Source organism: Streptomyces tibetensis (assembly GCF_040647715.1).
GTDB lineage: Bacteria > Actinomycetota > Actinomycetes > Streptomycetales > Streptomycetaceae > Streptomyces > Streptomyces tibetensis_A.
This window is the reverse complement of the sequence record NZ_JBEZCR010000002.1, coordinates 111722-168870: the sequence shown is the minus strand read 5'-3', so window position 1 is coordinate 168870 and position 57149 is coordinate 111722. Positions and strand designations below refer to the sequence as shown.

54 protein-coding genes (2 of these 54 running past the window's edge) are annotated in these 57149 nt (G+C 71.0%); 20 read left to right on the top strand and 34 right to left on the bottom strand.

The window, feature by feature from the left end; genetic code table 11:
- Positions 1-392: the beginning of a DegT/DnrJ/EryC1/StrS family aminotransferase gene (locus AB0B29_RS05390; protein WP_362234312.1), read on the bottom strand. It extends 868 nt beyond the left edge of the window; the window shows 392 of its 1260 coding nt (coding positions 1-392); it begins with the start codon at positions 390-392; its stop codon lies off the left edge, out of view.
- A 310-nt stretch (positions 393-702) separates the two neighbouring features.
- On the opposite strand from AB0B29_RS05390, the gene fahA reads away from it, so the two are divergent.
- The 8 genes from fahA to AB0B29_RS05350 all read left to right on the top strand — a co-directional run bounded on the left by fahA (position 703) and on the right by AB0B29_RS05350 (position 10287).
- On the top strand, positions 703-1914 hold the full coding sequence (gene fahA, locus AB0B29_RS05385) for a fumarylacetoacetase (protein WP_362234309.1): 1212 nt from the start codon (positions 703-705) through the stop codon (positions 1912-1914).
- Between the two features lie 239 nt (positions 1915-2153).
- The gene (locus tag AB0B29_RS05380; protein ID WP_362235630.1) at positions 2154-3092 is read left to right on the top strand and encodes a M56 family metallopeptidase; all 939 of its coding nucleotides are present in this window, start codon (positions 2154-2156) and stop codon (positions 3090-3092) included.
- A gap of 206 nt (positions 3093-3298) precedes the next feature.
- The gene (locus AB0B29_RS05375) at positions 3299-4087 is read left to right on the top strand and encodes a GntR family transcriptional regulator (protein ID WP_362234306.1); all 789 of its coding nucleotides are present in this window, start codon (positions 3299-3301) and stop codon (positions 4085-4087) included.
- A 33-nt stretch (positions 4088-4120) separates the two neighbouring features.
- A complete protein-coding gene (locus AB0B29_RS05370) occupies positions 4121-4348 on the top strand; it encodes a 4Fe-4S dicluster domain-containing protein (protein WP_043497678.1) in 228 nt (75 codons plus the stop codon).
- A 15-nt stretch (positions 4349-4363) separates the two neighbouring features.
- Positions 4364-5710 (top strand): ABC transporter substrate-binding protein, encoded by a 1347-nt coding sequence (locus tag AB0B29_RS05365; RefSeq protein ID WP_362234303.1) that lies wholly within the window; start codon positions 4364-4366, stop codon positions 5708-5710.
- Positions 5707-6585 carry an ABC transporter permease gene (locus AB0B29_RS05360; protein ID WP_362234301.1) on the top strand — a complete coding sequence of 293 codons (879 nt, stop codon included), beginning with the start codon at positions 5707-5709 and terminating at the stop codon, positions 6583-6585. The genes AB0B29_RS05365 and AB0B29_RS05360 overlap by 4 nt, the downstream gene beginning before the upstream one ends.
- Entirely contained in the window at positions 6569-7459 is an 891-nt protein-coding gene (locus AB0B29_RS05355) for an ABC transporter ATP-binding protein (protein WP_362234298.1), read from the top strand. Before AB0B29_RS05360 ends, AB0B29_RS05355 begins: the two co-directional genes overlap by 17 nt.
- Before the next feature lie 11 nt (positions 7460-7470).
- Positions 7471-10287, top strand: a complete 2817-nt coding sequence (locus AB0B29_RS05350; RefSeq protein WP_362234295.1) for a fumarate reductase/succinate dehydrogenase flavoprotein subunit — start codon at positions 7471-7473, stop codon at positions 10285-10287.
- A 94-nt stretch (positions 10288-10381) separates the two neighbouring features.
- Here the strand turns inward: AB0B29_RS05350 and recQ are convergent, their stop codons facing one another.
- The 15 genes from recQ to AB0B29_RS05275 form a co-directional block, all read right to left on the bottom strand.
- Positions 10382-12592, bottom strand: coding sequence for a DNA helicase RecQ (gene recQ, locus AB0B29_RS05345; RefSeq protein ID WP_436845790.1), 2211 nt, complete (start codon positions 12590-12592; stop codon positions 10382-10384).
- Between the two features lie 236 nt (positions 12593-12828).
- On the bottom strand, positions 12829-14478 hold the full coding sequence (nuoN, locus tag AB0B29_RS05340) for an NADH-quinone oxidoreductase subunit NuoN (protein ID WP_362234289.1): 1650 nt from the start codon (positions 14476-14478) through the stop codon (positions 12829-12831).
- A complete protein-coding gene (locus AB0B29_RS05335) occupies positions 14475-16046 on the bottom strand; it encodes an NADH-quinone oxidoreductase subunit M (protein ID WP_362234287.1) in 1572 nt (523 codons plus the stop codon). Before AB0B29_RS05335 ends, nuoN begins: the two co-directional genes overlap by 4 nt.
- A 5-nt stretch (positions 16047-16051) precedes the next feature.
- Positions 16052-18016 carry an NADH-quinone oxidoreductase subunit L gene (gene nuoL, locus AB0B29_RS05330; RefSeq protein ID WP_362234284.1) on the bottom strand — a complete coding sequence of 655 codons (1965 nt, stop codon included), beginning with the start codon at positions 18014-18016 and terminating at the stop codon, positions 16052-16054.
- A 15-nt stretch (positions 18017-18031) separates the two neighbouring features.
- Positions 18032-18331, bottom strand: a complete 300-nt coding sequence (gene nuoK, locus AB0B29_RS05325; protein ID WP_193482421.1) for an NADH-quinone oxidoreductase subunit NuoK — start codon at positions 18329-18331, stop codon at positions 18032-18034.
- On the bottom strand, positions 18328-19170 hold the full coding sequence (locus AB0B29_RS05320) for an NADH-quinone oxidoreductase subunit J (protein WP_362234282.1): 843 nt from the start codon (positions 19168-19170) through the stop codon (positions 18328-18330). Before AB0B29_RS05320 ends, nuoK begins: the two co-directional genes overlap by 4 nt.
- Complete coding sequence (gene nuoI, locus AB0B29_RS05315; RefSeq protein ID WP_362234280.1) at positions 19167-19832, bottom strand: NADH-quinone oxidoreductase subunit NuoI; 666 nt, start codon at positions 19830-19832, stop codon at positions 19167-19169. The genes AB0B29_RS05320 and nuoI overlap by 4 nt, the downstream gene beginning before the upstream one ends.
- Positions 19825-21201: an NADH-quinone oxidoreductase subunit NuoH gene (nuoH, locus tag AB0B29_RS05310; RefSeq protein WP_362235627.1), complete on the bottom strand. Its 1377-nt coding sequence runs from the start codon at positions 21199-21201 to the stop codon at positions 19825-19827. The genes nuoI and nuoH overlap by 8 nt, the downstream gene beginning before the upstream one ends.
- Positions 21202-21221: 20 nt before the next feature.
- The gene (locus AB0B29_RS05305; RefSeq protein WP_362234278.1) at positions 21222-23726 is read right to left on the bottom strand and encodes an NADH-quinone oxidoreductase subunit G; all 2505 of its coding nucleotides are present in this window, start codon (positions 23724-23726) and stop codon (positions 21222-21224) included.
- Positions 23723-25069: an NADH-quinone oxidoreductase subunit NuoF gene (gene nuoF / locus AB0B29_RS05300; protein ID WP_436845789.1), complete on the bottom strand. Its 1347-nt coding sequence runs from the start codon at positions 25067-25069 to the stop codon at positions 23723-23725. The genes AB0B29_RS05305 and nuoF overlap by 4 nt, the downstream gene beginning before the upstream one ends.
- Entirely contained in the window at positions 25069-25929 is an 861-nt protein-coding gene (gene nuoE, locus AB0B29_RS05295; RefSeq protein WP_362234272.1) for an NADH-quinone oxidoreductase subunit NuoE, read from the bottom strand. Before nuoE ends, nuoF begins: the two co-directional genes overlap by 1 nt.
- Positions 25926-27248: an NADH-quinone oxidoreductase subunit D gene (locus AB0B29_RS05290; RefSeq protein WP_053669589.1), complete on the bottom strand. Its 1323-nt coding sequence runs from the start codon at positions 27246-27248 to the stop codon at positions 25926-25928. The genes nuoE and AB0B29_RS05290 overlap by 4 nt, the downstream gene beginning before the upstream one ends.
- Entirely contained in the window at positions 27245-27985 is a 741-nt protein-coding gene (locus tag AB0B29_RS05285; RefSeq protein WP_362234270.1) for an NADH-quinone oxidoreductase subunit C, read from the bottom strand. The genes AB0B29_RS05290 and AB0B29_RS05285 overlap by 4 nt, the downstream gene beginning before the upstream one ends.
- The gene (locus AB0B29_RS05280) at positions 27982-28536 is read right to left on the bottom strand and encodes a NuoB/complex I 20 kDa subunit family protein (RefSeq protein WP_007383964.1); all 555 of its coding nucleotides are present in this window, start codon (positions 28534-28536) and stop codon (positions 27982-27984) included. Before AB0B29_RS05280 ends, AB0B29_RS05285 begins: the two co-directional genes overlap by 4 nt.
- A 13-nt stretch (positions 28537-28549) precedes the next feature.
- On the bottom strand, positions 28550-28909 hold the full coding sequence (locus AB0B29_RS05275; protein WP_003992243.1) for an NADH-quinone oxidoreductase subunit A: 360 nt from the start codon (positions 28907-28909) through the stop codon (positions 28550-28552).
- Between the two features lie 724 nt (positions 28910-29633).
- Here AB0B29_RS05275 and AB0B29_RS05270 point away from each other — a divergent pair.
- Positions 29634-30461, top strand: a complete 828-nt coding sequence (locus AB0B29_RS05270; protein ID WP_362234267.1) for a C40 family peptidase — start codon at positions 29634-29636, stop codon at positions 30459-30461.
- 377 nt (positions 30462-30838) lie between these two features.
- Here AB0B29_RS05270 and AB0B29_RS05265 read toward each other — a convergent pair whose 3' ends face one another.
- Positions 30839-32131 (bottom strand): geranylgeranyl reductase family protein, encoded by a 1293-nt coding sequence (locus AB0B29_RS05265; protein WP_362234265.1) that lies wholly within the window; start codon positions 32129-32131, stop codon positions 30839-30841.
- A gap of 388 nt (positions 32132-32519) precedes the next feature.
- Between AB0B29_RS05265 and AB0B29_RS05260 the strand changes: the two genes are divergently transcribed.
- On the top strand, positions 32520-32831 hold the full coding sequence (locus AB0B29_RS05260) for a PASTA domain-containing protein (protein WP_362234262.1): 312 nt from the start codon (positions 32520-32522) through the stop codon (positions 32829-32831).
- On the opposite strand, the gene AB0B29_RS05255 is transcribed toward AB0B29_RS05260, so the two are convergent.
- Complete coding sequence (locus tag AB0B29_RS05255) at positions 32818-33513, bottom strand: demethylmenaquinone methyltransferase (RefSeq protein WP_362234259.1); 696 nt, start codon at positions 33511-33513, stop codon at positions 32818-32820. The genes AB0B29_RS05260 and AB0B29_RS05255 overlap by 14 nt on opposite strands.
- 193 nt (positions 33514-33706) lie before the next feature.
- On the opposite strand from AB0B29_RS05255, the gene AB0B29_RS05250 reads away from it, so the two are divergent.
- On the top strand, positions 33707-34741 hold the full coding sequence (locus tag AB0B29_RS05250) for a chitinase (protein ID WP_362234257.1): 1035 nt from the start codon (positions 33707-33709) through the stop codon (positions 34739-34741).
- A 62-nt stretch (positions 34742-34803) separates the two neighbouring features.
- On the opposite strand, the gene AB0B29_RS05245 is transcribed toward AB0B29_RS05250, so the two are convergent.
- From AB0B29_RS05245 to AB0B29_RS05225, 5 genes are all read right to left on the bottom strand, one after another.
- Positions 34804-35496: an imidazolonepropionase-like domain-containing protein gene (locus AB0B29_RS05245; RefSeq protein ID WP_362234254.1), complete on the bottom strand. Its 693-nt coding sequence runs from the start codon at positions 35494-35496 to the stop codon at positions 34804-34806.
- 7 nt (positions 35497-35503) lie between these two features.
- Complete coding sequence (mqnC, locus tag AB0B29_RS05240; RefSeq protein ID WP_362234251.1) at positions 35504-36703, bottom strand: cyclic dehypoxanthinyl futalosine synthase; 1200 nt, start codon at positions 36701-36703, stop codon at positions 35504-35506.
- A gap of 70 nt (positions 36704-36773) precedes the next feature.
- Positions 36774-37763 (bottom strand): CPBP family intramembrane glutamic endopeptidase, encoded by a 990-nt coding sequence (locus tag AB0B29_RS05235; RefSeq protein ID WP_362234249.1) that lies wholly within the window; start codon positions 37761-37763, stop codon positions 36774-36776.
- Between the two features lie 123 nt (positions 37764-37886).
- On the bottom strand, positions 37887-38615 hold the full coding sequence (locus AB0B29_RS05230; protein WP_362234246.1) for a prepilin peptidase: 729 nt from the start codon (positions 38613-38615) through the stop codon (positions 37887-37889).
- The gene (locus AB0B29_RS05225; RefSeq protein ID WP_362234244.1) at positions 38612-41632 is read right to left on the bottom strand and encodes a BTAD domain-containing putative transcriptional regulator; all 3021 of its coding nucleotides are present in this window, start codon (positions 41630-41632) and stop codon (positions 38612-38614) included. The genes AB0B29_RS05230 and AB0B29_RS05225 overlap by 4 nt, the downstream gene beginning before the upstream one ends.
- A gap of 357 nt (positions 41633-41989) precedes the next feature.
- Between AB0B29_RS05225 and AB0B29_RS05220 the strand changes: the two genes are divergently transcribed.
- The 4 genes from AB0B29_RS05220 (at position 41990) to AB0B29_RS05205 (ending at position 44659) form a co-directional block, all read left to right on the top strand.
- Positions 41990-42625: a hypothetical protein gene (locus tag AB0B29_RS05220; RefSeq protein WP_362234241.1), complete on the top strand. Its 636-nt coding sequence runs from the start codon at positions 41990-41992 to the stop codon at positions 42623-42625.
- A gap of 38 nt (positions 42626-42663) precedes the next feature.
- Positions 42664-43701, top strand: coding sequence for a hypothetical protein (locus AB0B29_RS05215; protein ID WP_362234239.1), 1038 nt, complete (start codon positions 42664-42666; stop codon positions 43699-43701).
- 55 nt (positions 43702-43756) lie between these two features.
- Positions 43757-44173 carry a contact-dependent growth inhibition system immunity protein gene (locus tag AB0B29_RS05210; protein ID WP_362234236.1) on the top strand — a complete coding sequence of 139 codons (417 nt, stop codon included), beginning with the start codon at positions 43757-43759 and terminating at the stop codon, positions 44171-44173.
- Positions 44174-44305: 132 nt separating this feature from the next.
- Complete coding sequence (locus AB0B29_RS05205; protein WP_362234233.1) at positions 44306-44659, top strand: hypothetical protein; 354 nt, start codon at positions 44306-44308, stop codon at positions 44657-44659.
- A gap of 63 nt (positions 44660-44722) precedes the next feature.
- Here AB0B29_RS05205 and AB0B29_RS05200 read toward each other — a convergent pair whose 3' ends face one another.
- The 11 genes from AB0B29_RS05200 to AB0B29_RS05150 form a co-directional block, all read right to left on the bottom strand.
- Positions 44723-44950: a hypothetical protein gene (locus tag AB0B29_RS05200; protein WP_362234231.1), complete on the bottom strand. Its 228-nt coding sequence runs from the start codon at positions 44948-44950 to the stop codon at positions 44723-44725.
- Positions 44951-45253: 303 nt separating this feature from the next.
- Positions 45254-45724, bottom strand: coding sequence for a pilus assembly protein TadG-related protein (locus AB0B29_RS05195; protein ID WP_362234228.1), 471 nt, complete (start codon positions 45722-45724; stop codon positions 45254-45256).
- Positions 45721-46149 (bottom strand): TadE/TadG family type IV pilus assembly protein, encoded by a 429-nt coding sequence (locus tag AB0B29_RS05190; protein ID WP_362234225.1) that lies wholly within the window; start codon positions 46147-46149, stop codon positions 45721-45723. The genes AB0B29_RS05195 and AB0B29_RS05190 overlap by 4 nt, the downstream gene beginning before the upstream one ends.
- Positions 46150-46611 carry a TadE family protein gene (locus AB0B29_RS05185; protein ID WP_104787420.1) on the bottom strand — a complete coding sequence of 154 codons (462 nt, stop codon included), beginning with the start codon at positions 46609-46611 and terminating at the stop codon, positions 46150-46152.
- Positions 46612-46673: 62 nt separating this feature from the next.
- Complete coding sequence (locus AB0B29_RS05180) at positions 46674-46925, bottom strand: hypothetical protein (protein WP_010041603.1); 252 nt, start codon at positions 46923-46925, stop codon at positions 46674-46676.
- Between the two features lie 100 nt (positions 46926-47025).
- A complete protein-coding gene (locus tag AB0B29_RS05175; RefSeq protein ID WP_358564105.1) occupies positions 47026-47949 on the bottom strand; it encodes a type II secretion system F family protein in 924 nt (307 codons plus the stop codon).
- Positions 47949-48899 carry a type II secretion system F family protein gene (locus AB0B29_RS05170; protein WP_351625683.1) on the bottom strand — a complete coding sequence of 317 codons (951 nt, stop codon included), beginning with the start codon at positions 48897-48899 and terminating at the stop codon, positions 47949-47951. Before AB0B29_RS05170 ends, AB0B29_RS05175 begins: the two co-directional genes overlap by 1 nt.
- Before the next feature lie 46 nt (positions 48900-48945).
- Positions 48946-50253, bottom strand: a complete 1308-nt coding sequence (locus tag AB0B29_RS05165) for a CpaF family protein (protein WP_362234222.1) — start codon at positions 50251-50253, stop codon at positions 48946-48948.
- Entirely contained in the window at positions 50250-51131 is an 882-nt protein-coding gene (locus tag AB0B29_RS05160; protein WP_362234219.1) for a hypothetical protein, read from the bottom strand. The genes AB0B29_RS05165 and AB0B29_RS05160 overlap by 4 nt, the downstream gene beginning before the upstream one ends.
- Positions 51132-51148: 17 nt before the next feature.
- Positions 51149-51871, bottom strand: coding sequence for a hypothetical protein (locus tag AB0B29_RS05155; protein WP_362234216.1), 723 nt, complete (start codon positions 51869-51871; stop codon positions 51149-51151).
- A 479-nt stretch (positions 51872-52350) separates the two neighbouring features.
- Complete coding sequence (locus AB0B29_RS05150; protein ID WP_362234213.1) at positions 52351-52782, bottom strand: SMI1/KNR4 family protein; 432 nt, start codon at positions 52780-52782, stop codon at positions 52351-52353.
- A 168-nt stretch (positions 52783-52950) separates the two neighbouring features.
- On the opposite strand from AB0B29_RS05150, the gene AB0B29_RS05145 reads away from it, so the two are divergent.
- The 5 genes from AB0B29_RS05145 to AB0B29_RS05125 form a co-directional block, all read left to right on the top strand.
- A complete protein-coding gene (locus tag AB0B29_RS05145; protein ID WP_362234210.1) occupies positions 52951-53277 on the top strand; it encodes a hypothetical protein in 327 nt (108 codons plus the stop codon).
- Positions 53278-53285: 8 nt separating this feature from the next.
- Positions 53286-54473, top strand: coding sequence for a putative T7SS-secreted protein (locus AB0B29_RS05140; protein WP_362234207.1), 1188 nt, complete (start codon positions 53286-53288; stop codon positions 54471-54473).
- Entirely contained in the window at positions 54470-55108 is a 639-nt protein-coding gene (locus AB0B29_RS05135) for a hypothetical protein (RefSeq protein WP_362234205.1), read from the top strand. The genes AB0B29_RS05140 and AB0B29_RS05135 overlap by 4 nt, the downstream gene beginning before the upstream one ends.
- Positions 55108-55998, top strand: coding sequence for a hypothetical protein (locus AB0B29_RS05130; protein WP_362234203.1), 891 nt, complete (start codon positions 55108-55110; stop codon positions 55996-55998). Before AB0B29_RS05135 ends, AB0B29_RS05130 begins: the two co-directional genes overlap by 1 nt.
- 63 nt (positions 55999-56061) lie before the next feature.
- Positions 56062-57149: the 5' portion of a hypothetical protein gene (locus tag AB0B29_RS05125; protein WP_362234200.1), read on the top strand. Its footprint extends 1000 nt past the window's final position; 1088 of the gene's 2088 nt are visible here — the first part of the coding sequence; it begins with the start codon at positions 56062-56064; its stop codon lies off the right edge, out of view.

Genomic DNA, 57149 nt, shown 5'->3' with positions numbered 1-57149 from the left:
AGCGGGATCCCCAGCGCGTCGCACTTCTGCCTGAGGCGCGGTGCCGGGTCCGGGTTCCCGTACAGGTTCGTCGTGAGCACGGCCGACACCGAGCCCCACACCTGGTCCGGCACGGCATCGATGTCGATGGACGCGTCGAGCGGGTCCAACGGAGCCTGCACCGGGCGCAGTCCGGCCGCCAGCACGACGAAGAAGATCACGTCGTCGTTGACCGGCGACATCAGCACCCGTCCGCCGGGCGGGCACCAGTGGCGCAGCGCCACGTACAGCCCGAAACGGCACGACGGTACGTACACACATTCCCGGCCGAGCCGGACGCGCATGGTCTCTTCCAGCCGCTTCGGCTGTGCACCACGCCGCACCGAACCCGGGCCGGCCTCCCCTATGGCCATCCGCCCCCCAGATGTGCCGTGGGAAAGCCCCCTCCCCGAGGCCTTCCGGCACCCGCCCAGAGTCGCCCCGTTCGCACCGCTCCGTCAAGATTGCGTCGCGTCCTGTGGATAACTTCCGGCACGTACGAATGCGGCGTCCCGTCCGGTGCGCCGGAGTCGCCCCGCCCGGCCCCACCCGGGCCCACCTGCCCCGTTCGCCCGTCTCCGCATCTTCGGATTCTGCCCAGGACCGGTGTGTCACCCGTAACGTGTGGCACGACCACGAACACGTGGCGACGACATGGCGCACCCGAAAGCGAGGCAGCACCCGATGCCCCCCTTCGATGTCCCCGAGGGCGACCCCTTCGGCCCGCACAACCTGCCGTACGGCGTGTTCTCCCTGCCCGGCTCGTCCCACCGGGCCGTGGGCGTCCGGCTCGGCGACCACGTACTGGACGCGGGCGCCGCGGCCCACGCGCTCGGTTCGCCCTACGCCTCCCTGCTCGCACAGCCGACCCTCAACCCGCTGCTGGCCGCCGGCCGCACGGCCTGGTCGGACGTGCGCCGGGCGCTGACCGCCTGGGTGACCGTGCCGTCCCACCGCGAGACCGTCGCACCGCTGTTCCACCCCCTGTCGTCGGTGACCCTGCACCTGCCGTTCGAGGTCGCGGACTACGTCGACTTCTACGCCTCCGAGAACCACGCCCGCAACGTCGGGCAGATGTTCCGGCCCGACGCGGAGGACTCCCTCACCCCCAACTGGAAACACCTGCCCATCGGCTACCACGGCCGCTCGGGCACGGTCGTCGTCTCCGGCACGGAGGTCCCGCGGCCGTCCGGGCAGCGCAAGGCCCCCGCCGACGCCGCTCCGGTCTTCGGCCCGTCCGTCCGCCTGGACATCGAGGCCGAGGTCGGCTTCGTCGTCGGCGTGCCCTCCCGGATGGGCGCGCCGGTGGCCCTCGGCGACTTCCGCGAGCACGTGTTCGGGCTGTGCCTGCTCAACGACTGGTCCGCGCGCGACATCCAGGCCTGGGAGTACGTGCCCCTCGGCCCGTTCCTCGGCAAGTCCTTCGCCACGTCGGTGTCGGCGTGGATCACCCCGCTGGACGCCCTGGAGGAAGCCCTCGTGGCGCCCCCGGCCCGGACGCACGAGCTGCTGCCCTACCTCGACGACAGCGACGAGGAACCCGGCGGCTACGACCTGCGGATCAGCGTCGCCGTCAACGGCCACGTCGTCTCCGAGCCGCCCTTCTCCACGATGTACTGGACGGCCGCCCAGCAACTGGCCCACATGACCGTCAACGGCGCCTCCCTGCGCACCGGCGACCTCTACGGCTCCGGCACGGTCAGCGGCCCGGCGGAACGGGAACGCGGCTCCCTGCTGGAGCTGACCTGGAACGGCCGCGATCCGCTCGAACTCCCCGGCGGCAAGCGCACCTTCCTGGAGGACGGCGACGAGGTGACCCTCACGGCCTGGGCCCCGGGACCCGACGGTGTGCGGGTCGGGCTCGGCGAGGTGACGGGGCGGGTGGTCCAGGGCTGACGCAGACCGGCCGGGAGCCGGGCCCCCAGGGCGTCGCACGGTCGCCCCTCTGTCTCCTCCGTCTCCTCTGTTGTCGTTCAGCCCCCTGACGCACACCGCCCGGCCCGTCATACTGGGCGCGGGGCGGTGTGCCCGCACGTCCGCCACGCTCGTCGTGGCCGCCGGTGCGCTCGGCTGCCGCCCTCCCCCGCACGACCCGTAGCCGCCCCTCTTGCGACGAGGAACCGGAGCCCGTGGCCATGACCGTCTGCCTGCTCCTGCTGAGCGTCGTCGCCGTGACGGCCGCCGTCCCCGTCCCCCGCGCGCTGACCCGGGCGACCTGGCCCGAGCGGGAACCGGTGGTCGCGCTGTGGGTCTGGCAGTGCCTGGTCGCCACCGTCCTGCTGGCGTGCGTGACGGCGCTCTGTCTGGGCGCCGCCGCCGTCTTCGGCACGGTCCGCGCGCAGCTCTTCGCCCCTGCGCCCCCCGCGGTGACCGCGGCGTACGACCTGTCCGCCGCCCCGCCGTGGGCCGCCGCGCTCACCCTGCTGCTGGCCTGTGGCGCCGCCTGGACCACCGCGATGCTCGCGCGGGAACTCGTCGAGGCGCGCCGACGCCGGGCCCGGGCAAGGGCCCATCTGCGTGAGCGCGCACCCGACCTGCCGGCCGGGCTGCCCGCGGCCCGGGGTCCGCTGCTGGTCCTGGAGGACGAGTACCCGGACGCCTGGTGGATGCCCGGCCACCCTCCCCAGCTGATCGTCACCACGGGCGCCCTGCACCGCCTGACCGGCCACCAGCTCGACGCCGTCCTCACCCACGAGCGGGGCCACGCCCGCGCCCGCCACGACTGGCTGCTGCACCTGTCCACCGCCCTGGCCACCGGCTTCCCCCGCATCCCGCTGTTCGCCCACTTCTGCGACCAGACCCACCGCCTGGTCGAACTGGCCGCCGACGACACGGCCTCCCGCCGCTGCGGCCACCTGACCACCGCCCTGGCCCTGATCGAGCTCAACCAGCACCGTGGTGTGCTGTCCTGCGCCTCCAGCCACCGTCTGCTGGGCGAGCGGGTCGACCGGCTCCTGGAACCCCCGCCCCGGCTGGGCCGCCGGCACCGGGCCCTGACCACCACGACGGCGGCGCTCGTGCCGCTCCTTCCCCTGCTGATCGTGTTCGCGCCGGGCCTGACGGCGCTGTCGTAGCCGAACCGGCCGAGAGACGGCGGGCTGTCGGAGCGGCGCCGGACGGGAGGCGGCCCGCTGTCGGCGCCGCACTGGCCGTGCGGTCGGTGGCGGATCCGGTCAGGGGCTGGCCAAACGACCAGCTCACTCGTCGGACGCGTCACATTCCCAGTGGCGCAACATTCCTGCAACACCACTTTTCCTATCGGATAGGTATGGTCCGAACCATGCCCAGTGACCGCATCCGAGACCACGCCGGACAGGGAGCCGCGACCACCGTCGCCGCCCACCGCGCGCGGCGACGGCTGCGCGCGGACCGGGCACGGCAACTGGCGGACCTGCTCCGGCGTCTGCTGCTCACCGGCGCCTTCCCCGACGGGGTCCTCCCGCACGAGTCGACCCTCGCCACCGAGTACGGCGCGAGCCGCAACACGGTCCGCGAGGCACTCGACCTGCTGCGCGCCGAAGGCCTCGTGGAGCGTCAGCCAGGCGTCGGCACCGTGGTCGTGGCCCACAAGTACCCCCACGGCCTCGATCGCCTGATGGGCCTCGCGGAGACCCTCCGTGAACACGGCCGCGTCACCAACGAGGTCCGCACGATGGGCCCCGCCCCGGCACCCGCGCCGGTCGCCGACCGCCTCGGGCTCGCGCCCGGCACCGAGGTCCTCTACATCGAGCGCCTGCGCAGGCTCGGCGGACTGCCCCTGTCCCTCGACCTCACCTACATCCCCCTCGACATCGGCACCGAGCTGCTCGGCGCCGATCTGGAGAACACCGACGTCTTCCGCCTCCTGGAAGCCGTCACCGGCCAGCGCCTCGGCCACGCCGAGATCACCCTGGAAGCGGTCAGCGCGGACACCCACTCGGCCGCCGTGCTGGAGGCCCCACGCGGCGCCGCCGTCCTCATGCTGGAACGCCTCACCCACCTCGCGGACGGCCGCCCGGTCGACCTGGAGTTCATCCGTTTCCGCGGCGACCGCATCACCATGAGCGGCCTGCTGCACCGGAACCGGTAGCCAACCCGCTCGCGCACATCCCTGGAGACAGCCATGCCCTTGGTGCCCCAGCGGGCCGACGTGCCCGTGACCATCGACGAGTCGAAGTGCATCGACGGCTGCACGCTCTGCGTGGACATGTGCCCGCTGGACTCCCTCGCCATCGACGAGCGCAACGGCAAGGCCTACATGCATGTCGACGAATGCTGGTACTGCGGCCCGTGCGCGGCCCGCTGCCCCACCGGAGCCGTCACGGTCAACATGCCCTATCTGCTCCGGTGAGAGGCCCGAACCATCATGAAGCGCACACTCGTCGCGATATCCGCCGTCGTCCTCCTGCTCCCGCTCAGCGCCTGCGGCGGTGACGCGGAGGCGGGCAGCGGCTCGACGGTCACCGTCACCGTCGGCTACCAGTCCAGAACGATCAACACCGTCACGGCGGGCACCCTGCTCCGCTCCCTCGGCTCCTTCGAGAAGCAGCTCAACGCCCTGCACGACGGCGTCCACTACAAGGTCGACTGGCAGGACTACGCCACCGGCGCCCCCATCACCGCGCAGATGACCGCCGGGAAGATCGACATCGGCTCGATGGGCGACTTCCCGCTCCTTATCAACGCGGCCCGCGGCAAGCAGCTCAACAGCCCCACCCGCCTGGTCTCGGTCACCGGCTACAACCTGCGCGGCGGCCTCAACACCATCGTCACCGCGCCGGACTCCAAGCTGACCTCCCTGAAGGACCTGAAGGGCAAGAAGGTCTCCACGAGTGTCGGCTCGGCCGCCGACGGCACCCTCGTACGGGCCCTGCAGCGTGCCGGCATCGACCCGAACAGCGGCATCGAGAAGCTCAACCAGCAGCCCTCCGTCGGCGCCTCCGCCCTCACGGCGGGCAGCACGGACGCCCTGTCCCAGTTCGTCGCCTGGCCGGGCCTGCTCGCCTTCCAGGGCAAGGCGAAGGCGATCTACGACGGAGCCCGGCTGAACCTGCCCACCTTCCACGGCGTCACCGCCCGCGAGGACTTCGCGAAGCAGCGTCCGGCCGTGCTGGAGGCGTTCCTGAAGGCTCAGGCGGAGGCGACCGACTACCTGAACGAACACCCGGTGGACGCCGCCGAGAAGGTCGCCAAGGCGACGGGCCTGCCCGCCGAGGTCGTCTACCTCTACAACGGCGATCACGGCATCGCCACCTTCGACCCGGCCATCAAGCCCCAGCTCGTCTCCGCGCTGAAGCAGGACGTCTCGATCCTCAAGTCGGCGAAGCTCACGGGAGACGTGGACGTCGACTCCTTCGTCGACGACCAGTACGTGAAGAAGGCCCTCGGCACGACGGCGTACGCCAAGCATCTCGCCACGAAGCCCGCACCGGCCGCGAGCGAGGCCTGGCCCAAGGGCGCCTCCAAGACCGTCACCTTCGACTCCCCCTCCAAGCTGCTGCGTTACATCGCCGGGCACCGCGACGACCTGCGTGCCGCCTACGTCCCCGACACCACCACCGGCACCCTCTGGTTCGCCGACGAGGCCGTGTGGGTGGCCGACGGCGACAGGCTGCTGCCCTTCGTCACGCCCGACACCGCGCAGGCCTACATCGCCGGGCACGGCGGAGCGCGGGTCGTCTCCTACGCCGACGCTCTGGAGCGGGCGTCGTGAGGCGGTATGCGCTCCGCGTCCTCTCGCTGGTCGCCGCCCTCGGCCTGTGGCAGGCGCTGACCAGCCTGAACGTCGACCTGTGGCTGCGCTTCTCGCAGTTCCCGACGGTCACCGACGTGGCCCGGGCCTTCGCCGCCCGGGTGTCCGGGCCGGACTACTGGACGGACCTCACCGACAGCCTCACCCGGATCCTCACCGGCTTCCTGCTGGCCGCCGTCCTCGGTGTGGCCACGGGCGTGCTCGTGGCGCGCTCGCGTCTGGCCGAGGACCTGCTCGGCCCGGTGCTGGAGGTGATCCGCCCGATCCCGGCCATCGCCCTGGTGCCCGTCGCGATCCTGCTGTTCCCCTCCAACGAGCAGGGCATCGTCTTCATCACCTGCACCGCCGCCTTCTTCCCGGTCCTGGTCTCCACCCGGCACTCGGTGCGCGCCCTGACGCCCGTGTGGGAGGAGGCCGTGCGCACCATGGGCGGCGGCCGGTGGCGGATCCTCGACTCGGTCGTCCTGCCGGGCGCCCTGCCCGGCGTGTTCGGCGGTCTGTCCGTCGGCATCGGCGTCTCGTGGATCTGCGTGATCTCCGCCGAGATGATCTCCGGCCAGTACGGCGTGGGTTACCGCACCTGGCAGGACTACACGGTCGTCGACTACCCCGGCGTGTTCGTCGGCATGGTCACCATCGGCGTGCTCGGCTGGCTCACCTCCACCGCCGTGGAACTCCTGGGCCGCCGCCTCACCCGCTGGCTGCCCCGCACCGCGTACGTGCCCGGCGCCCGGCCGCCCCGGCCCAACCGGTCCCTCAAGCCGGCACCGGCCGCACCCGCCGTCGTCCCCGGCGGGGCCCGATCCGAGGAGGCACGCGATGAGCACCTCGTCTGAGACCGTCCCGAACACCCCGCCCGGGGCCGGCCCGAAGACCTCGTCCGAGACCGACCAGAGCACCTCCGGCGCCACCCCGGACACCTCGTCCGGGAGCGCGCGAGACGTCTCGTCCGATACCGCCGCCGGATCCGCCCCGGTGCGCGGAACCCGCCTCAGCCTGACCGGCGCATCCCTCGGCCGCCCCGGAGCGACCGCCCTGGACAAGGTCGACCTGGACATCGCCCCCGGCGAGATCCTCACCGTCGTCGGCCCCTCGGGCTGCGGCAAGTCGACCCTGCTGCGCACCCTGGCCGGCCTGCTGTCGCCGCTCGCCGGCGAGATCGCCCAGGACGGGCACCCGCTGACCGGCCCCTCGGCCGACCGGGCCCTGGTCTTCCAGGAGGACGCCCTGCTCCCCTGGCGCACCCTGCGCGCCAACGTCGAACTCCCCCTCGCCATCCGCGGCGTGCCCCGCGCCGAGCGCCGGGAGCAGGCCCAGGCCTGGCTGGAACGGGTCGGACTCGGCTCACAGGCACGGCAGTTGCCGCACCGGGTCTCCGGCGGGCAGCGCCAGCGCGTGCAGCTGGCCCGCGCCCTGGCCGGACGCCCGCGCGCCGTCCTGATGGACGAGCCGTTCGGCGCGCTCGACGCGCAGACCCGCGCCGGGATGCAGGACCTGCTGGTGGAGGTGCTCCAGGGCACGGGCGCCACCGTCGTCTTCGTCACCCACGACGTGGACGAGGCCCTGTTCCTCGGCGACCGCGTGGCCCTGCTCGGCGCGGGCGGCCTCGTCGCCGTCCGGGACATCCCCCGCCCGCGCGAACGCGGCGCCCACGACGACCCGGCGCGCGTGGCCCTGCGGCGCGACGTCCTCACCTCGCTCGGTACGTGAAAGGCACCCCGGTGACCACCTCCGTGAACCCCCCTGCGGACACCCCCCTGGCCGTCCCGTCCCTCGCCGACGCCGAGGAGTTGACCTGCGACGTCCTCGTCATCGGCGGCGGCACCGCCGGCACCATGGCCGCCCTGACCGCCGCCGAGCACGGCGCGAACGTGCTGCTCCTGGAGAAGGCGCACGTGCGCCACTCCGGCGCGCTCGCCATGGGCATGGACGGCGTGAACAACGCGGTCATCCCGGGCCGGGCCGAACCCGACGACTACGTCGCCGAGATCACCCGCGCCAACGACGGGATCGTCGACCAGTCCACCGTCCGCCAGACCGCCACCCGCGGCTTCGACATGGTGCAGCGGCTGGAGTCCTACGGCGTGAAGTTCGAGAAGGACGAGCACGGCGACTACTCCGTCCGCCAGGTGCACCGCTCCGGCTCCTACGTCCTGCCGATGCCGGAAGGCAAGGACGTCAAGAAGGTCCTGTACCGGCAGCTGCGGCGGCGCGAGATGCGGGAGAGGATCCGCATCGAGAACCGGGTCATGCCGGTGCGGGTCCTCACCGCCGGGGGGCAGGCCGTGGGGGCGGCCGGCTTCAACACCCGCACCGGGCAGTTCGTGCAGGTCCGCGCGGGCGCGGTGATCCTCGCGACCGGCGCCTGCGGCCGCCTCGGCCTGCCCGCCTCCGGCTACCTCTACGGCACCTACGAGAACCCCACCAACGCGGGCGACGGCTACGCCATGGCCTACCACGCGGGCGCCGAGCTCACCGGCATCGAGTGCTTCCAGATCAACCCGCTGATCAAGGACTACAACGGCCCGGCCTGCGCCTACGTCGCCAACCCCTTCGGCGGCTACCAGGTCAACCGGCACGGCGAACGCTTCGTCGACTCCGACTACTGGTCGGGCCAGATGATGTCCGAGTTCGCCGCCGAGGTGGCGTCCGACCGGGGCCCCGTCTACCTGAAGCTGAGCCACCTCCCCGAGGAGTCGGTCTCGGCACTGGAGACGATCCTGCACTCCACCGAGCGCCCCACCCGCGGCACTTTCCACGCCGGGCGCGGCCACGACTACCGCACCCACGACATCGAGATGCACATCTCCGAGATCGGCCTGTGCGGCGGCCACTCCGCCTCCGGCGTCCGCGTGGACGACCATGCCCGCACGACCGTCCCACGGCTGTACGCGGCCGGCGACCTGGCCTGCGTCCCGCACAACTACATGATCGGCGCGTTCGTCTTCGGTGACCTGGCGGGCGCGGACGCCTCGCAGTACCAGGCCTACACGGGCGAGCTGCCCGAGGAGCAGCTCCGGGAGGCGCACGAGCTGATCTACCGCCCGCTGCGCAACCCCGACGGCCCGCCGCAGCCCCAGGTCGAGTACAAGCTGCGCCGCTTCGTGAACGACTACGTGGCCCCGCCCAAGTCCGGTGCCCGGCTGTCGCTGGCCCTGGAGGCGTTCCAGCGGATGCGCACCGACATCGCCGAGATGGGCGCCCGCACCGCACACGAACTGATGCGCTGCGCCGAGGTCACCTTCATCCGCGACTGCGCGGAGATGGCCGCGCGCTCCTCCCTGGCCCGCACGGAGTCCCGCTGGGGCCTCTACCACGAGCGCCTGGACCACCCCCAGCGTGACGACGCGTCCTGGTTCCACCACCTCGATCTGCACAAGTCCCCCTCCGGTGCGATGGAGTTCACGGCACGGCCCGTGGCTCCCTATCTCGTGCCCGTCGACGGTTTCGACCCCGTCGGCGGTCCCTCTCGTGTCCTCGGCGAGGTCCACGCCGAGGACGTGGCCATGGCGGGCTCGCGGGACGTGGCGCCGGTCGCGGCCCCGGTGGGCACGGCGGACCCGGAGCCCACTGTGGCGCAGGAGACCTCGGTCACCGCCCCTTCGGGTGAGGAGTCCTCCGCCCGCCTGCTCGAGCTCGTCGCCCTCGCCGAGGAGGAGCCCGAACTCGACGCCCTCCAGCCGTACCTGACGGACCCGGCGCCCGCTGTCCGCCGCGAGGCCGTCGCCGTGCTCACCGAGACGCTGCCGCCCGGGACGGGCACCGCGCTCGCCGCAGCCCTGCGCGACCACGCCGCCGAGGTTCGTGCCGCAGCGGCCGCGTCACTGCGTGAGCTCGTCGAGACGCTCCCGGCCGAGCCCGATCTGCGTGACGGCCTCGCCGCAGCCCTGGCCGAGCCGGACCCGGTGGTCCGCGCGGCGGCCCTGGACGTCCTGCGCGCCCTGCGCCTCGGCGACGCCGCCCTGTTCGCCCACTCTCTCGCCGACTCCGACATCGCCGTCCGCATCGAGGCCGTACGCGCCCTGGTGTCGGTCGACGCCGCCGCCGAACTGGCCGGTGCTGCGGGCACCGATCCCTCCCGCGAGGTACGGGTGGCGATCGCCAAGGGCCTGGCCACGGTGAGTGCCGAGCGGCCGGCGGGAGATGTCCCGGACGGCACCGATCCCACCGCGGGCGCGATCGAAGCGGCCCTCACCGGCCTCCTCGACGACCCCGACGCCCTGGTGCGGGCAGCGGCCTACGGAGCACTGGGCACCACCGGCTGCCCGGCGCCCCTCACCGCACGAGCCGTGGCCGCCCTGGCCGAGCCGGCCTGGCAGGTGCGGGCCGGAGCCGCCACGGCCCTGTCCGTCGCCGACGCCGACGTGGCGGTCCCGGCCCTCGCCAAGGCCCTGGCCGACACCAACGCCGACGTCCGCAAGGCCGCCGTCCTCGCACTGACCCGGCACCGCACCACCGAGGAGGCCCGGGCGGCCCTCGCCACGGCGACGACGGACTCCGACGCGGATGTCAGGGCCTACGCGGGACGGGCGCTGTGACCGGACCGGCTGCCGGGACGACTGCCGGACCGGCTGCCGAGAGGCGTCCTCACCGGTGGCGCGCGGCGACCGTCTGACCTGGCCGGAGCCTGGCCTATATCCAGTCGTCGGGCTCCGGCTCCGCGTCCATCTCCGGCCAGTGGTACGGCTCACCGGCATCCTGACCCCCGGCGCGGGCCGAAGCCTGGCCGGCTGCCGAAGCCTGGCCGGCTGCCCCGGACGGGCCGGACGAGCCGGACGAGCCCGACGCCGGAGCATCACCCGGCGCCGGAGCCCGGCCCGATGCCGGAGACCGGCCGGCCGCCTGGCCCGACAATGTGTCGGTGGCGGAGGCGGAGGGGTCGGCAGGAGCCGGACCGGACGGCCCGCCCAGCGACGCGAGCACCTCCAGCACCCCCTCCCCGTACGTGGTGAGCTTCTTCTCGCCGACCCCGCTGATCCCGCCGAGCTCCCCCACCGACGTCGGCCACACCGTGGCGATCTCCCGCAGTGTGGCGTCGTGGAAGATCACGTAGGCCGGGACGCCCTGCTCACGGGCCTGTTCGGCGCGCCAGGCGCGCAGCGCCTCGAAGGCCGGCAGCAGCTCCTCGGGCAGCTCGGCGGCGACCGCCTTGCCCTTGCGCTCACCCCGCCCGGAGGAGCCGGAGGACGAGGACCCCGACCGGGAGGTCACCGGCTTCTTCGGCTCCTTGCGCAGCGGCACGTCCCGCTCCCGCCGCAGCACCGCGCCGCTGGCCTCGGTCAGCACCAGCGTGCCGTACTCGCCCTCCACCGCGAGCAGCCCCTGGGCGAGCAACTGCCGTATGACGCCCCGCCATTCGGCCTCGGACAGCTCCTCGCCGATGCCGAACACGGACAGCTGGTCGTGGTCGAACTGGATGACCTTGCCGGTCCGCTTCCCCAGCAGGATGTCGACGATCTGCACCGCGCCGAACTTCTGTCCGCGCTCCCGCTGCAGCCGGACGACCGTCGACAGCGCCTTCTGTGCCGCGATGGTGCCGTCCCAGGTCTCCGGCGGGGTCAGGCAGGTGTCGCAGTTGCCGCAGCCGGACGGGTCGGGGTCCTGGCCGAAGTAGGCGAGGAGCTGGCCCCGGCGGCACTCGACCGTCTCGCACAGCGCCAGCATCGAGTCCAGGTGGGCCTGGGCCCGGCGCCGGAAGGCCTCGTCGCCCTCACCGGACTGGATCAGCTTGCGTTGCTGTATGACGTCGTTCAGCCCGTAGGCCATCCAGGCCGTCGAGGGCAGCCCGTCCCGGCCGGCCCGGCCCGTCTCCTGGTAGTAGCCCTCGACCGACTTGGGCAGGTCGAGGTGGGCGACGAAGCGGACGTCCGGCTTGTCGATGCCCATGCCGAAGGCGATGGTCGCCACCACGACCAGGCCGTCCTCCCGCAGGAAGCGGGACTGGTGGGCCGCACGCGTGCCCGCGTCCAGACCGGCGTGGTACGGGACCGCCTCGATGCCGTTGCGGCTGAGGAACTCGGCGGTCTTCTCGACCGAGTTGCGCGACAGGCAGTAGACGATGCCCGCGTCGCCCGCGTGCTCCTCGCGCAGGAAGCTCAGCAGCTGCTTCTTCGGATCGGCCTTGGGCACGATCCGGTACTGGATGTTGGGCCGGTCGAAGCTCGCCACGAAGTGGCGGGCCGTCGGCATGTTCAGCCGCTGGGTGATCTCCTGGTGCGTCGCGTGCGTGGCCGTCGCCGTCAGCGCGATGCGCGGCACGTCCGGCCAGCGCTCGCCGAGCAGGGACAGCGCCAGGTAGTCGGGCCGGAAGTCGTGGCCCCACTGGGAGACGCAGTGCGCCTCGTCGATCGCGAAGAGGGAGATCTTGCCGCGGGAGAGCAGATCGAGCGTGCTCTCCAGCCGCAGCCGCTCCGGTGCCAGGTACAGCAGGTCCAGCTCGCCGGAGAGGAACTCGGCCTCGACCATCCGCCGCTCGTCGAAGTCCTGCGTGGAGTTCATGAACCCGGCCCGCACGCCGAGCGCCCGCAGCGCGTCCACCTGGTCCTGCATCAGGGCGATGAGCGGGGAGACGACCACACCCGTGCCCGGCCTGACCAGGGACGGGATCTGGTAGCACAGCGACTTTCCGCCGCCGGTCGGCATGAGCACGACGGCGTCGCCGCCCGCCACCACGTGCTCGATGACCGCTTCCTGCTCGCCGCGGAAGGCCTCGTACCCGAAGACCCGGTGCAGCGCGGCCAGCGCCTCGCTCGCGTCGGCGCCGAGGGGCCCGGCGGGACCACTGCCCGCGCCGATCCCGGCCCCGGTCGCCCCGGCTCCGGTCACCGCGTCCAGTTCCGTCATCACACCCGTCCCGCCCGTAGCGCCCATCGTTGCGTCCCCCGTGCGTCGCGCCTCGACCACTGCGTCCACCATAGGCGCCCGCACCGACAGTCCCGGAGTTGTCCACAGGTCCCGCCCGGTGCAGGCGGTGCACAGACATACGTTCGACAGGGACCGGCGCGGCGGCCGGCCGTCCGGAAACGCCGTGGGGCCCGGCTCCCGAAGGAGACCGGACCCCATACAGCCCTACGCGGACGTCAGCGGACGAACACGCCCGCCTGCCCCGCCAGATCCAGGAAGTACTGCGGCGCCACGCCGAGCACCACCGTGACCGCCACTCCCACCCCGATCGCCGTCATCGTCAGGGGCGACGGCACGGCCACCGTCGGGCCCTCCGGCCGCGGCTCGCTGAAGAACATCAGCACGATGACGCGGATGTAGAAGAACGCCGCGATCGCCGACGAGATCACACCGATCACGACCAGCGGTGCCGCACCGCCCTCCGCCGCCGCCTTGAACACGGCGAACTTGCCCGCGAAGCCGGACGTCAGCGGAATGCCCGCGAAGGCCAGCAGGAACACCGCGAACACGGCCGCCACCAGCGGGGACCGGCGCCCGAGCCCCGCCCACTTGGACAGGTGCGTCGCCTCGCCCCCGGCGTCACGGACGAGCGTGACCACCGCGAAGGCCCCGATCGTGACGAACGAGTACGCGGCCAGGTAGAACAGCACCGAGGAGACACCGTCGGGCGTGGTCGCGATGACACCGGCGAGGATGAATCCGGCGTGCGCGATCGACGAGTACGCCAGCAGCCGCTTGATGTCGGTCTGCGTGATGGCGACGATCGCGCCGCCCAGCATGGTGACGATGGCCACGGCCCACATCACCGGCCGCCAGTCCCAGCGCAGGCCCGGCAGGACGACGTACAGCAGCCGCAGCAGCGCGCCGAACGCCGCCACCTTCGTCGCCGCCGCCATGAAGCCGGTCACCGGCGTCGGTGCGCCCTGGTACACGTCCGGCGTCCACATGTGGAACGGCACCGCGCCCACCTTGAACAGCAGGCCCATGACCAGCAGCGCGGCGCCGATCAGCAGCAGCGCGTCGTTGCCCATGGTGTCGGCGAGCGCCGGGTTGACGTCCTGCACGGTGCCGTCGACGACCTGCGCGATCGTGGCGTACGACATCGAACCCGCGTAGCCGTACAGCATGGCGATGCCGAACAGGGTGAACGCGGAGGCGAAGGCGCCGAGCAGGAAGTACTTGACCGCCGCCTCCTGTGACATGAGCCGCTTGCGGCGGGCCAGCGCGCACAGCAGGTACAGCGGCAGGGAGAGGACCTCCAGCGCCACGAACAGCGTCACCAGGTCGTTGGCCGCCGGGAAGACCAGCATGCCGGCGACGGCGAACAGCAGCAGCGGGAACACCTCGGTGGTGGTGAACCCGGCCTTGACCGCGGCCTTCTCGCTCTCGCTGCCCGGCACGGACGCGGCCTGCGCGGCGAAGGAGTCGACCCGGTTGCCGTGCGCCTCCGGGTCGAGGCGCCGCTCGGCGAAGGTGAACAGGCCCACCAACGCCGCCAGCAGGATCGTGCCCTGCAGGAACAGGGCCGGTCCGTCGACGGCGATCGCGCCCATCGCCGCGATGCGCGCCTTGGTCGTGCCGTACCCGTCGGCCGCGAGCGCCACGACCGCGGCGAAGGCGGCGGCGAGCGCGACGACGGAGACGAACATCTGGGCGTAGTAGCGGGACTTTCGCGGGACGAACGCCTCGATCAGGATCCCGACGATCGCCGCGCCGACGACGATCAGGGTCGGCGCCAGCTGTCCGTACTCGAACTTCGGTGCGTCGATCTTGGTGATCGGATCGGCCGCGGTTGTCCACAGGCTGTGGACGGCTGTTGCGCTCACTTGGCCGCCTCCACCTCGGGCTGGGGGTCCTTCTTCTGTACGTCGGACATGGTCTGCTTGACCGCCGGATCGATGATCTGTGTGACGGGCTTCGGGTAGACACCCAGGAAGATCAGCAGGACGACCAGCGGGGCGACGACCACGAGCTCACGGACCCGGAGGTCCGGCATCGCGGAGACCGCCGGTTTCACCGGGCCCGTCATCGTCCGCTGGTAGAGGACGAGGGTGTAGAGCGCGGCCAGGACGATGCCGAAGGTGGCGATGATGCCGATCACCGGGTACCGCGTGAACGTGCCGACCAGGACCAGGAACTCACTGACGAACGGTGCCAGCCCCGGCAGCGACAGCGTCGCGAGGCTGCCGATCAGGAACGTGCCGGCGAGCACCGGGGCGACCTTCTGCACACCGCCGTAGTCCGCGATGAGCCGCGAGCCGCGCCGGGAGATCAGGAAGCCCGCCACCAGCATCAGTGCGGCCGTCGAGATGCCGTGATTGATCATGTAGAGCGTCGCGCCGGACTGGCCCTGGCTGGTCATCGCGAAGATGCCCATGATGATGAAGCCGAAGTGGGAGATCGACGCGTACGCCACCAGCCGCTTGATGTCCCGCTGGCCGACCGCCAGCAGCGCCCCGTAGATGATGCTGATCAGGGCGAGGACGAGGATCGCGGGCGTGGCCCACTTGCTGGCCTCCGGGAAGAGCTGGAGGCAGAAGCGGAGCATGGCGAAGGTGCCGACCTTGTCGACGACCGCCGTGATGAGCACGGCGACCGGGGCGGTGGACTCCTGCATGGCGTTGGGCAGCCAGGTGTGCAGCGGCCACAGCGGCGCCTTCACCGCGAAGGCGAAGAAGAACCCGAGGAACAGCCAGCGTTCGGTGCCGGTCGCCATGTCGAGCGTGCCGTTGGCGCGGGCCTCGGCGATCTCCGTCAGCGAGAAGTTCCCGGCGACCACGTACAGGCCGATCACCGCGGCCAGCATGATCAGACCGCCGACCAGGTTGTAGAGGAGGAACTTCACGGCCGCGTAGGACCGTTGGGTCGCCGCCGCCTTCTCGCCGTGCTCGTGGGCACGGTCCCCGAAGCCGCCGATGAGGAAGTACATCGGGATCAGCATGGCTTCGAAGAAGATGTAGAAGAGGAAGACGTCGGTGGCCTCGAAGGAGAGGATCACCATCGCCTCGACGCCGAGGATCAGGGCGAAGAAGCCCTGCGTCGGCCGCCACCGGCTGCTGCCGGTCTCCAGGGGGTCGGCGTCGTGCCAGCCCGCCAGGATGATGAAGGGGATCAGCAGCGCCGTGAGCGCGATGAGCGCCACGCCGATGCCGTCCACGCCCAGTTCGTAGCGGACGCCGAAGTCGGCGATCCAGGCGTGGGACTCGGTGAGCTGGTAGCGGTCGCCGTCCGGGTCGAAGCGGACCAGGACGGTGATCGCCAGGGCGAGGGTGGCGAGCGAGAAGAGCAGCGCCAGCCACTTTGCGGCGGTGCGCTTCGCGGCCGGTACGGCGGCCGTGGCGATCGCCCCGACGGCCGGGAGCGCCGCTGTCGCTGTCAGCAGAGGAAAGGACATCGGTATCAGACCGCCCTCATCAGCAGGGTCGCGGCGACGATGACCGCCGCGCCGCCGAACATCGAGACCGCGTAGGAGCGGGCGAAGCCGTTCTGCAGCTTGCGCATCCGCCCGGAGAGGCCGCCGACCGAGGCCGCGGTGCCGTTGACGACGCCGTCGACCAGGGTGTGGTCGACGTAGACCAGGGACCGCGTGAGGTGCTCGCCACCGCGGACCAGGACGACGTGGTTGAAGTCGTCCTGGAGCAGGTCGCGCCGGGCCGCCCGGGTGAGCAGCGAGCCGCGCGGGGCGACGGCCGGGACCGGGCGGCGGCCGTACTGGGCCCAGGCGACGGCGACGCCGATGATCATGCAGGCGACGGTCGCGCCGGTGACCACGCCCGCGCTGATCGGCGGGTTGCCGTGGCTGTGCCCGGTGACGGGCTCCAGCCAGTGCAGGAACCGGTCGCCGATGCTGAAGAACGCGCCTCCGGCCACCGATCCGACGGCCAGCACGATCATCGGGATCGTCATGATCCTCGGCGACTCGTGCGGGTGCGGCGGGGTGTACTCGCCGCGCGTCTCGGCGGCGGGCTCCACGTCCGGCCGGGCCGGCGACGGCGTCGGGGCGTTGCGCCAGCGCTCCTCGCCGAAGAAGGTCATCAGCATCACGCGCGTCATGTAGAACGCGGTGATGGCCGCGCCGAGCAGGGCGCAGGCTCCGAGGATCCAGCCCTCGGTGCCGCCCTTGGCGAACGCCGCCTCGATGATCTTGTCCTTGGAGAAGAAGCCGGACAGGCCCGGGAAGCCGATGATGGCCAGGTAGCCGAGGCCGAAGGTGATGAACGTGACCGGCATGTACGTGCGCAGGCCGCCGTAGCGGCGCATGTCGACCTCGTCGTTCATGCCGTGCATGACCGAACCGGCGCCGAGGAACAGACCGGCCTTGAAGAAGCCGTGCGTCACCAGGTGCATGATCGCGAAGACGTAGCCGATGGGGCCGAGGCCGGCGGCGAGGATCATGTAGCCGATCTGCGACATGGTCGAGCCGGCCAGGGCCTTCTTGATGTCGTCCTTCGCGCAACCGACGATCGCACCGAACAGCAGCGTGACCGCGCCGACGATGGTGACGACCAGCTGCGCGTCCGGGGCGCCGTTGAAGACGGCCGCGGAGCGGACGATCAGGTAGACGCCCGCCGTCACCATGGTCGCGGCGTGGATGAGGGCCGAGACCGGGGTCGGGCCCTCCATCGCGTCCCCGAGCCAGGACTGCAGCGGCACCTGGGCGGACTTGCCGCAGGCGGCGAGCAACAGCATCAGGGCGATGGCGGTGAGCTTGTCCTCACCGGCCGCACCGGCGAGCCCGGCCTCCCCGTGGCCGCCGAGCACCGGCCCGAAGGCGAAGGTGCCGAACCACAGGAACATCAGCATGATCGCGATGGACAGGCCCATGTCGCCGACGCGGTTGACCAGGAAGGCCTTCTTGGCGGCCGTGGCGGCGCTGGGCTTGTGCTGCCAGAAGCCGATCAGCAGGTAGGAGGCGAGACCGACGCCCTCCCAGCCGACGTACAGCAGCAGGTAGTTGTCGGCGAGGACGAGGATGAGCATCGCCGCGAGGAACAGGTTCAGATAGCCGAAGAAGCGGCGGCGCCGCTCGTCGTGCTCCATGTACCCGACGGAGTACAGGTGGATCAGCGATCCGACGCCCGTGATCAGCAGCACGAACGTCATGGACAGCTGGTCGAGCTGGAAGGCGACATCCGCCTGGAAGCCCTCGACCGGGATCCAGCTGAACAGGTGCTGACTCAGGACACGGTTCTCGGCGTCCTGGCCCAGCATGTCGGTGAACAGCACCAGGCCGAGCACGAAGGAGACGGCCGCGAGCACGGTGCCGATCCAGTGGCCGACGGCGTCCAGCCGCCGGCCGCCGCAGAGCAGGACCGCCGCTCCGAGCAGGGGCGCCGCCACCAGCAGCGCAATGAGGTTCTCCACGATTCTTCCGACCCCTTACAGCTTCATCAGGCTGGCGTCGTCGACCGAGGCCGAGTGGCGGGCACGGAACAGGGACACGATGATCGCGAGCCCGACCACGACCTCGGCGGCGGCGACGACCATCGTGAAGAAGGCGATGATCTGGCCGTCGAGGTTGCCGTGCATCCGGGAGAAGGCGACGAACGCGAGGTTGCAGGCGTTGAGCATGAGCTCGATGCACATGAACACGACGATCGCGTTGCGCCTGATGAGCACGCCGGTGGCGCCGATCGTGAACAACATGGCCGCGAGGTAGAGGTAGTTGACGGGGTTCACTTGGACGCCTCCTCGGGCCGCTGGAACTTCGCCGGCCCGACCGCCCTGCGCTCCAGACGCTCCTCGGACCGCTGCTCCAGGGCCTTGAGGTCGTTGAGCGCCTCCTGCGAGACGTCGCGGATCTGGCCGCGCTCGCGCAGGGTCTTGCTGACGGTGAGGTCGGACGGGGTGCCGTCGGGCAGCAGGCCCGCGATGTCGACCGCGTTGTGCCGGGCGTACACACCGGGCGCCGGCAGCGGCGGCAGGTACCTGCCCTCGCGCACGCGCTCCTCGGCGAGCTCCCGCTGCGTCTTGGCGCGTTCGGTGCGCTCGCGGTGGGTGAGCACCATGGCGCCGACGGCGGCGGTGATGAGCAGGGCGCCGGTGATCTCGAACGCGAAGACGTACTTGGTGAAGAGGAGGGCGGCGAGGCCCTCCACATTGCCCCCGGCGTTCGCCTGGCCGGTGCCGTTGAACTCCGACAGGGACGCGTTGCCGATCCCGCCGACCAGCAGGACTCCGAAGCCGAGCCCGCACAGCAGGGCCAGCCACCGCTGGCCCTTGATGGTCTCCTTCAGGGAGTCCGCCGCGGTGACGCCGACGAGCATCACCACGAACAGGAACAGCATCATGATCGCGCCGGTGTAGACGACGATCTGCACGACGCCCAGGAAGTAGGCGCCGTTGGCGAGGTAGAACACCGCCAGGATGATCATGGTCCCGGCGAGGCAGAGCGCGCTGTGCACGGCCCGCTTCATGAGGATGGTGCACAGGGCGCCGATCACCGCGACGGTGCCGAGGATCCAGAACTGGACGGCCTCTCCGGTGGAGGTGGAGTAGGCGGCGAGCTGGGTGGTCATCGGCCGATCACTCCTTCCGACGCGGGTTCCGTCCCGCCGAAGGTCGAGTCGGCTTCCTGCACGACCTCGCCCTTGGAGTGGGCGACCTGCGGCTCGGTGCCGGGCGCGGCCTCCGTCACCAGGCCCCGGTAGTAGTCCTGCTCGTCGGTGCCGGGGTAGATGGCGTGCGGCGAGTCGACCATGCCCTCCTCGAGACCGGCGAGCAGCTGCTCCTTGGTGTAGATGAGGTTGGCCCGGCTGGAGTCGGCCAGCTCGAACTCGTTGGTCATCGTCAGCGCGCGGGTGGGGCAGGCCTCGATGCACAGGCCGCACAGGATGCAGCGGGCGTAGTTGATCTGGTAGACGCGGCCGTACCGCTCGCCCGGTGAGTAGCGCTCCTCGTCGGTGTTGTCCGCGCCCTCCACGTAGATCGCGTCGGCGGGGCAGGCCCAGGCGCACAGTTCACACCCGACGCACTTCTCCAGGCCGTCCGGATGGCGGTTGAGCTGGTGCCGTCCGTGGAAGCGCGGAGCCGTGGTCTTCTGCTGCTCGGGGTACTGCTCGGTCAGCCGCTTCTTGAACATGGCCTTGAAGGTCACGCCGAAGCCGGCCACGGGGTTCTGGAAGCCGGGCTTGGTGTCCTTGGGTTCCTCAGCCTTCGAGCGCTCGAGTTCCTCAGCCATCGGACGCCTCCTTTCCATCCGTAGATCCGCCCAGAGATCCGTCACTCTGAGTATCGGCCCCACCACTGACAATCAGCTCCCGCTCACGGCGCGAGCGGCGGCGCGGGACCGGCGGAAGTTCCTGTCCGGGCAGGGGCGGTACGGGGAATCCGCCCGCCATCGGGTCGAAGGCGGCCGGGGTCTCGGCCGGCTGTTCGGCCTTCTTGGCCTTCTCGCGGAACATGTCGGCGACGAAGGAGAGCAGCAACAGGGCGAGCACACCGCCGCCCACGTACAGGGCGATGTCGGCGAAGTCGTAGCCCTCGTTGCGGAAGGCCCGCACGCTCGCGACGAGCATCAGCCACACCAGGGAGACCGGGATGAGGACCTTCCAGCCGAGCTTCATCAGCTGGTCGTAGCGGACGCGCGGGAGGGTGCCGCGGATCCAGATGAACATGAACAGCAGCAGCTGGACCTTGACCGTGAACCACAGCAGCGGCCACCAGCCGTGGTTGGCGCCCTCCCAGAAGGTGCTGATGGGCCAGGGGGCCCGCCAGCCGCCGAGGAACAGGGTGGTGGCGACGGCCGAGACGGTCACCATGTTGACGTACTCGGCGAGCATGAACATCGCGAACTTGATCGACGAGTACTCGGTGTTGAAGCCGCCGACCAGGTCGCCCTCGGACTCCGGCATGTCGAAGGGGGCGCGGTTGGTCTCGCCGACCATCGTCACGATGTAGATGACGAAGGAGACCGGCAGCAACACGATGTACCAGCGGTCGGCCTGCTGCTCGACGATCGTCGAGGTCGACATCGACCCCGAGTACAGGAAGACCGAGGCGAAGGCGGCGCCCATCGCGATCTCGTAGGAGATCATCTGCGCGCAGGAGCGCAGGCCGCCCAGCAGCGGGTACGTCGAGCCGGAGCTCCAGCCCGCCAGCACGATGCCGTAGATGCCGACCGAGGCGACCGCGAGGATGTAGAGCATCGCGATCGGCAGGTCGGTGAGCTGCATCGTGGTGCGCTGGCCGAAGATCGAGATCTCGTTGCCGGCGGGGCCGAAGGGGATCACCGCGATCGCCATGAAGGCCGGGATCGCCGCGATGACCGGCGCGAGGACGTAGACCGCCTTGTCCGCGCGCTTGACGATCACGTCCTCCTTCAGCATCAGCTTGATGCCGTCGGCGAGCGACTGGAGCATGCCCCAGGGGCCGTGCCGGTTCGGGCCGATGCGCAGCTGCATCCACGCGACGACCTTGCGCTCCATGACGATGGAGACCAGCACGGTCACCATCAGGAAGGCGAAGCAGAACACCGCCTTGATGACGACCAGCCACCACGGGTCGGTGCCGAACATCGAGAGGTCTTCAGCGGCGAGGTACGGGCTCATGCCGCCGCCTCCTTGGGGGCTCATGCCTCCACCTCCTTGGGGGCCTCGCCGGCGAGCGTCGCCGGGCCGATGCGGACGAGGGAGCCGGGCCGCGCCCCGGTGTCGGAGGCGACGCCGCCGCCGGTGGAGTTCAGCGGCAGCCACACCACCCGGTCGGGCATGTCGCTGATCTGGAGCGGGAGTTCCACGACCCCCTGGGGGCCGGTCACGGCGAGCAGGTCGCCCTCCTTGACGCCCGCCTCGGCGGCCGTCAAGGAGGACACCCGCGCGCGGGCGGCGTGCCGGGTCCCGGCGAGCGCCTCGTCGCCCTGCTGGAGGAGCCCTTGGTCGAGCAGCAGCCGGTGTCCGGCGAGCACCGCTTCCCCGGTGGCCGGCCGCGGCAGCGCGGCCGCGGTCTCCACGGGTTCACCCGCCCGCGGCCCGTCCCAGGCGCCGAGCCGGTCGATCTCGCCGCGCACGGTGCGCAGGTCCGGCAGTCCGAGGTGGACGTCCATGGCGTCGGCCAGCATCTGCAGCACGCGCGCGTCGGTGGGCGCGGGGCGGCGGGTCATCTGGTCGGGCTTGAGCGCCGCCTCGAAGAAGCGGATGCGGCCTTCCCAGTTGAGGAAGGTGCCGGCCTTCTCGGCGACCGCCGCGACGGGCAGCACGACATCGGCCTTGCGGCTGACCTCGCTCGGCCGCAGCTCCAGCGAGACCAGGAAGCCCACCTCGTCGAGCGCCGCACGCGCGCGTGCCGGGTCGGGCAGGTCCGCGATCTCCACACCCGCGACCAGCAGGGCCTGGAGCTCACCGGTCGCGGCGGCCTCCACGATCTGGCCGGTGTCACGGCCGTAGCGGTGCGGAAGCCCCGCGACGCCCCAGACGGCGGCGACCTCGTCACGCGCGCGGGGGTCGGTGGCCGGGCGCCCGCCCGGCAGCAGCGACGGCAGCGCGCCCGCCTCGATCGCGCCGCGTTCCCCGGCCCGGCGCGGGATCCACACCAGCCGGGCACCGGTCGCGGCGGCGGTACTGACGGCGGCGGTGAGCCCACCTGCCACGGCCGCCAGCCGCTCGCCGACGACGATCACCGCTCCCTCGGCGCGCAGCGCCTCGGCGGCGAGGGCACCGTCGTCCTCCAGGCCGGCACCGCTCGCCAGCGCGTCCAGCCACTCGGTCTCGGTGCCGGGAGCCGCCGGCAGCAGCGTGCCGCCGGCCTTCTCCAGACCGCGCGTGGCGTGCGTGGCCAGGGAATAGACCTTCTGCCCGTGCTTACGCCAGGCCTTGCGCAGCCGCAGGAAGACGCCGGGCGCCTCCTCCTCCGCCTCGAACCCGACCAGCAGGACGGCCGGAGCCTTCTCCAGCGCGGTGTACGTGACGCCCGTGCCGTCGAGGTCCCGGCCGCGCCCGGCGATCTGCGCGGCGAGGAAGTCGGCCTCCTCACCGCTGTGCACGCGCGCGCGGAAGTCGATGTCGTTGGTGTCGAGCGCCACGCGCGTGAACTTGCTGTACGCGTAGGCGTCCTCGACGGTGAGGCGGCCGCCGGTCAGGACACCGGTGCGGCCCCGGGAGGCCAGCAGCCCCTGGGCCGCGATCTGCAGCGCCTCCGGCCAGGAGGCCGGCTCCAGCTCGCCCTCGGCGTTGCGCACGAGCGGCGTCTCGAGCCGGTCGCGCTGCTGCGCGTACCGGAACCCGAACCGCCCCTTGTCGCAGATCCACTCCTCGTTGACCTCGGGGTCGTCGGCCGCCAGGCGCCGCATGACCTTGCCGCGCCGGTGGTCGGTGCGGGTGGCGCAGCCGCCGGAGCAGTGCTCGCACACCGACGGGGAGGACACCAGGTCGAAGGGGCGGGAGCGGAACCGGTACGCCGCCGAGGTCAGCGCGCCGACCGGGCAGATCTGGATGGTGTTGCCGGAGAAGTACGACTCGAACGGGTCGCCCTCGCCGGTGCCGACCTGCTGGAGCGCGCCCCGCTCGACCAGTTCGATCATCGGGTCGCCCGCGACCTGGTTGGAGAACCGGGTGCAGCGGGCGCACAGCACGCACCGCTCGCGGTCCAGCAGCACCTGCGTGGAGATCGGGACGGGCTTCTCGTAGGTCCGCTTGCGGCCCTCGAAGCGGGAGTCGGCGTCGCCGTGCGACATCGCCTGGTTCTGCAGCGGGCACTCGCCGCCCTTGTCGCAGACCGGGCAGTCCAGCGGGTGGTTGATGAGCAGGAGCTCCATCACACCCTTCTGGGCCTTCTCCGCGACCGGCGAGGTGAGGTGGGTCTTCACCACCATCCCGTCGGTGCAGGTGATGGTGCAGGACGCCATGGGCTTGCGCTGGCCCTCGACCTCGACGATGCACTGCCGGCAGGCACCGGCCGGGTCGAGCAGAGGGTGGTCGCAGAACCGGGGGATCTCGATGCCGAGCTGCTCGGCGGCCCGGATGACCAGGGTGCCCTTGGGCACGCTGATCTCGGCGCCGTCGATCGTCAGCGACACGAGGTCCTCCGGCGGGACCGCCGCTTCTCCCCCGCCGGAGGGAGAGCTGGTGGTCACGGTCATGCGTTCACCTCCGTGCGGTCGGCCCAGGCCGTCGACTTGGCCGGGTCGAAGGGGCAGCCCCGGCCCGTGATGTGCTGCTCGTACTCCTCGCGGAAGTACTTCAGCGAGGAGAAGATCGGCGAGGCGGCGCCGTCGCCGAGGGCGCAGAAGGACTTGCCGTTGATGTTGTCGGCGATGTCGTTCAGCTTGTCGAGGTCGGACATCTGTCCCTTGCCGGCCTCGATGTCGCGCAGCAACTGCACGAGCCAGTAGGTGCCTTCGCGGCAGGGCGTGCACTTGCCGCAGGACTCGTGGGCGTAGAACTCCGTCCAGCGCGTGACGGCACGGACCACGCAGGTCGTCTCGTCGAAGCACTGGAGTGCTTTCGTGCCGAGCATGGAACCCGCGGCGCCCACTCCTTCGTAGTCAAGGGGGACGTCGAGATGCTCGTCGGTGAACATCGGGGTCGAGGAGCCGCCCGGCGTCCAGAACTTGAGGCGGTGCCCGGGGCGCATCCCGCCGCTCATCTCGAGCAGCTGGCGGAGTGTGATCCCGAGCGGCGCCTCGTACTGGCCGGGGCTGGCGACGTGGCCGGACAGGGAGTAGAGCGTGAAGCCGGGCGACTTCTCACTGCCCATCGAGCGGAACCATTCCTTGCCCCGCTGCAGGATCGCGGGAACCGACGCGATCGATTCGACGTTGTTCACCACAGTCGGGCACGCATAGAGGCCCGCGACGGCAGGGAAGGGGGGACGAAGCCGCGGCTGGCCCCGGCGGCCTTCGAGCGAGTCGAGCAGTGCGGTCTCCTCACCGCAGATGTACGCGCCCGCGCCCGCGTGCACGGTGATGTCGAGGTCGAGTCCGCTGTCCAGGATGTTCTCGCCGAGGAAGCCGGCCTCGTACGCCTCGCGCACGGCGGAGTGCAACCGCCGCAGCACGGGGACGACTTCACCACGCAGATAGATGAAGGCGTGCGACGACCTGATGGCGTAACACGCGATGATCATGCCCTCGATGAGGCTGTGCGGGTTCGCGAAGAGGAGCGGGATGTCCTTGCACGTCCCCGGCTCCGACTCGTCGGCGTTGACAACAAGATAGTGCGGCTTTCCGTCCCCCTGGGGAATGAACTGCCACTTCATCCCGGTGGGGAAGCCCGCGCCGCCGCGCCCGCGCAGACCGGAGTCCTTGACGTACGCGATCAGGTCGTCCGGCGACATGGCGAGCGCCTTGCGCAGCCCCTCGTAGCCGTCGTGCCGCCGGTACACGTCCAGCGTCCAGGACTTGTCCTCGTCCCAGAAGGCCGACAGCACCGGTGCGAGCAGCTTCTCCGGGCTCATGTCCTTCAGCTCGGGTGCCAAGGTCATCACTCCCCCTCCTCGGCGGTGGGCCCGGCCGGGTGGGCCGGGTCGGAGGCCGACGTGTCCTGCGGCGCGTCGTGCGAGCTCAAGTGCTCCGTCGGCGACGGCTCGTGCGGTTCCCCGGTGCGGGCCGCCTCGCCGCGCGGGTGCACCACGCGCGCGGAGGACGACTCGCCCTTGGCGAGCTTCAGGCCCACCAGGGAGGCGGGTCCCGCGCTTCCCCCGGACTCCACGGCCCCCTCCCGCTCGTCGGGGAAGCCGGCCAGCACCCGGGCGGTCTCCTTGAAGGTGCACATGCGCGCCCCGCGGGTGGGCGTGACCGGCCGCCCGGCGCGCAGGTCGTCGACGAGGCTCTTGGCGCTGGCCGGGGTCTGGTTGTCGAAGAACTCCCAGTTGACCATCACGACCGGCGCGAAGTCGCAGGCCGCGTTGCACTCGATGTGCTCCAGGGTGACCTTGCCGTCGCCGGTGGTCTCGCCGTTGCCGACGCCGAGGTGCTCCTGGAGCTCCTCGAAGATCGCGTCCCCGCCCATCACGGCGCACAGGGTGTTGGTGCACACCCCGACCTGGTAGTCACCGCTCGGCCGGCGCCGGTACATGGTGTAGAAGGTGGCGACCGCGGTGACCTCGGCCGTGGTCAGGCCGAGGACGTCCGCGCAGAACTGCATGCCGGTGCGGGTGACATGTCCCTCCTCGGCCTGCACGAGGTGCAGCAGCGGCAGCAGGGCGGACCGGGAGTCCGGGTAGCGGGCGATGACCTCGCGCGCGTCCGTCTCCAGACGGGCCCGGACGTCGTCCGGGTAGGCGGGTGCGGGCAGTTCGGGCATGCCCAGGCTGACGCCCCGCTCGGAAGACGATGTGGTCACCGGTCGACGCCTCCCATCACGGGGTCGATGGACGCCACCGCGACGATGACGTCGGCGACCTGGCCGCCCTCGCACATCGCCGCCATGGCCTGCAGGTTGGTGAAGGACGGGTCGCGGAAGTGGACCCGGTAGGGGCGGGTGCCGCCGTCGGACACGACGTGCACCCCGAGTTCGCCCTTGGGCGACTCGACCGCCGCGTAGGCCTGCCCCGGCGGGACGCGGAAGCCCTCGGTGACCAGCTTGAAGTGGTGGATCAGGGCCTCCATGGAGGTGCCCATGATCTTCTTGATGTGGTCGAGGGAGTTGCCGAGGCCGTCGGGGCCCAGGGCGAGCTGGGCAGGCCAGGCGATCTTCTTGTCGGCGACCATGACCGGACCGGGCTGGAGCCGGTCCAGGCACTGCTCGACGATCCTCAGGGACTGGCGCATCTCCTCCAGCCGGATGAGGAAGCGGCCGTAGGAGTCGCAGGTGTCGGCGGTCGGGATCTCGAAGTCGTACGTCTCGTAACCGCAGTACGGCTGCGCCTTGCGCAGGTCGTGCGGCAGGCCGGTGGAGCGCAGGATGGGGCCCGTCGCGCCGAGGGCCATGCAGCCGGCCAGGTCGAGGTAGCCGACGTCCTGCATACGGGCCTTGAAGATGGGGTTCCCGGTGGCGAGCTTGTCGTACTCCGGGAGGTTCTTCTTCATCTTCTTCACGAACTCGCGGATCTGGTCCACCGCGCCGGGCGGCAGGTCCTGGGCGAGGCCACCGGGGCGGATGTACGCGTGGTTCATCCGCAGGCCGGTGATCAGCTCGTAGATATCGAGAATGAGTTCACGATCACGAAAGCCGTAGATCATGATCGTGGTCGCGCCGAGTTCCATGCCGCCGGTGGCGATGCACACCAGGTGTGAGGAGAGCCGGTTCAGCTCCATCAGGAGCACGCGGATGATCGAGGCGCGGTCCGGGATCTGGTCCTCGATGCCGAGGAGCTTCTCGACTCCGAGGCAGTACGCCGTCTCGTTGAAGAACGGCGTCAGGTAGTCCATGCGCGTCACGAACGTGGTGCCCTGCGTCCACGTCCGGTACTCGAGGTTCTTCTCGATACCGGTGTGCAGGTAACCGATTCCGCAGCGGGCCTCGGTGACGGTCTCGCCGTCGATCTCCAGGATCAGGCGGAGCACGCCGTGGGTGGAGGGGTGCTGCGGGCCCATGTTGACGACGATGCGCTCGTCGTCGGCGCGGGCCGCGGTCTCGACGACCTCGTCCCAGTCACCGCCGGTGACCGTGTAGACGGTGCCCTCGGTGGTCTCGCGAGGAGAAGCGTGCGAGGTGCTCATGAGTACGACCTCCGCTGGTCCGGAGCCGGGATCTGGGCGCCCTTGTACTCGACGGGGATGCCGCCGAGGGGATAGTCCTTGCGCTGCGGAAAGCCCTGCCAGTCGTCCGGCATCATGATCCGCGTCAGGGCGGGGTGGCCGTCGAAGACGATGCCGAAGAAGTCGTACGTCTCGCGCTCGTGCCAGTCGTTCGTCGGGTAGACCGAGAACAGCGACGGGATGTGCGGGTCGCTGTCGGGGGCGCTGACCTCCAGGCGGATCACCCGGTTGTGGGTGATCGAGCGCAGGTGGTAGACGGCGTGCAGCTCGCGGCCCTTGTCGTTCGGGTAGTGCACGCCGCTGACGCCGGTGCACAGCTCGAAGCGCAGGGCCGGGTCGTCGCGCAGGGTGCGGGCGACGAGGACGAGGTGCTCGCGCTCGATGTGGAAGGTCAGCTCGTCCCGGTCGACGACCGTCTTCTCGATGGCGTTGTCCGGGAGCAGGTCCTGCTCCTCCAGCGCGCCCTCCAGCTCGTCGGCGACCTCGTCGAACCATCCGCCGTAGGGGCGGGTCGCAGGTCCCGGGAGCCGGACCGAGCGGACCAGGCCGCCGTATCCGGTGGTGTCGCCGCCGTTGTTCGCGCCGAACATGCCGCGCTGGACGCGGATCTCCTCACCGCCCTGGCCGCGCTGGCCCGGGAGGTTCTCCGCGGAGAGGTCCTTCTCGGGGTTGACCCCGTTGCCGTTCGCGTCGCTCACCGCAGCAGCCCCTTCATCTCGATGGTGGGCAGTGCCTTGAGCGCCGCTTCCTCGGCCTCACGGGCCGCCTCCTCGGCGTTCACGCCGAGCTTGGAGCTCTGGATCTTCTGGTGGAGCTTGAGGATCGCGTCCATCAGCATCTCCGGCCGGGGCGGACAGCCGGGGAGGTAGATGTCGACCGGCACGATGTGGTCGACGCCCTGGACGATGGCGTAGTTGTTGAACATGCCGCCGGACGAGGCGCAGACCCCCATGGAGATCACCCACTTGGGGTTCGGCATCTGGTCGTAGACCTGCCGGAGCACCGGCGCCATCTTCTGGCTGACCCGGCCGGCGACGATCATCAGGTCCGCCTGGCGGGGCGAACCGCGGAAGACCTCCATGCCGAAGCGCGCCAGGTCGTAACGGCCGGCGCCGGTGGTCATCATCTCGATGGCACAGCAGGCGAGGCCGAAGGTGGCGGGGAAGACCGAGGCCTTGCGCACCCAGCCCGCGGCCTGCTCGACGGTGGTCAGCAGGAAGCCGCTCGGCAGCTTTTCTTCGAGTCCCATGACGTGTGGCCCCTCAGTCCCATTCCAGGCCGCCGCGCCGCCACACGTACGCGTACGCGACGAAGACGGTGAGCACGAAGAGCAGCATCTCCACGAGCCCGAAGATCCCCAGGGCGTCGAAGGTGACGGCCCAGGGGTAGAGGAAGACGATCTCGATGTCGAAGACGATGAAGAGCATCGCCGTCAGGTAGTACTTGATGGGGAAGCGCCCGCCACCGGCCGGCGTGGGGGTCGGCTCGATACCGCACTCGTAGGCCTCGAGCTTGGCCCGGTTGTACCGCTTGGGCCCGATCAACGTGGCCATGACCACGGAGAAGATCGCAAAGCCTGCCCCGAGGGCTCCCAGTACGAGGATGGGCGCATAAGCGTTCACCGCTCCTCGCTCCTCTCAGTCGGCACTGACTGCTGGCGGTTGGCGTCGGGCTCACATCCGCCCCACCTGTCCCCCGAACCCCGCCCGCCCCGGCGAAGATCGGGAACATGTGAAGCAGGTCACAAGCCCAACCGCGTGCATCTTATGCCCGACGCTCTGTGATCTGCGACACGGGGTATTGCACAAGCTTTGTGATCTCCACCACCTGACGATCGATCATGAAGTCGGATGAGCGGTGATCTTCACACCCGAAGCGTCCGAGTGATCACGAGAGGTGACATTTTGGCTCGTCAGCGCAGGCCGGAGGGGGCGTCTCAATATCAAGAGGGTTCTCTTGCATGCAAATTCGCGGTGGACTTGATCTCTTGATAGAGGCGCGTTCACACGTCAGGGGACTCACGGGGCGAGGTGTGGACGCGTGCACGCGTTCACGATCTTCGCGAGGTCGTGACACGGCCGTGATCTACGCGCCGGGACGCGACCGACAGGAGGGCCGTTCCGTGACCTCCATCACGTTGATGAGAGGCCCATGAGAACGGGGCTTGGCCAATCAACCCAACCGATGGTAGGCGCGGGGCAATTCGGGCGTATTGATCAAACACCGTGATCACAGGCTGGTCACGGGCCGCCCGCAATGTCCGTTACGGCGTCAATGGAGGGTCCCGTTCGGGGGATTTGGGGGCCCGATTGAGTAACTGTGGCGCAGCCCACGTTTCTTGAAGATATGAAGGAGCCCCTGGTACCGGTTATTCCCATGTCCCACACCGCTCACATACGCAGCCACCGGAAACCCCGCCGCAGCGCGACCTCCTCGATCGCCCTGCGCGCCGGCGTTGCCGGTGGCGTTCTCAGCATGGCAGCGGCGGGTGCGTCGGCCTCGGCGAACGCCGCCGAGCCGGTGACGCAGACCATCGAACTGCCCACCCTGACGGCCGATATGTCCGCTCAGGTCGCCCAGTCCGCCGCCACCACCCAGCAGGCCGCGGCGAACTACGAGCTGCGCGCCGAGCGTGACGCCGCCGCCGCCAAGGCCGCGGCGGAGGCCAAGAAGGACCTCGCCGAGGCGAAGGAGAAGGCGGAGGCCAAGAAGAAGGCCGCCGAGGCCGCACGCAAGGCCGCCGCCGAGCGGGCCAACCGCAGCACCGAGCGCGCCACCCTCTCCGCGTCCGCCTCCACGTCCGTGTCGGCGCCTGCCAGCGGCAGCGTCGCGACGGTCATCGCGTTCCTCAAGGCCCAGGTGGGCGACGCCTACGTCATGGGCGCCACCGGTCCCAACGCCTGGGACTGCTCCTCCCTCGTGCAGGCCGCGTACAAGCAGGTTGGTGTGGACCTGCCGCGCGTCTCGCAGGACCAGTCGATGGCCGGCACGGACGTCCCGCTCTCCAGCATCCAGGTCGGCGACATCCTGTACTGGGGCGGCAAGGGCTCCGCGTACCACGTGGGTGTCTACATCGGGAACGGCCAGTACCTGGACGCGGCGAACCCGTCCAAGGGCGTCGTCATCCAGGACCTGTCGGGCTACCCGGCGTCGGGCGCGGTCCGCGTCCTCTGACGTCGCACGCCGTCCGGAACCTCCGCACATACGGGCTCGAGGGCCGTTGCCACTCCAAGGCGACGGCCCTCCCGGCCTGTCCGGGCCCACGGGCTCCGGGCTGCCTTCCCTTGCCCCCGAGGCGCTCAGGAGGCCCTCAGGGCCCTTCTGAAGGCCCCTCGGCACCACGGCCCGCCCATGCGCTTCCGTCACTCCGGCATCTCGCGCCCGAATTGTCCCCATGTGGCAGGGTGTTGACGACGAGCCGTACGACCACGCCGGACACCTCGCCCCCCTGACGGGCCGAAAGTCCCGTACGCCCCGATTCGAACCGGCCCGACGGCCCCCCCACACCCGCATGCCGGGCTCGAACCCTGTCCGTCCGTGCGTCCGTCCGTTCAGGCCTTCGGGGCCACCCTGCTCAGTCCGTTGATGATGCGGTCCATCGCGTCGCCACCCGTCGGGTCGGTGAGGTTCGCGAGGAGCTTCAGCGTGAACTTCATCAGCATGGGGTGGGTCAGACCGCGCTGGGCCGCGATCTGCATGACCTTCGGGTTGCCGATGAGCTTCACGAAGGCGCGGCCGAGCGTGTAGTAGCCGCCGTAGGTGTCCTTCAGGACCCGCGGGTAGCGCTGGAGGGCCAGTTCGCGGCTCGCGGGCGTCGGCCGGGCGTGGGCCTGGACGATGACGTCGGCGGCGATCTGGCCGGACTCCATGGCGTAGGCGATGCCCTCGCCGTTGAAGGGGTTCACCAGGCCGCCTGCGTCACCGACGAGCAGCAGGCCCTTGGTGTAGTGCGGTTGGCGGTTGAAGGCCATCGGCAGGGCGGCGCCCCGGATCGGGCCGGTCATGTTGTCCGGCGTGTAGCCCCAGTCCTCCGGCATCGACGCGCACCAGGCCTTCAGGACCTCGCGCCAGTCCAGCTCCTTGAAGGAGTCGGAGGTGTTGAGCACGCCCAGGCCGACGTTGGAGGTGCCGTCGCCCATGCCGAAGATCCAGCCGTAGCCGGGCAGGAGCCGGTCCTCGGCGCCGCGGCGGTCCCACAGCTCCAGCCAGGATTCCAGGTAGTCGTCCTCGTGGCGCGGGCTGGTGAAGTACGTGCGCACCGCCACCCCCATCGGCCGGTCCTCGCGCCGGTGCAGGCCCATAGCGAGGGACAGCCGGGTGGAGTTGCCGTCGGCGGCGACGACGAGCGGCGCGTGGAAGGTGACCTCGCGCTTCTCCTCGCCGAGCTTGGCGTGCACCCCCGTGATGCGGCCCGTGCGGTCGTCGACGATCGGCGCGCCCACGTTGCACCGCTCGAAGAGCCGGGCTCCGGCCTTCTGGGCCTGCCGGGCGAGCTGCTCGTCGAAGTCGTCGCGCTTGCGGACGAGGCCGTAGTCGGGGAAGGAGGCGAGATCCGGCCAGTCGAGCTGGAGCCGCACCCCGCCGCCGATGATGCGCAGGCCCTTGTTGCGCAGCCAGCCGGCTTCCTCGGAGATGTCGATGCCCATGGCCACCAGCTGCTTGACGGCACGCGGGGTGAGGCCGTCGCCGCAGACCTTCTCGCGCGGGAACTCGGTCTTCTCCAGGAGGAGGACGTCGAGCCCCGCCTTGGCGAGGTGGTAGGCGGTGGTGGAGCCCGCCGGCCCCGCGCCCACGACGATCACATCGGCGGTGTTCTCCGAGAGGGGCTCGGTCACGACACTCACGGCGGGATCTCCCCAAGGTGCGGAATGGATGTGCCGGCCGGCACGGGACACGGGCAGTCTATGCAGCGGCATTCATCGCCCGGCTGAAGGGCTGCCCCGTGAACCGGGTTCCGCCCGCCGTGCGGCTGCGACTGCCCAGCCGCACGGTCGACGCCCGCAGCAGCCGTCCCCTCGCCGTGACGCGCTCGGGATGCGCCTCGCCGAGACGTTCCCGGCTCCGGCCTCGCGGCGGGCGGGCGCTGCCACCGGCTCGGCATCCCGCCGTTGACTCAGCGTAGTCGACTGTCACATCGGGCCACCGGTCGCTTCCGGGTGATACGGGGCGGGAGTTACCCTTCCTGTACCGCTGGGGGTGACATCTGTGCACATATCCCGCAATCCACCCGATGTGCGCGTACCGCGTCTGGTCGGCCTGATGGCCGTGGACGCGCGGGAGACGGCCCGGAGGCAGGGTCTCCTCCTCACCACGCCGGACCGGCCCGAGCTCCCGCTCGCCGTCGTCGACCACGTCGTACGCCAGTACCCGCGGCCGGGTGCCGAGGTGCCGCGGGACTCGATGGTCTACGTGTGGTTCGACTTCGGGCCGGGTGAGGGCGGTGGGGGTGTGCACGAACCGCGCGTCCCGCGTCCGCCCCGGGGCGGTCTCCAGCGCGAGCTGGACGAGCCGGGCGACCCCTCCGTGGCCCTCAGCTCGCCTTGAAGCCCCGGTGCAGTGCGACGATCCCACCGCTCAGGTTGCGCCAGGCCACCCGCGACCAGCCGGCCTTGCCCAGCCGCTCGGCCAGCGCGGGCTGGTCGGGCCAGGCGCGGATGGACTCGGCGAGGTAGACGTAGGCGTCGGGGCTGGAGGACACGGCCCGGGCGACAGGAGGCAGGGCGCGCATCAGGTACTCGGTGTAGACCGTGCGGAACGGCGCCCAGGTCGGGTGCGAGAACTCGCAGATCACGATCCGCCCGCCGGGCCGGGTCACCCGGAGCATCTCGCGCAGGCCGGCGTCCGTGTCCTGCACGTTGCGCAGCCCGAAGGAGATGGTGACGGCGTCGAAGGTGTCGTCCTTGAAGGGGAGCCTCGTCGCGTCGCCGGCGGTGTACGGCAGCCAGGGCTGCCGCTGCTTGCCGACCTGGAGCATGCCCTGGGAGAAGTCGCACGGGACGACATAGGCGCCGGTGCGGGCGAAGGGCAGCGAGGAGGTGCCGGTGCCCGCCGCGAGGTCGAGGATCTTCTGCGCGGGGCGCGCGTCGACCGCCTTGGCGACCTCCTTGCGCCATCGCCGGTCCTGGCCGAGGGACAGCACGTCGTTGGTCAGGTCGTACCGTTCCGCCACGTCGTCGAACATCGAGGCGACTTCGTGCGGCTGCTTGTCCAGGGATGCGCGGGTCACGGGCCCATTCTTGCAGCACGCCCTACGGGCAGGAGCCGCGGCTGCTTGCGTGCCACCGCTCGCCGGGCGTGCCGGGGGCTCCGGGGAACCTCGCCGGATCCCGCCGCGCGCCACCGTCTTCGTGAGAGGTTTGCTGCGGGGGGACGTGCTTTCCGTCCGTCCCCCTGAGCACACGAGTACGGGAGCGCACGTCATGAGGAGTTTCCGGACACCGGCGGCGGCCGGGCTGTGCTGTCTGTTCGCTCTCGCCACCTCCGCGTGTTCCGGGCAGGGCGACGCCGCCCCCACGGTGCCGGCCGGTCCCGGCACCTCGTCCGCCGCCGGAGCCGGCACCCCGCCCCCTTCCGCCGGCGGCACCTCGTTCGCTCCGTACGTCCAAACGGGGGAGGCCTCGGCCGCCGACTCGGCCGGCTCCCCCACGACGTACAACCTGGCGTTCGTCGTGGCCGACGGCGAGGACTGCGTCCCCCGCTGGGACGGCTCCCACCCCCTCGGCGACCCGGGAGTGGCTTCCCGCATCGCGAAACTCAAGGAGGGCGGCGGCCGGGTCCGGGTCTCCTTCGGCGGCGCCACCGGCAGGGAACTCGCGGCGACCTGCGACAGCGCGCCGGAACTGGCCGCGGCCTACGGCAAGGCGCTCGACGTGGCCGGTACGGACCTGGCCGACTTCGACATCGAGGGCGACGACCTGCGCGACTCCGCGTCCACGGCGCTGCGTTCGCAGGCGATCGCGCGGTTGCAGAAGGAACGGCCCGGCCTGAAGGTCTCGTTCACCCTGCCGGTGATGCCCAAGGGCCTCGGCAAGCACAGCCTGGCCCTTCTGGCCTCCGCCAACGACCACGCCGTGCGGGTCTCCACCGTCAACCTCATGACGATGAACTACGGCTCGAAGTACGACGGTGACATGGGCGACTACGCCCTCGCCGCCGCCGAGGCCGCGCACGCCCAGCTGCAGAAGACCTTCAGGACCTCGGCGACGACCGCCTGGCGGGGCATGGCGCTCACGCCGATGATCGGTGTCAACGACGTCGAGGGCGAGACGTTCACGCTCGCGGATGCCGCGGAGGTCCGGGCGTTCGCCGAGGAGAAGGGCATCGCCTGGGTGTCGATGTGGTCGACGGCCCGGGACCGGCAGTGCCCGGACGGCACCGATACGACGAAGGCGCCGACCCGCTGCAGCGGGGTGGCACAGCGGCCGGGGGCGTTCGGAAAGGCACTCGCGGGCTGACCGAGCCCCGGGGGCAGCTGTCCCCGTCCCTCAGGCGGCCGGCGGGCGACCCGGCCTCGGGGTCAGCGGGCCCGGTACACCAGGCGGCCGGCCAGTACGGTCGCCACGCAGGTGGCCGCGCCGCGCTCGCGCAGGGCCGTCCCGTCGGGTACGTCGAACACGGCCAGGTCGGCCCGGCCGCCGACGGTCAGCGGGGCGTGGACCGTGCCGCGCAGGTCGTACCCCTCCGCGAACGGGTCGAGGTCGGGCCGCTCACCGAGGAGCGTGCCGGGAGCGCCCGTGGTCCCCACGACGGCCAGCCCGGAGCGGGCGACGGCCGTGGCCACCAGCGGGTCGCGGAAACGGGCGCCGGGCGAGGCGACGGCCGTGGTGCCGTATCGCAGCATCCGCTGCACTCCGCGCCGCACGCTGCCCGACCAGCGGGTCTCGGTGAGGTCACCCAGGGCGGTCAACTTCTCGCCCCACAGCGGCTCTTCGCCCAGCTCGTCGGCTTCGCGCGGGTCGGGGTGGTAGCAGTGGCGCAGCAGCCACAGCGGGTGCCACTGGCGCAGACCGGGGGTGAGCACGCCCGGCCAGCGCCGCACCCGCGCGCCCGGAGCGTCCTCGACCGCCTCCTCGAACGGCCCGACGGCGGTGATCCGGTCGCCGTCCACCACGACGGCTCCGTCAACTACGGCGGTGTCGCCGCCGGGTGCGTCCGTGCCGGGGTCCGCGCCCGCCGTGAGGACCAGCGGGGCGGCGTGGATCGTCAGCACCGTGGGGTCAGTTGGGGGCCAGCAGCTTCAGCTCGGGGTGAGCCGTACCGCCCGCGATGGCCGTGGAGGAGATGTGCGAGACCACGCGGTCGTCGACCGGGTCGTTCGCCGGGTCGTCGTGGACGACGAGGTGCTCGTAGGTGGTGGCGCGCTGGGCGGGCACCCGGCCCGCCTTCCGGATCAGATCGATGATCTCCATCCGGTTGGAACGGTGCTTGGCACCGGCCGACGACACCACGTTCTCCTCCAGCATGATCGAGCCGAGGTCGTCGGCGCCGTAGTGCAGGGAGAGCTGGCCGACCTCCTTGCCCGTGGTCAGCCAGGAGCCCTGGATGTGGGCGATGTTGTCCATGAACAGCCGCGCGATGGCGATCATCCGCAGGTACTCGAAGAGCGTCGCCTGCGTGCGGCCCTTCAGGTGGTTGTTCTCCGGCTGGTAGGTGTACGGGATGAACGCGCGGAAGCCGCCCGTGCGGTCCTGGACGTCCCGGATCATCCGCAGGTGCTCGATGCGCTCGGCGTTGGTCTCGCCGGTGCCCATGAGCATGGTGGAGGTGGACTCCACGCCCAGGTTGTGGGCGATCTCCATGATCTCCAGCCAGCGCTCGCCGGACTCCTTCAGCGGGGCGATGGCCTTGCGGGGCCGCTCGGGCAGCAGCTCGGCGCCGGCACCGGCGAAGGAGTCGAGGCCGGCGGCGTGGATGCGCCGGATGGCCTCCTCCACACTCACCTTAGAGATCCGGGCCATGTGCTCGACCTCGGACGCCCCCAGGCTGTGGATGACCAGCTGCGGGAATTCCTTCTTGATCGCGGCGAAGTGCTTCTCGTAGTACTCGACGCCGTAGTCCGGGTGGTGCCCGCCCTGGAACATGATCTGCGTGCCGCCCAGCTCGACGGTCTCCGCGCAGCGGCGCAGGATGTCGTCCAGGTCGCGCGTCCAGCCCTTGGCCGTGTCCTTGGGGGCGGCGTAGAACGCGCAGAAGCGGCACGCCGTGACGCAGACGTTCGTGTAGTTGATGTTGCGCTCGATGATGTACGTCGCGATGTGCTCGGTCCCGGCGTACCGGCGGCGGCGTACGGCGTCGGCGGCGGCGCCCAGGGCGTGCAGCGGGGCGTCCCGGTACAGCACGAGCGCCTCGTCCGGGGTGATCCGCCCACCGGCGGCTGCACGGTCGAGGATGGGCTGAAGGTCGGCCTTCTCGGTCACCGGGCGTCCCTTTCGTAAGGGTTGTGGACGGACCAGCCCAGCGTACGCCAGGGCTTCGGTGGGCTGGACGTCAGGCCGTGCGGGTCGGATGGCCGTAGGGGGCGGGCGGGGGACTCGGGGCCGAGAGGCGCTGCGGCTCGCGCCGCCGGGCGAGCCACAGCACGAGCGCGGCGTACAGCAGGTCGGTGGTCATGGCGGTGAGGGCCAGCGACCAGGGCGCGTCGGCCGCGGTCTCGTCCGATGCCAGTCCGCCGACGACCGCGGCGGACACACCGAAGGCCAGCAGGTTGTTCAGCACGTGCAGGGCGATGGCCGCTTCGAGCCCGCCGGTGCGGATCGTCAGCAGACCCGCCACGAAACCGTTCACCAGCAGCCCGAGGAAGCCCCACCGGGTACCCCAGCCGTGAGCGGCGGCGAACAGTGCGGCCTGCGGGACCACCGCGAGCCACGGGGAACGCAGGAACGCCCCGACCGCCTGCAGCAGCCAGCCGCGGAAGACGTACTCCTCGGCCGCGGCCTGCAGCGGGACGAGGACGGCCAGCACGGCCAGCGCCACGAGGAAGGAGCGCCAGCCCACCCAGGTGTCGGACTCCTCCGAGCCGCCCGGCAGGAAGAAGGAGATCACCGTGAGCAGGAGGAGGGGCGGCAGCCCGGCCAGCAGACACCACCCGAGCCAGCCGATCCGCAGCCGTCCGGTGACCGACGTGACGGTCCCGGCGGCCCGTCTCGCCGGCCACAGGGTGGCCAGCAGCACCAGGGGCAGGGCTGTCGCGATCGACACGAGGTCCGTCGCGGTGTTCCCGAGCGGCCCTAAGTCGGCACCGCCGTCGGGCAGTTCGGGGGCACCGAGCGCCGTCCCGAGCCCGTAGGAGAGGCCCAGCAGCACGAGCAGGATCACGAAGTAGGCGAAGGCCAGCAGCACCGTGCCGACCACCGGCCGCCACCAGCGGTGACGGCCGGTGGTGCGGTCCAGGCGGTGGTACGGCTGAGGGGTGGGGTCCGGGGCAGGGCCGACGGGGTGCGCGGTGGGGTAGACGGGGTAAGGCGACGCGTTTGTCATGATCGGCATCATGGCAGCGCCGGTCGGGCGGGCCACAGGCGTTCGCGGGCTCTCCGGCGCGTGTCGGCGGGCTCTCCGGCACGTGTCGGCGGGCCGGATAACCGGGTAGCGCCGGACCCGTTGTCAGGCCGTGTACGCCCCCACCAGGAGGCCCAGGAACGCCCCCGCGATCAGGAACGGGCCGAAGGGGATGGCTGTCTTGCGGGTGGCCCGGCGGGTGATCACCAGGCCGGCGCCGTACAGAGCGCCCAGGAGGAAACCGGCGAACGTGCCGAGCATGACCGTCGGCCAGCCGTACCAGCCGAGGGCCGCGCCGGTGCCCAGGGCGAGTTTGACGTCGCCGAAGCCCATGCCCGCGGGGTTGACGAGGAACAGGACGAAGTAGCCGCCGCCCAGGGCGAGGGAGCCGAGCAGGGCGGTCGTCCAGTGACCCGCGTGTTCGGGGACGAGGGCGGTGAGGCCGAGCAGGGCCAGGGCGGCCGCGGCGAAGGGGAGGGTGAGCGGGTCGGGCAGGCGCCGTACCCGGAAGTCGACGACCGTGAGCAGCACGCCGACCGGGGCGAGCAGCAGCCAGACCCCGAGCTCGGGGCGTGTGTCGGTCGCGGCGGCGAGGAGCGCGCAGACCAGGGCGGTGGCGATCGCGAGGGTCGTCGTACGCGGTCCGTACCCGGCCTCCGCGCACTGCGGGCAGGCCGCCCGCCCCAGCCAGCCCCTGACGGGGTGCCCTCCGGGGCACTCCTTGTGCCACGCCTCCCCCGACGGCGCCGAGAACCGGTAGGCGGCGCGCGGCAGCAACGCTCCCGCCGCCGCACCCCACAGCGCGGCGACGAGGACCAGCAGCCCGGTGCTCATCCCACCGCGGCGATCGCGTCACGCCACGTCGGCAGCAGCTCGTCGAGCAGTGCCTCGGTGCGCGGCGGCAGCCCGCGGGCCCCACTGCGGCCGACGAGGTCGGTGGCGAGTCCGGTCAGCCGCTGCGTGTCGCCGGTGGCGTGGGTGGCGCGCAGCAGCTCGTGCCACAGCCGCTCGTCGGCCGGAGCGGTGCGCAGGGCCGCGGTGAGCGCCTCGATGGCCTTCTCCGCGCGGTCCTTCTCCATGTGGAACTCGCTCAGCGCGAGGCCCGTGTCCGCGACGAGCAACGGCAGCTGGGCGTCGACGATCTCGTGGGAGAGCCACTGGTAACGGCCCTCGGGCCGGTCCGCGAGCAGCGGCCCGCGCACCAGCACCAGCGCGTCGGTGAGCAGCCGCCCGCGCACGGCCCGGCTGCCGGCACCCCGGCCCTGCGTGGCCTCGTGGTACAGGGACCGCAGCACGTCGAGGTCGGAGACGACGGACTTGGCGAGGGTGAGCCGCCCACTCGCGTCCCTGCCGAGGCGGGGCGTGCCGTCGGGGTCGGTGCCGAGCCAGTCGCGCAGCCGGTCGAGCAGCGCGCCGCGCACGTCGTCGGTGACACCGCGCGGCCACAGCGCCGAGGACAGCACGCGCGGGTGCACGCCCTCGCGGTGCAGGAGCAGCAGGGCGAGCGCCTCGTGCAGCAGCGCGCTGCGCTCCCCGTCCGGGTCGTCCAGCCCGATGATCTCGTACGGCCCGACGAGCCGGGCGTACACGGCCGGACGGCCCTGCTCGCTGATGTCGACGAGGAACGGCGGGGCGGTCGCGGGCCCGTCGCCCTCGCGCTCCGGGTCGGCCTCGACGAACAGCTCGACCACGGCCCGCTGCTGGGCGACCGGCAGCAACTGGGCGTCCAGTTCCAGCCCGAGGAGCGGAGCGAGCAGCTTGCCCTGGCCGGTGATCTCCATCTCCCAGGCGGCGCCCGGCAGATCACCGGTCTCGGTGCCGACGAGGTAGCCGATGCCGAGACGGCTCGCGTCGGCGGCGAGTTCGGCGAGCTTGACGGCGTCCTCGGCGGACGGGTGGGCGGCGAGCAGGACCAGGTGCGGGGCCCAACGGGTGTGCTGGGCGGGCCCGGTGCGCCCGGTGAGGACGGAGTCGTGCCCGGCGGCGCCCAGCGCTCCGCGCCGCTGCCGCGTCTCGGCCTCCATGGTCTCGACGAGGGCCTCGACGTCCTCCAGGTGCCGGATCCGGTTCGGGGCGAGGGGCGTGAGGTCCTCCCCGAAGCCTACGAGCGTGATGGTCATGCGGTCCGACCACCCGTTGGTCGCCAACTCGGCGGCCACGGAAGCGAAGACGGCGGCCCGGTCGGCCTCCCGGCCGCTCAGCGAGACGATGCCGGGCACGGCCTCCAGGTTGAGCAGCAGCCGCGAGTCGTCCATGGTGCCGAGGCTGACGAGACCGGGGTAGGGCGCGGCCGTGTCGACGTCCTCGTAACGCTCGGCGTCGGTGCGGGAGAGCATCCAGAACGTCTGGTCCTGCCCCTGCTGCCAGGGGGCCGGGGGCTTCCCGGCGGGCTGGGCGAGCTGCAGGTGCAGGTCGCCGTTGGTGAGCCAGGCCGCGTAGACGACCGGCAGCGCGCGCGACTCCTCCGCGAGGGAGGCGGCCAGACCGCGCAGGCTCCGGTCCAGCAGCCGTACGCCCTCGGGGTCGGCGCCGACGAGGAGGGCGTCCTGGACGTCCTGTGCGTCACCGCTCGGCGTGGGCGGCTCCATGCCGCGCCGTCCGCCGACGGCCCCGAACGCCGACTGCCACAGGGCCTGCCGGCGGCGCCGCCCCAGGGCGCCGAGGAGGCCGGCGGCGAGGAGGGGCGCGGTGAGGAGGGCTTCGGGCAGGCCGAAGGAGCTGTCGGACTCGGCGCCGACGGCGGTGGCCTGCTGGTGCGCGGTGCCGTCGTGGGCGGGCCGATGCCGGTCGGGGACGGAGACCTGGGTGGCGCCGCCGTGTGCCTGGTCGCTTCCGCCCTGGGCTCCGCCGTGTGCCTGGCCGCTACCGCCCTGGGCTCCGCCTCCGCCCTGGGCGTGGTCGCCGGTCTGGGCGTAGTCGCTGATCTGCTGCTGCACCTCGGGCGACACGTTGGGCGCCTCGTCGGGCATCTCGACGAGTTCGCCGCCGCGGGCGTCGCCCGGCATCTCCATGATCCAGCCGGGCCGGATGAGGCTGGCTTCGGAGAGCCTGGACCCGTCCGGCTGCACGCGGTCCTTGTTGAGCTCGAAGATCTCCTTGTAGCGGCGCCCGTCGCCGAGGTGACGCTGGGCTATCTCCCAGAGGGAGTCGTGGTGACGGCCCTCGGGCGGCTGGATCCGGTAGAACTTCGTGTCGCCCTGCTTGGCGGTGCTGCCGCCGGCGTCGGCGTGGGCGGCGGCGTGCGAGGCCTGCTCGGCGAGGGCGGCCGCGGCGCCTGAGGCCTGCTCCTGCTGCTGGGCGAAGAGGCCCGGGGTGGCCTGGGCGGCGGCGACGGTCGGCTTCTGGTTGGCGTCGTAGCTGTTGCCGAGCTGCGACAGGCCCGGTGTGAAGCTGGCGGCGGTGGCGCCGACGAGCAGCAGCGCGGCGACGAGCTGACGTGCGAGCAGCTGGCTCGGCCCGGCGCCGGGCACCCGCCCCGGCACGCCGACACCCGACAGCGCGGCCTTCATCTCCACGAGCACGCACGCGGTGAACTGTGCCCACGCCAGCCACACGATGACGGTGAGGATGTTCAAGAACGTGTGAACGGTGATCTCTTGCTGCAGCCAGTCGAAACTGGGCACCCCGTCCGGCAGCGGCCACCCGATCTGCGTGGCCAGCGCGCCCGGCACGCCGACGAGCAGCACGGCCAGGGCGACGAAGGCGAAGAACGCCTTGACGAAGTCCCCGACCGACCGCCGCCGGATCCGCACCGGCTGCGGAGTCCGGTTCCTGGGGGCGGCCGTGGTCCCCGTCGTTCCCGTCGTACTTCCCGTCGAGCTTGACGAGCTTGAGGTGCGGCGTCGCGGCATGGCGGGTGTCCTGGGGTCGTGTGTGGAGTGGGTGGGGCTGGGCTGTGGGGTGGGGGTGTGCTGAGCCTACAGAGATCTTATGGACTCTTATGGAGGGCGTCGAAGGGCGGATACAGCGGCAGAGGCACCCGCGTTGACCGATGCCTCAAATTGCGCCCGCTAAGCCCGTATTGCGTCTGCCCTGTCGCCCAGGGGCACGCCGACCCCGGACGCACCTACGGTCTCTTCCCGTGGCGTCCGCCACACCACACTCCTCACATCCCCCACACAATCCCCCACCAGCGCCCCAGCCCCTCTCACCCGCCCCTGATAGCTTCGTTCCCTGTTGCACACAGCCGACCCCGGGGGAGAACAACCGTGGCCCGCCGCGCACTGCCTTCTATCGCCACCGCGCTCACCGCCACGGCGGCTCTGCTTCTCACCGGGTGCGGTGGGGGTGACAAGTCGTCTTCGGATGACATCAAGGGCGCGGATTCGGGGTCGGGGAACCCGTCCGCCTCAGCGTCGGCGGCGTCCGGCACCAAGCGTCCCGTCATCAACCTGCCGGACAGCTTCAAGGCGGACTTTGCCGGCTGGACGAACAGCGATCCCCATCTGCAGACGGCGCTGAACGACGGCAAGGAACGCCTCAGGGCGTCGTACGCGGCAATCATCGCCGGCGACCCCGAGTTCAGTGCGCTGTCCTTCTACAGCGGAACCTCCGCGATGAGCACGGGATCCGAGTGGGTCAAGGAGTACAAGGGCCTGACGATCGTCGGTGAGGTCAAGGCCTACAACCCCGAAATCTCTTACATCGGGGATACCAAGAAGCGCGCCCTGTTGGTCTATTGCGTGGACGAGGGCAAGGGCTACAGCAAGGATCTCAAGACCGGCGAGAAATCCGGCACCCCCAAGGGCGAATCCCCGCTGGTCCAATACCGGACGAGCCTCGGCGAACAGGCCGACGGTGTCTGGAGGACCATGACGGTGGAGACCCAGCCGGGGGATTGCTGACCGTGAACATCACGCGCAGGACCACAGTCGGGCTGCTCATGTCACTGACGCTGGGAGCCGCCCTGCTCCCGTCGTCCGCGTCGGCACTCGGTAAGCCTGGTCACGAAGGGCAGTCGAAGTCCCCGTCCGGAGGCAAGGACGGCAAGAACATCTACGCCTCCGCCACCTACTCCACGATCAAGGTCCGCCAGGTCAGCGGCCCCACCGGAGGCAAGCGCGGCAGCCTCTCCTCCGTGGACGTCAACTGGAAGCCCCCGGCCTGCTGGTACGAACCGGTCTTCACCGGGCAGGAGCTGAAGGACTTCGTGGACAGCACCGACGGCAACGGCGACGTCGGCATCCACGAGTCCTGGTTCGGCAAGGGCCTGTGGACGGACCACTACCGGGACGGCAAACCGGACACCAACTTCGACGACACGTCCAGCACCGCCGAGGGCTACAAGAACTACAACATCGGCAAGGACGGCTACTTCTGGCGCAGCGTCGCACCGGACGACAGTGATCCCGAGTCCTGGGACTGCGGCAAGATCATGTTCTGGCAGGACGCAAACGTGGTGCCGAAGGTCGCCCACGCCCCCACGCCGAAGATGCTCGCCGAGTACGCCTACAACAAGGTGGAAGTCCCCGGCACTGAGATCGAGGTCAAGCCCACCGCCAAATCCACGGTGAACCTGCCCACTTGGGTCTGGCTGGACAAGGGCACATTCAAGGAGATCAAGGTTCGCGCCGACCTCCCCCGCACCAACCTCTGGGCCGAGACGACCGCCCAGCCCGTCGCCCTCCACCTGGACCCGGGCACGGAGGACGCCACCACCTTCCCGGCCTCCGGTGACTGCAAGATCAACGACGACGGCTCGATCGGTACACCGTACGAGAAGGGCGACGCCGACAAGACCCCGCCCTGCGGCATCACCTACCTCCACGCCACGAACGGCACTCCGTACCACCTGAAGGCCTCCATCACCTGGAAGGTCTCCTGGGAAGGCGCGGGCGGCGCCAGGGGCGACCTCCCCGACGGCACCTTCGAAACCACCCAGGACGTGAACGTCCAGGAGATCCAGTCGGTCAACCGCTGAACCCGGCACCCGCCGGTCCACGGACCGACGACCGCGTTGGCAAGGAACCCCGTCAATGCCTCAGCCCGTCGACCCTGGTCAGTCCCTTGAACAACTCGAGGGACGGCGCTGGCCGGATCCGCCTCGGGACACGACCTCACTGGTCAGAAGCGTGCATGGGCTGCGCCGTCGCCCCATCGGAACGCTGGAGCCGGACGAACTGGCTCGGTTGATCAGTCAGGACGTCGGACTGCCGTGGCTGCTTCCGCTCGCCGTGGAGATCCTGCGGGCCACGGCCCCCGGTCAGGCAGCCGGTGGGTGGTATGACGACGACCTGCTGTACGCGGTGGTCACCAGGCGGCCGGAGGTATGGGCGGACGCCCCGGACCTGGCACGTACGCTCAAGGAGGCCGTGACGATACTGACCGATCTCTCGCGTTACGTGAAGGATGAGGTCGATGGTTTCCTCGCCTCGGCCCCGGAGGACACCTGACGTCACGCGAGAGCTCGATGACGAACCCGCCAGGAGCAGCCCCTGTCGACGTGGGGCTGGTGGTGAAGGAGAGCCCGGGCCGGGGTACGGTCCGGACGATAGACGGGCGTTGGGTGTCGGGGGGACCGCCGGATGGGCAAGGGCAAGAGCGACCTCGCGCTTCCGCTGCCCGAGTTGGAGAGCTACGGGCGCCGGCTGCGGTCCATCAAGACCCGGCTGAATCACACCAAGAAGCTCTTCGAGTCGTACAAGGACGATATCGGTGACGGCAGCGTCAATGACGCGCTCGACGATGTCGAGTCCAACTGGGAAGACGGGCGTGAGGACATCACGCAGCAGCTGGACGCGCTGGCGAGTATGTCCGATGCCGTGGTGCGCGAGTTCAAGAAGCTGGACGACGAACTCGCCAAGAAGGTGAACGACGCCGTGAAGACCGAGGACAAGCGGGGCGGTAAGGGCCGTGAGGGGAACGGCGGGGGCAAGTAGATCCCTGCCCAGAAATGCGAAAAGGCCCCGGGACAGAAGCCCCGGGGCCTTTCCATGTGTGCGTCAGTGCGAGACGGCCGCGTTGAGGTGCAGGTCCGCCGCGACGCCCTGCGGCGAGACGGAGAGGCCCACGCCGCCGCCGACGCCGGTGGTCAGGCCCGCGGCGGTGGTCTCGACGTAGAGACCGGCAGCGGCGCCGGCACCCGCGGCAACGCCCGCCTGGCCGCCGGCGATGGTGTCCAGCTCGGCGTCGGACATCTGGGCGGTCTCGATCTGCGGGGTGAAGGCCATGGGAGGCGGTTCCCTTCGGTTCAAAATTCGAAATCCTCGAGCGCGACGATCAAAGCACGCCGGAGTAGGGGCGGCCAGCCGGTGCCCAGTCCGTGGATGGGAAAGCGCACGGAAAGCGGGGGGTGAATTCATGGGTGTGACCATTCGGTCACCGAGGGACTCACAGCCTTCACGCCGTCTACCGTTCCGCGATACAGGAATGAAGCGGGCGGCCCGGTGAGCGGGCCGAGCTCGGCTGCTTCCCCACTCCATCCCGACCTCACAGTGAACGGTGTGCAGATTCGCGGGATGTTCCGGATCGGCTCAGCCGACCTCGTTCTCCGCCACCGCCTGCCCGTGGACCACCACGTCACCGCCGTAGAACATCCCCGTGAAGACCGGGGAGTACGTCAGCTGCACCTCGACCTCGACCTGCTGGGCGTTGGCCGCCACGCAGTGGGTCGCGCCGATGTCCGCGCCCGTCATGTCCATCTCGCGGGCGAACGCCTTCACGCGGGCGTTGCAGTTCTCGAAGTTGATGGGGGCGGGGCCGCCCTCGTTCTCGTAGAGAGCATCCCGGTCGATGTCCTGGGCCGCGTAGCGGGCGGCCTGTTCGGCGATGTCCGCGGCCCGTTCCCGCTTGGAGATGGACAGGCCGCCGTCGATGACGAACGCGGAGAGGGAGAGGAAGACGAGCGTGAAGATGATGACCGCGCCGGCACCCGAGCCGCGGTCGTCCAGACGCGCGCCACGGGCCGTCCACCACGACCGCCAGGAGGACCGCAGGTGTCTCACGCCGACCTCCGGAACGGGTCGAGCGGGGAGCTGAAGCTCGCCGACAGCGTCGTCGGGACGTCGAGGCCGAGCATGGCCAGACCCCGTACCTGGCAGCTCACCTCGACCGTGAAGATGGTGTCCGGTTCGAAGCCCTGGCTGGTCTGCGTGACCGACACCGGGCCCGAGCAGACGTCCGCCAGGTTCGCCTCCGCGGCCTTCTTGGCCTCGGCCATCGCCGTCGCGTGGTCCTTCTGGATCGAACCCGCGCGGGCCGCGTCCCTGGCCGCGCCGTCGAGCGCTCCGCGGCCGTCCACGAGCTGGCCGAAGGCCACCAGGACCAGGATGAACAGGATCATCACCGGTGCCAGGATGACGACTTCGACGGTGGACAGGCCGCTGTCGTCCGCGGCCCGGCCGCGCTTGGGGAAAGGAGGGACGGACATTCAGTTGCCCTCTTCCTGGACGAAACGCTCCACCGGCCCCGCCGACTGCGCGTGCACGGTCAGATCCAGCCCGGGGAACACCGTCGGGACCCGGGCCGCGATCTCCACGCCCACCGTGTTCTGCTCGGGCTGCAGCATCGTCACGTCCGGGGACAGCACCAGCTGGGGGCCCAGCTGCTGGATGTAGCTGTCCACCACGTCCCGCGCCTCGCCCCGCCACGCCCCCGGCTGCTCGTCGGCCGTGGCCCGGGCCTTGCGGGCTCCGGCCTGGGCCGCCGCCTGGGCGACGTGGTCCGCGAAGAAGTACAGGGCGAACTGCACGGTCGCGAAGATCATGAAGAACAGGACCGGGGTGAGCAGCACGAACTCGATCGCGGTCATGCCTGAATCGCCGCGGGTGGCCGCCCGTTTCCGTGCGGCCCGCGCCCAGCGGCGTACCCGTCTGCTGACGTCTGCCGGCATCCCCGTGAACCCCGTTGCTCCTGCTCCTGCTCCTGCTCCTGCTCCGGATGCTCTCGAGGCGATCAGCAGGTCTTGCCCGCGTCGGCGCCCTTGATGCAGTCGCCGACCTTGTTGGCGCCCTCGCTGAGCGCGGCGTTGATGATGGCGGCCACGACGCCCACGATCGCCACGACGACCGCGGAGATGATGACCCACTCGACCGCGGAGGCACCGCGGTCCAGCTCGCCGGAGCGGGCCCGCTCGGTGCGGGCCTGGAGGAAGGTGACGAGGAAGTCCACGGCGGGGATGCCGGTGTGGAAGTTACGTCCGTTCATGACGTCTTGTCCTTTCGAGTTCAGGTCACGGAGGTTCTGGAGTTGTGAAGGTCGCTCACTGCGAGCTCCCTGCGAGCTCACCGCAAGGCTCGTGCACGGCTCACTGCACCTGGAACACCCGCATCGCCGCCGGAAAGATCAGGAACACCAGGAACCCGGCGCACAGCAGCAGCTGGGCCACGAGCATCGACTGGGACTTCTCGCCCGCACTGCCCTCGATCTCGGCGAGTTCGCGGTGGCGCATCGTCTCGGCGCGGGAGGCGAGCGACTCGCGGACCTTCGCGCCGTCGTCCGCGACCAGGGCCAGGGAGGCGGAGAGGTCCTTCAGCTCCTCCACGCCGATCTCCTCGCCGAGCGCGCCGAGCGCCTGCCACTGGCTGACGCCGGTGATGCGGGCGTCGGCCAGGGCGTTGCGGATGCGCTGGTTGGCCCAGCCGTCGGAGACCTCGGCCGCGGCCATCAGGGCCTCGGGCAGACCACGTCCGCCGGCGAGGCTCATCGACACCAGGTCCAGGTAGGCGCCGATCACCCGCCGCAGGTCGCGCCGCTTCTCGGCGGCGTCCCGCCGTACTTCGAGGTCGGGCAGGAAGAAGAAGACGACCGCGAAGAGCAGGGCCAGCCAGACCGGGATGATCGGGCTGCGGCCGAAGCCCAGCGTGTAGACGATGGCGAACAGGAACGGACCGAAGAACAGGCCCGCCACGCCCAGCAGCACCTTGGTGGCCAGGAACTTCTCCCAGCTGCGGTCCAGCACCGCCAGGTCCGCGCGCAGCGAGCGCTGCTCCCAGCCCTGCTGGAGGTAGAACTCCGAGACGCGCAGGCCGACTTCGGCGCGCAGCGCGCCCAGGCGGCCCTTCTCCCGCTCCACGCGGGCCGACTCGTAGGCCGAGCCGCGGGCCCGCATCGCGTCGATCCGCGCGACCTGCGAGATCGCGCTGCGCTTGCTGGGCATGAGGGCGCGGACGAGGGCGTAGATGCCCAGGCCGATGACGGCGCCGACGACGAGCGGCATCGTGAGGTCCATCAGCGCGCCCCCTCTTCCTGCGGCAGCCGCTGCTGCGACTGCGCCCCCGACGGCGTCCTGGGGCGGACGAACTGGACGGATGCCTCGTCGCGGACGAGGAAGCGCTCGGGCGTCTCGATGGTGGACAGCTTGCGCAGCCACCAGAAGCCGAGCGCGAACAGGCCGCAGACGCAGGCCAGGACGAGCTGGCCGACGGCCGTCCCGTACGGCGCCACGAAGTCCCGGTTGAAGATGGACAGGCCGAGGACGAAGGCGATGGAGACGGCGACGACGATCTGCACGGACCTGCGGGTCGACGCGCGCTGGGCCATGACCCGCTGGCGCATGTCGACCTCCTCGCGGGCCGACTTGGCCAGGGCGCCCAGCACTTGGCGCAGACCCGGGCCGCGCAGGCGGGCGTTGAGGATGAGGGCCGCGACGATGATGTCGGCGGAGGCGTCGTCGATCTCGTCGGCGAGCTGCTGGAGCGCCTCGGGCAGCGGGGTGCGGGCGCGCAGCCGGTCGACGAGGGCGTCGAGGTGGGGCCGCAGGACGGGCGCCGCGGCGCGGGCGGAGGCCGGGATGGCCTGCTCCAGGCCCACGGCGCCGGCGATGGTGTCGCGCAGCGACTCCGTCCAGGAGGCCAGGGCCTCCACGCGGCGCATGGCGGCCCGCTCCTCACCGGCGCCGCCGAAGAGACGGTCCCAGAAGAAGACGAGGACACCGGCCGCGATTCCCGCGACGGCCCAGCGGGTGAGGACGAGAACGACCAGGCCGACGATGGCGGCGAGCGAGCCGCGCTGCCCGGCGAAGCGGATCAGTTCGCTCGCCCGCTCGGCGGCCTTCTGCTTCTCGTGGTCGGGCTTGGCGGGCAGCCCGCGGATGGCGATGAGGAGGAGGGCGAGCCCGCCGCCGACGGCGACGCCGCTGCCTATCGAGTACAGGACGGTGGTGGAGAACAGGCCGCCCATGGAGCCGAGCGAGCCGAGGGCCGCGAGGTTCGTGGTCATTCCCGGCTCACCCCCAGGTCCCGGTCGGCCGGTAGCCGTGTGCCATCAGTTCCTCCAGGCAGGCGATGGGGGCGTGCGGCACGATCCGGCCGTCGGGGGCCTCCGCGAACACCTCGCTGGACAGCACGCGTCCGTCCACGCCGTTGACCTCGCGGACGGAGGTGACCATGCGCTGGAGGCGGCCGCCGTTGCCGTAGTTGTTGCGTCGCTGGATGAAGACGACGAAGTTGACCGCGCCCGCGATCAGCATCTGGCTGGCCTCGATGGGCAGTCGTTCCGTGGCCTGCAGCGCGTAGGTGGAAATACGGTTGAAGACCTCGTGCGAGCTGTTGGCGTGGATCGTGGACAGGGAGCCGTCGTTGCCCTGCGACATGGCGTTGAGCATGGTGACGATCTCGTCGCCGAGGACCTCACCGACGATGACGCGGGAGGGGTTCATACGCAGCGAGCGCCGCACCAGTTCCGCCATCGAAATGGTGCCCTGCCCCTCGGAGTTGGGCAGGCGTTCCTCGAAGGCGACGACGTTGGGGTGCAGGTCGGGGAAGGTGTCGAGGCCGAGTTCCAGGGCCCGTTCGACGGTGATGAGACGCTCGTGGGGCGGAATCTCGTTGGCGAGGGCCCGCAGCAGCGTGGTCTTGCCCGCGTTGGTGGCCCCGGCGATCATGATGTTCTTGCGGGCCCGGACCGCGCAGGCCATGAAGTGCGCGACCTCGGGCGACAGGGTGCCGTTGCCGACGAGGTCGGAGATGAACACCTTGCCCATGCGCGCGCGTCGGATGGACAGGGCCGGGCGCCGGGTGACGTCCATGACGGCCGACAGACGCGAGCCGTCGGGCAGGCGCAGGTCGAGCTGCGGGTTGGCCGAGTCGAAGGGGCGGGAGGACAGACCGGAGTACGCGCCCAGCACCTGGATGAGCTCGATGAGCTCCTCGTCGGTCTCCGCGACCGGGTCACCCTGCTCCTCACGGCCGTCGGCGTAGCCGATGAACACCTGGTCGCAGCCGTTGATGTCGATGTTCTCGACCTCGGGGTTGTCCAGCAGCGGCTGGAGCCGGCCGACGCCGAACAGCGCGGCGTGCACGGCGGCCGCGTACTGCTCCTCGGTCTCGGCGTCCAGCGGCGTACGGCCCGCGTTGATCTCGGCGCGGGCGTACTCCTCCAGGATCTGGGCTATGACGGCGCGGGCGTACTGCCGTTCGTCCTCCGTGGACATCGGCGTGACGCCCGCGACCTGGTCCTGCCGGCGCTGCTCGGCGATGCGGTCGCCGGCGTCCTGGCGGAACCGCTTGACCAACTGGTGGTCGACAGCGGTCATGCGCCGGCCCCCGCGTGGCCCTGCATCTGGCCCGGGGCGTGCGGGGCGTGGTGGGCCTGGTTGGCCTGGGCGGAGGCGGCCCAGGCGGCGCCGTACTGCTGGTAGAGGTCGGCGGCGACCTTGCGGGCCGAGCGGATCAGCAGTGACTTGTCGAGGCGGCCGCGCTTGCGGCCGGCCAACTGGTCGGCGCCGGCCGGGTCGTCGGCGATGGTGCCGACCACGCGGGCGCCGGTCTGGGCGTGCACCAGCATGTCGTTGACCTGGGAGGCGAGCTTGCCGGCCGTGCCCGTGTCGGCGATCAGGACGACGCCGATCATCGGGGTGCCGAGGCTCGCGGCGCCACGCGATCCGCCGTGCAGCTTCCCCGCGAGGGCGGCGGCGCGGTCGCGGACGCGGGCGATGGCCTCGGGCTCGGTGCGCGAGACGAGCAGCACGAGCGCGGCGTGCGGGAACAGTTCGACGGCCGGGGTGTCACCGCTGATGCGTCCGCAGTCGGCGATGACGTCGGCGGCGGAGTGCGGGGAGTCGGCGAGGGAGTTGAAGGCGTGCCCGAGGGTCGGCCACAACCCTGCGAGCCCGGCGGCCTGTTCGGCGATCCCGAGTCCGACGAGGACCTCGAGCCCGCCGCTCAGCGGCTGTACGTGGTCCCAGAGCTGGTCGGGCACGAGGCCGCGGCGCGCGGTGGCGGCGATGGACAGCATGCCGGTGTTGGGGTTGAGCGGGCCGCCGTGCGCGGCGGCGCTGCGGTAGACGAGGTCACCGCCCGCCGGGTCCGCCTCGGCGAGCAGGACGCGCCGCGGCCAGACAGCCGCGAGTGCGACGGCAGCGGTGGTGACGCCGGGGGAACCCTTGTCGGCGGCGAGAGCGATGAGCGCCATGGGGTGGGTGCCGCCTTCTAGTTGCCGGGGACGCGCACGATGGCGACCTGGTTCGCCGCCGCCGCCGAGGCGACCGCTGCCGCGTCGGCCTGGTCGACGAGGACGGTGATCGAGAGGTTGCCCGTGCTCACGGTGGCGTCGTCGTCCGCGTCGACCTTGCTCACGCGCGCGTCGTCGACGAGGGCGCCGCCGGAGGAGGAGGTGCCGCCCGAACCGCTGTTGCTGCCGGAGCTGTTCGAACCGGAGCCGGTGGAGCTGACGCGGTAGACGGAGACGACGTCGCCGGACTTGATGTCCGAGGGGTAGGTGCCCTCCTTGAGGGCGAGACCGACGGAGGCCTTGCCCGCGGGCAGGGTGGCCGTCTTGGCGAACATCTGGCCCATCACGACGGTGTCCTGGTAGATCGTGGACTTGGCCTTGAGGGTCTTCAGCGTGGCCAGCTGGTCCCACGTGACGTAGTTGATGCTGTCGTCGGCGGCGACCATCACCGAGGTCACGTTGTCACCGACGGACTCCCCGGCCTGGATCTCCTTCGTCACCTTGACGACCTCGACCCGGTTGCCGACCTGCAGCACGAGCATGGTGACACCCAGCGCACCGACCAGGATCAGCAGCACGGCGAGCGCGGCCAGTGCCGGTTTGCGCTCGCGAGGAGGGGTGGGAAGCCGGTCGCCGACCGACGGCTGAGCCGGAGCCGTGGAACGGCCTGCGCCCGCCCCCGTACGCTCTTGGATCTTCACGCAACCGCTCCCCGTACACCCAAGAAGATGTCTGTTATGTGCCTTCAAGTGCGGACACTTCACCCGCGTCGACCCGCACGGAAAGGTACGGGACGGGCCGGACGTACTCGCCCGGCCTGGGCGAATGGCCAGCACTGGGGGTGAGTGTCAAGCCATCGCACCGTATCAGCCGCACATAAGCCCCTCAAGGCGCCTCCGGCCCCACGGGCCGCAGGTCCCGGCCTGTTATCCATCTGCAACGTCGGCCCTGCTCAACCCGGCCGGGACGGACGCCACATGACACCCTCACCTGTGCGCCAGCGAATCGGTGCCTCCCCCAACGGCGCTTGCCGAGTGCCCGGTTCGTCACCTGTCGGCCATCATGCCTGCACGATTCACTCACGAAGCCGGGTGGGCGTCTCGCGTTCATGCCCTCGTGAGGGTGACGTCCGCGGGCGTCGGCGTCTCACCTCCCGGGGGGATCGCGCCGGGGGCTGGAGCTACCGGTACCAGTCCCCTCCCCCGCTCTCCAGCGCCCTGCGCACATAGCCGGCCAGGTCCGGGGCCACAGGTCTGCGTTCGTCCGTCTCGTGGTCCCAGATGTGGATGTCGGCCCGTTCAGAGGCCCACAGGAGCCCGAACTGGTCGCTCCCGCCGTTGTCACCGATGAACAGCAGCGAGTCGAACGGTCGGTAGAGCGAGCGGATTCCGGGGTCGGTGCGGAAGGTCTGGTTGTTCTCGAGGATGTGTTCAGCGGGCCAGACGAGGCCCTCACCGTACGGGCCCTCGATGCCGTCCGTCTGCAGGAGCAGTGCACTCAGATCAGGGGGCAGGGGGTGGCCGAGGGACTGCTCGACGTGGTGGAGGGCTGCGGGGTCCGCCGGAGGGCACGACAGTCCTGCTCCGGAGTCCTCGATCAGGCCACGCCACATATCGCCCGCTCCCCTCGCCGAGCCGCCGCGCCCTCACCCCAAGCCCCGGCAAACGCGCGCCCATCTCCCGCTCAAACAACGCCCATCCTTGCACCAGCAGCGGTCACACACCGTGAAGCGCTGCCTAAGATCGCGAACGCCCCACCACCGGACCGCCGGGAACGCGACGTGAGTGATCTGCGGCTCGAGGACACCGTCTTCGAGGACCTGAAACGAACCTTCTCGACGATTTCCGACCGTATGGACGGCGCCCGGCGGACGTTGCGCGGTACCGACGGGTCGGTCGTCGGAGCGCCCCGGCTCGTCGACGACGTGCACGACTTCGCCGACGACTGGGCCTACGGCATCAAACAGCTCGGCAAGCACACCCAGAACGCGGTCAAGATGATCAACAAGATCGGCGAGACCTTCGACAAGCTGGACCTGGAGCTCGCCGAGTCCATGAAAGCCGCCAAAGCCCCCAAGGGTTCCAAGGCCGCCGAGAAGGGGCGCTGAAGCACCGTATGGGACGCCCCTCCTTCCCCCACATAGGCTGGGACCCCACCCCCGGCGACGTCGAGCAGACCCGTGAGCTGGCCAAGCGGATCGGCGGCCTGGCGAGTGAACTCGGCACCGCCGTACGGGAACTGGAACGCATCGAGTGCGGCGCCTGGAAGGGCAAGACCGCCGTGGCGTTCAGCGAGCACATCTCCACCGACGTCACGCACCTGATCAGGAAGAGCTACGAGTCCTTCGACAAGGCCTCGCGCGCCCTGCACCGCTGGGCCGGACAGCTCGACGGTTTCCAGGACGAGGCGGACCGCCTGGAGAAGGAGGCCGGGGAGAAACTCGACGCGCAGGCGGACGCCAAGGAGGGGACCGAGGCGTACGGGAAGGCCTCCGGCGACGTGAACGGCGTCATCCAGAAGGTGCACGGCCTGGAGGAGCGGTACCGGCACGCCGCCGGACTCGTCGGCCGGGACCTCGACAAGGCCGCCGGCATCGCACCCGACGAGCCCGGCTTCTGGGACAAGCTCGGGCACGGCATCACCGACGCGTGGGACGCCACCGGCGAGTGGTTCAAGGACCACGCCGACCTCATCAAGACCATCGGCGACGTCCTGAGCCTGGCCAGCGGCGTCCTCGGCATGCTCGCCATCATCACCGCCCCCTTCGAACCCCTCGGCGCGATCTTCGCCGCCGGCGCGATGATCACCAGCGGCGCGGCCCTGCTGAGCCACGCCGTCGCCAAGGCGGCCGGCGCGGACGTCTCCTGGACCGAGATCGGCTTCGACGCCCTCGGCATCCTGCCGGGCGTGAAGGGCCTGACGGGCAGTGCCGAGCTGGCCAAGGGAGTCAGTGCGACCGCACGGGCCGCGGAGCTGGGCGAGGGGTACCGAGGCGTCACCAGCGTCGGCAAGTCGTTCGTGCTCTTCGGGCCGTTGAAGGCCGCGCCCGTGGTGAAACTGGGTGAGGGCGGCAGCCGCCTGACGCTGGCCGTGGAAAGCGGGCTGCAGAACGTCCGCAAGGGCCAGATCCTCGGCACCCAGGGCATCAACACCATCGCCTCGAAGCTGCCGTTCATCAAGGGCGAGGAGGCCATCGCCCCGATGAGCCGCGCGGGACGCGCACTGGACGCCTCGATCAAGGGCGGCCTCAACGCCCTGAAGCTGCACACCATCGCCACGCACGACTTCGGGGCCCACTCGTGACCGCCCTGACCGTGGCCGACGCCACCCTGCCCCCCATGGCCTTCCGTCTCCCGAAGGGCATGCACGCCATCGAGGTCTCCCTCGACCCGGAGGAACGCGCCGACGCGGCACGGCGCCTGGTCCGGGACCTCTATCCACAGGGCGAGGAGCCACTGTGGAACACCATGGGCTCCCTCTACGGCGCCATGGCGGACGAACTCCTCGCCGACGGCGTCGCGTTCTTCGGCATCGGGCTCTACGAGATCGAGGACGGCGGCGGTATCGCCCACTGCGCCCTCACCATCGCCGTCCACGAGCGCGGGGAGGCGGACCCCGACGTCGTCGCCGAGGGCACCCGGGCCGCCCTGCTGAGCGATCCCCTGCGCGAGGTGTCCTGGCTCGACCTGCCGTGCGGCCCGGCCGTCTGCGGCATCACCTTCCGCAAGCTCGTCGTGGACGGCGCGTACACGACCTCCGGCAGGGACGAGGACCTGATCATGGGGCAGATCCAGGTGCACATTCCGTTCCCGGCGGACCCCTGCACCGCTGTGATCACCCTCGACACGGCGTCCGTGGAGCAGTGGGAGGAGTTCTCGCACGCCCTCGCGGACATCATCGGGTCGGTGGAATTCCCGCAGAGAGAAGTGACGCACTGATGGACTGGTACCCCAGCGCGGACGAGGATCTGCTGCTCCGGACGTCGGCCCGGTTCGCCGCCGGTCTGGCGGCCCCGGTCGCCGGCTGCCGCTGGTTCCGCGACCCACAGCGCGGCGACATCCAGGGCGAACTCCCCAACTGGCCCCCCGGTCCGGTCCACACCCCGCGCGGCACGGGCGACCGGGCCGCGCGCCGCACCGGCCGAGCCCTGGCCTTCGGGATCCCGCTCATCGCCAACCTCGTCGCCAACCTCGGAGGCGCCGCGGGCAGCCCCTTCGGCAGTGTCCCCGCGACCGGCAAGCCCGAGGAACGCGAGAACGAGGTCGACGACTTCCCCGTCATGTGGGCCGCCCCCGGCACCCTCGCCCGCACCGCGCCCTGGCAACTCGACCCGGACCGCCGCCCCGAGGGCTACACCACCGACCTGGTCCTGACCAGCCGCCGCCTGCTGTTCCTGGGCACGCGCACGGGCTCGATCGCCAAGGCCGACGTCCTCGCGGAGTACCCACGGGACGCCGTCGCGGGCGCCCGGCGGATGCGCTTCAGCGAGGCCGGGGCGGACGTCCGACTGACCTTCGCCGACGACTCCTGGATCCGGCTGTTCACCGGCAACCCGGACAGTGCCGAGCGCCTGGCGGAACTCCTGGCAGGGGCCGCCGACACCATCGGGGAGGGCGACCTCACCCCCGGCCAGCGCGCCCGCGTCACCCGTTTCCTCGCCGACCTCCCGTCCGACGCCCTGCCCCCCACCTTCCGGCGCCTTGCGAGCGGCATCGTCCTGGCCGAGGCCCGTGTCCCGTCGAAGGCGGGCGAGGACCTCCACGAGACCCACGGCATCCTGATGAGCCCCTCCGGCGAACCGGCCAAGCCACAACCGGGCGACCTGTAGCACTCGCGAAGCCCCGAGTAGAGTGCGGCGCGGACAGCGATCGGACGCGCGGGGGGCTCACGGGTGAGAGCGGCCAGGACGAACAATGCCTGCACGGCACGAACATGGGCGTGGAGCACAGGCCGCGCCCGCGCGCTCCGGCTGCTCCTCGCCGTCTGTTCGCTGACGGTCGTCTTCGCAACCGCCACTCCCACCGCCTCGGCCGGGGCCCTGGAGGCCGCGGGCGCCGCGGACGCCGTGGACGTCCCCACCCAGGCCGCGTACCTCGCCGACCGTCTCCGTGAGAACCCGGTCTACGTCAGCGACCAGCTCCCCCGCGAGGTCCCGCGCTCCACCGCGCCCGACTTCGCCCGGCTCGCGAAGAAGACGGGCGTCCCGACCTACGTCCTGGTCCTGCCCATGCTGAGCAGCGCGGCCGGCAGGCAGCTGCTCGGCGCTGTGCACGACCGGCTCGGGCGTGACGGGCTGTACGTCCTGATCGAGGGGACGGACGTCGCGCAGGCCACGGCCTGGGGCGTGCGCGTACCCGCCGAGGCGGCCGCAACCGTCGCCCTCTACGAAGTGCCCTATGACGCGGGCCCGTTGCGCGCCTTCGAGTGTTTCGTCGAGGTCATCGCCCAGGACCACGCGAAGGCCACGGCGAGGGCGGAGGCGGCGCGCGAGAGGTTCCGGGAGGGTGACGAGCCCGCCGAGATGTACATCGGCCCGTCCGACCGCAACAACCAGTCGTTCCTCACGGGCATCCTGCTGACCGGCGTACCGCTGCTGATCGTGCTGACGGGCGCGTACGCGCGGCGCCGCCGTCGGCGTTCCGGGGCCGGGCGGCGGGTCCCCCGGTGGGTCGTGCCCGGCGCGGCCGGCCTCGCGGCCGCGGCGATCGCCCTGACCGCTCCCGTCGTCTTCGACCAGACCACCTCGAGCGCGGCACGGCCGCCGACTCCCGCCGACCTGTCCGCCCGGGTGGAGCGGGTCGCGGCCGGGCTGAAACAGGACCCCGTCTACGCCGACCCGGAAAGCCCACGAGTCCTCGACACCCGGCAGCGGGACCGGCTGCACGAGCGGATCCGCGACTTCCGGCGCTCCGACGGCGGCGGACCGGTGTACGTCCTGCTCGTGCCGCAGACGCCGGAGAGCGAGGCGGCCGGCGACGC

Coding starts and splice junctions, on each gene's coding strand:
- fahA (WP_362234309.1), top strand. CDS start 703: ATGCCCCCCTTCGATGTCCCCGAGGGCGACCCCTTCGGCCCGCACAAC.
- AB0B29_RS05380 (WP_362235630.1), top strand. CDS start 2,154: ATGACCGTCTGCCTGCTCCTGCTGAGCGTCGTCGCCGTGACGGCCGCC.
- AB0B29_RS05375 (WP_362234306.1), top strand. CDS start 3,299: ATGCCCAGTGACCGCATCCGAGACCACGCCGGACAGGGAGCCGCGACC.
- AB0B29_RS05370 (WP_043497678.1), top strand. CDS start 4,121: ATGCCCTTGGTGCCCCAGCGGGCCGACGTGCCCGTGACCATCGACGAG.
- AB0B29_RS05365 (WP_362234303.1), top strand. CDS start 4,364: ATGAAGCGCACACTCGTCGCGATATCCGCCGTCGTCCTCCTGCTCCCG.
- AB0B29_RS05355 (WP_362234298.1), top strand. CDS start 6,569: ATGAGCACCTCGTCTGAGACCGTCCCGAACACCCCGCCCGGGGCCGGC.
- recQ (WP_436845790.1), bottom strand. CDS start 12,592: ATGACGGAACTGGACGCGGTGACCGGAGCCGGGGCGACCGGGGCCGGG.
- AB0B29_RS05335 (WP_362234287.1), bottom strand. CDS start 16,046: ATGTCCTTTCCTCTGCTGACAGCGACAGCGGCGCTCCCGGCCGTCGGG.
- AB0B29_RS05320 (WP_362234282.1), bottom strand. CDS start 19,170: ATGACCACCCAGCTCGCCGCCTACTCCACCTCCACCGGAGAGGCCGTC.
- nuoI (WP_362234280.1), bottom strand. CDS start 19,832: ATGGCTGAGGAACTCGAGCGCTCGAAGGCTGAGGAACCCAAGGACACC.
- nuoH (WP_362235627.1), bottom strand. CDS start 21,201: ATGAGCCCGTACCTCGCCGCTGAAGACCTCTCGATGTTCGGCACCGAC.
- AB0B29_RS05305 (WP_362234278.1), bottom strand. CDS start 23,726: ATGACCGTGACCACCAGCTCTCCCTCCGGCGGGGGAGAAGCGGCGGTC.
- nuoF (WP_436845789.1), bottom strand. CDS start 25,069: ATGACCTTGGCACCCGAGCTGAAGGACATGAGCCCGGAGAAGCTGCTC.
- AB0B29_RS05290 (WP_053669589.1), bottom strand. CDS start 27,248: ATGAGCACCTCGCACGCTTCTCCTCGCGAGACCACCGAGGGCACCGTC.
- AB0B29_RS05280 (WP_007383964.1), bottom strand. CDS start 28,536: ATGGGACTCGAAGAAAAGCTGCCGAGCGGCTTCCTGCTGACCACCGTC.
- AB0B29_RS05270 (WP_362234267.1), top strand. CDS start 29,634: ATGAAGGAGCCCCTGGTACCGGTTATTCCCATGTCCCACACCGCTCAC.
- AB0B29_RS05250 (WP_362234257.1), top strand. CDS start 33,707: ATGAGGAGTTTCCGGACACCGGCGGCGGCCGGGCTGTGCTGTCTGTTC.
- AB0B29_RS05235 (WP_362234249.1), bottom strand. CDS start 37,763: ATGACAAACGCGTCGCCTTACCCCGTCTACCCCACCGCGCACCCCGTC.
- AB0B29_RS05230 (WP_362234246.1), bottom strand. CDS start 38,615: ATGAGCACCGGGCTGCTGGTCCTCGTCGCCGCGCTGTGGGGTGCGGCG.
- AB0B29_RS05225 (WP_362234244.1), bottom strand. CDS start 41,632: ATGCCGCGACGCCGCACCTCAAGCTCGTCAAGCTCGACGGGAAGTACG.
- AB0B29_RS05215 (WP_362234239.1), top strand. CDS start 42,664: ATGTCACTGACGCTGGGAGCCGCCCTGCTCCCGTCGTCCGCGTCGGCA.
- AB0B29_RS05210 (WP_362234236.1), top strand. CDS start 43,757: ATGCCTCAGCCCGTCGACCCTGGTCAGTCCCTTGAACAACTCGAGGGA.
- AB0B29_RS05205 (WP_362234233.1), top strand. CDS start 44,306: ATGGGCAAGGGCAAGAGCGACCTCGCGCTTCCGCTGCCCGAGTTGGAG.
- AB0B29_RS05200 (WP_362234231.1), bottom strand. CDS start 44,950: ATGGCCTTCACCCCGCAGATCGAGACCGCCCAGATGTCCGACGCCGAG.
- AB0B29_RS05190 (WP_362234225.1), bottom strand. CDS start 46,149: ATGTCCGTCCCTCCTTTCCCCAAGCGCGGCCGGGCCGCGGACGACAGC.
- AB0B29_RS05185 (WP_104787420.1), bottom strand. CDS start 46,611: ATGCCGGCAGACGTCAGCAGACGGGTACGCCGCTGGGCGCGGGCCGCA.
- AB0B29_RS05180 (WP_010041603.1), bottom strand. CDS start 46,925: ATGAACGGACGTAACTTCCACACCGGCATCCCCGCCGTGGACTTCCTC.
- AB0B29_RS05175 (WP_358564105.1), bottom strand. CDS start 47,949: ATGGACCTCACGATGCCGCTCGTCGTCGGCGCCGTCATCGGCCTGGGC.
- AB0B29_RS05170 (WP_351625683.1), bottom strand. CDS start 48,899: ATGGGCGGCCTGTTCTCCACCACCGTCCTGTACTCGATAGGCAGCGGC.
- AB0B29_RS05165 (WP_362234222.1), bottom strand. CDS start 50,253: ATGACCGCTGTCGACCACCAGTTGGTCAAGCGGTTCCGCCAGGACGCC.
- AB0B29_RS05160 (WP_362234219.1), bottom strand. CDS start 51,131: ATGGCGCTCATCGCTCTCGCCGCCGACAAGGGTTCCCCCGGCGTCACC.
- AB0B29_RS05150 (WP_362234213.1), bottom strand. CDS start 52,782: ATGTGGCGTGGCCTGATCGAGGACTCCGGAGCAGGACTGTCGTGCCCT.
- AB0B29_RS05140 (WP_362234207.1), top strand. CDS start 53,286: ATGGGACGCCCCTCCTTCCCCCACATAGGCTGGGACCCCACCCCCGGC.
- AB0B29_RS05130 (WP_362234203.1), top strand. CDS start 55,108: ATGGACTGGTACCCCAGCGCGGACGAGGATCTGCTGCTCCGGACGTCG.